This window comes from Pusillimonas sp. NJUB218 (assembly GCF_003788685.1).
Classification (GTDB): Bacteria; Pseudomonadota; Gammaproteobacteria; order Burkholderiales; family Burkholderiaceae_B; genus Neopusillimonas.
Window position 1 is genome coordinate 1 of the sequence record NZ_NQMK01000011.1, and the last position, 54,621, is coordinate 54,621.

65 protein-coding genes and 1 pseudogene (1 of these 66 only partly in view) are annotated in these 54,621 nt (G+C 56.0%); 53 read left to right on the forward strand and 13 right to left on the reverse strand.

The features are described from left to right. The 3 genes and pseudogenes from CHR62_RS13795 to CHR62_RS13805 all read left to right on the forward strand — a co-directional run. Window positions 1-144, forward strand: a pseudogene (locus CHR62_RS13795) (elongation factor Tu); the annotation flags it as partial. A 73-nt stretch (window positions 145-217) separates the two neighbouring features. Next, on the forward strand, window positions 218-529 hold the full coding sequence (gene rpsJ, locus CHR62_RS13800) for a 30S ribosomal protein S10 (protein WP_093971156.1): 312 nt from the start codon (window positions 218-220) through the stop codon (window positions 527-529). A gap of 139 nt (window positions 530-668) precedes the next feature. Then, entirely contained in the window at window positions 669-1,445 is a 777-nt protein-coding gene (locus CHR62_RS13805; protein ID WP_123661322.1) for a sulfite exporter TauE/SafE family protein, read from the forward strand. Window positions 1,446-1,490: 45 nt separating this feature from the next. On the opposite strand, the gene guaD is transcribed toward CHR62_RS13805, so the two are convergent. Beyond that, on the reverse strand, window positions 1,491-2,828 hold the full coding sequence (gene guaD, locus CHR62_RS13810; RefSeq protein WP_123661323.1) for a guanine deaminase: 1,338 nt from the start codon (window positions 2,826-2,828) through the stop codon (window positions 1,491-1,493). Window positions 2,829-3,150: 322 nt separating this feature from the next. Here guaD and rplC point away from each other — a divergent pair, with 322 nt between their 5' ends. Genes rplC through rpsQ form a run of 10 tightly spaced genes read left to right on the forward strand, consistent with a single transcriptional unit; the run spans window position 3,151 to window position 7,904 of the window. Next, on the forward strand, window positions 3,151-3,840 hold the full coding sequence (gene rplC, locus CHR62_RS13815) for a 50S ribosomal protein L3 (protein ID WP_173862541.1): 690 nt from the start codon (window positions 3,151-3,153) through the stop codon (window positions 3,838-3,840). Between the two features lie 3 nt (window positions 3,841-3,843). Beyond that, window positions 3,844-4,464, forward strand: a complete 621-nt coding sequence (rplD, locus tag CHR62_RS13820; protein WP_093971152.1) for a 50S ribosomal protein L4 — start codon at window positions 3,844-3,846, stop codon at window positions 4,462-4,464. Beyond that, window positions 4,461-4,757 (forward strand): 50S ribosomal protein L23, encoded by a 297-nt coding sequence (gene rplW, locus CHR62_RS13825; RefSeq protein ID WP_093971151.1) that lies wholly within the window; start codon window positions 4,461-4,463, stop codon window positions 4,755-4,757. Before rplD ends, rplW begins: the two co-directional genes overlap by 4 nt. After that, the gene (rplB, locus tag CHR62_RS13830) at window positions 4,758-5,585 is read left to right on the forward strand and encodes a 50S ribosomal protein L2 (RefSeq protein WP_093971150.1); all 828 of its coding nucleotides are present in this window, start codon (window positions 4,758-4,760) and stop codon (window positions 5,583-5,585) included. A 12-nt stretch (window positions 5,586-5,597) separates the two neighbouring features. Further along, complete coding sequence (gene rpsS, locus CHR62_RS13835; protein WP_093971149.1) at window positions 5,598-5,873, forward strand: 30S ribosomal protein S19; 276 nt, start codon at window positions 5,598-5,600, stop codon at window positions 5,871-5,873. Beyond that, window positions 5,874-6,206, forward strand: coding sequence for a 50S ribosomal protein L22 (gene rplV, locus CHR62_RS13840; protein ID WP_199722959.1), 333 nt, complete (start codon window positions 5,874-5,876; stop codon window positions 6,204-6,206). It abuts the gene before it with no gap. 9 nt (window positions 6,207-6,215) lie between these two features. Then, window positions 6,216-7,007, forward strand: a complete 792-nt coding sequence (gene rpsC, locus CHR62_RS13845) for a 30S ribosomal protein S3 (protein ID WP_093971147.1) — start codon at window positions 6,216-6,218, stop codon at window positions 7,005-7,007. A gap of 2 nt (window positions 7,008-7,009) precedes the next feature. Further along, window positions 7,010-7,426 carry a 50S ribosomal protein L16 gene (rplP, locus tag CHR62_RS13850; RefSeq protein ID WP_093971146.1) on the forward strand — a complete coding sequence of 139 codons (417 nt, stop codon included), beginning with the start codon at window positions 7,010-7,012 and terminating at the stop codon, window positions 7,424-7,426. A 9-nt stretch (window positions 7,427-7,435) separates the two neighbouring features. Beyond that, window positions 7,436-7,627, forward strand: a complete 192-nt coding sequence (gene rpmC / locus CHR62_RS13855; RefSeq protein WP_093971145.1) for a 50S ribosomal protein L29 — start codon at window positions 7,436-7,438, stop codon at window positions 7,625-7,627. A 1-nt stretch (window position 7,628) separates the two neighbouring features. Further along, window positions 7,629-7,904, forward strand: a complete 276-nt coding sequence (gene rpsQ, locus CHR62_RS13860) for a 30S ribosomal protein S17 (RefSeq protein WP_093971144.1) — start codon at window positions 7,629-7,631, stop codon at window positions 7,902-7,904. 164 nt (window positions 7,905-8,068) lie between these two features. Here the strand turns inward: rpsQ and CHR62_RS13865 are convergent, their stop codons facing one another. Together CHR62_RS13865 and CHR62_RS13870 are read right to left on the reverse strand one after the other, a co-directional pair. After that, on the reverse strand, window positions 8,069-9,004 hold the full coding sequence (locus CHR62_RS13865; protein ID WP_123661324.1) for an alpha/beta hydrolase: 936 nt from the start codon (window positions 9,002-9,004) through the stop codon (window positions 8,069-8,071). 59 nt (window positions 9,005-9,063) lie between these two features. After that, complete coding sequence (locus CHR62_RS13870; protein WP_233575018.1) at window positions 9,064-10,185, reverse strand: LysR substrate-binding domain-containing protein; 1,122 nt, start codon at window positions 10,183-10,185, stop codon at window positions 9,064-9,066. Between the two features lie 60 nt (window positions 10,186-10,245). Between CHR62_RS13870 and CHR62_RS13875 the strand changes: the two genes are divergently transcribed. The 11 genes from CHR62_RS13875 (at window position 10,246) to CHR62_RS13925 (ending at window position 20,992) form a co-directional block, all read left to right on the forward strand. Next, window positions 10,246-11,460, forward strand: a complete 1,215-nt coding sequence (locus tag CHR62_RS13875; RefSeq protein WP_123661325.1) for a CaiB/BaiF CoA-transferase family protein — start codon at window positions 10,246-10,248, stop codon at window positions 11,458-11,460. Between the two features lie 73 nt (window positions 11,461-11,533). Next, window positions 11,534-12,472, forward strand: coding sequence for a hydroxymethylglutaryl-CoA lyase (locus tag CHR62_RS13880; RefSeq protein ID WP_123661326.1), 939 nt, complete (start codon window positions 11,534-11,536; stop codon window positions 12,470-12,472). Between the two features lie 13 nt (window positions 12,473-12,485). Beyond that, the gene (locus CHR62_RS13885; protein ID WP_123661327.1) at window positions 12,486-13,349 is read left to right on the forward strand and encodes a fumarylacetoacetate hydrolase family protein; all 864 of its coding nucleotides are present in this window, start codon (window positions 12,486-12,488) and stop codon (window positions 13,347-13,349) included. A gap of 203 nt (window positions 13,350-13,552) precedes the next feature. Continuing rightward, window positions 13,553-14,251, forward strand: coding sequence for a fumarylacetoacetate hydrolase family protein (locus tag CHR62_RS13890; RefSeq protein ID WP_123661328.1), 699 nt, complete (start codon window positions 13,553-13,555; stop codon window positions 14,249-14,251). Window positions 14,252-14,255: 4 nt separating this feature from the next. Further along, window positions 14,256-14,894, forward strand: coding sequence for a maleylacetoacetate isomerase (maiA, locus tag CHR62_RS13895; RefSeq protein ID WP_093971138.1), 639 nt, complete (start codon window positions 14,256-14,258; stop codon window positions 14,892-14,894). A gap of 83 nt (window positions 14,895-14,977) precedes the next feature. Then, on the forward strand, window positions 14,978-16,177 hold the full coding sequence (locus CHR62_RS13900; protein ID WP_123661329.1) for a 3-hydroxybenzoate 6-monooxygenase: 1,200 nt from the start codon (window positions 14,978-14,980) through the stop codon (window positions 16,175-16,177). A 44-nt stretch (window positions 16,178-16,221) separates the two neighbouring features. After that, complete coding sequence (locus CHR62_RS13905) at window positions 16,222-17,397, forward strand: ABC transporter substrate-binding protein (protein WP_093971136.1); 1,176 nt, start codon at window positions 16,222-16,224, stop codon at window positions 17,395-17,397. A 265-nt stretch (window positions 17,398-17,662) separates the two neighbouring features. Then, window positions 17,663-18,577, forward strand: a complete 915-nt coding sequence (locus tag CHR62_RS13910) for a branched-chain amino acid ABC transporter permease (protein ID WP_093971135.1) — start codon at window positions 17,663-17,665, stop codon at window positions 18,575-18,577. Window positions 18,578-18,583: 6 nt separating this feature from the next. After that, window positions 18,584-19,552, forward strand: coding sequence for a branched-chain amino acid ABC transporter permease (locus tag CHR62_RS13915; protein WP_093971134.1), 969 nt, complete (start codon window positions 18,584-18,586; stop codon window positions 19,550-19,552). Beyond that, entirely contained in the window at window positions 19,545-20,297 is a 753-nt protein-coding gene (locus CHR62_RS13920) for an ABC transporter ATP-binding protein (RefSeq protein ID WP_123661330.1), read from the forward strand. Before CHR62_RS13915 ends, CHR62_RS13920 begins: the two co-directional genes overlap by 8 nt. Continuing rightward, window positions 20,297-20,992, forward strand: coding sequence for an ABC transporter ATP-binding protein (locus CHR62_RS13925; RefSeq protein WP_093971133.1), 696 nt, complete (start codon window positions 20,297-20,299; stop codon window positions 20,990-20,992). Before CHR62_RS13920 ends, CHR62_RS13925 begins: the two co-directional genes overlap by 1 nt. Before the next feature lie 52 nt (window positions 20,993-21,044). Here the strand turns inward: CHR62_RS13925 and CHR62_RS13930 are convergent, their stop codons facing one another. The 4 genes from CHR62_RS13930 to CHR62_RS13945 are packed head-to-tail and all read right to left on the reverse strand — an operon-like array spanning window position 21,045 to window position 24,910. Continuing rightward, window positions 21,045-21,794 carry a GntR family transcriptional regulator gene (locus CHR62_RS13930; RefSeq protein WP_123661331.1) on the reverse strand — a complete coding sequence of 250 codons (750 nt, stop codon included), beginning with the start codon at window positions 21,792-21,794 and terminating at the stop codon, window positions 21,045-21,047. An 11-nt stretch (window positions 21,795-21,805) separates the two neighbouring features. Beyond that, window positions 21,806-22,828: a carbon-nitrogen hydrolase family protein gene (locus CHR62_RS13935; protein ID WP_123661332.1), complete on the reverse strand. Its 1,023-nt coding sequence runs from the start codon at window positions 22,826-22,828 to the stop codon at window positions 21,806-21,808. Between the two features lie 5 nt (window positions 22,829-22,833). Further along, window positions 22,834-23,745 (reverse strand): fumarylacetoacetate hydrolase family protein, encoded by a 912-nt coding sequence (locus CHR62_RS13940; RefSeq protein ID WP_093971130.1) that lies wholly within the window; start codon window positions 23,743-23,745, stop codon window positions 22,834-22,836. 31 nt (window positions 23,746-23,776) lie between these two features. Continuing rightward, a complete protein-coding gene (locus tag CHR62_RS13945) occupies window positions 23,777-24,910 on the reverse strand; it encodes a cupin domain-containing protein (protein ID WP_123661333.1) in 1,134 nt (377 codons plus the stop codon). A gap of 107 nt (window positions 24,911-25,017) precedes the next feature. Here CHR62_RS13945 and CHR62_RS13950 point away from each other — a divergent pair, with 107 nt between their 5' ends. Then, on the forward strand, window positions 25,018-25,959 hold the full coding sequence (locus CHR62_RS13950) for a LysR family transcriptional regulator (RefSeq protein ID WP_123661334.1): 942 nt from the start codon (window positions 25,018-25,020) through the stop codon (window positions 25,957-25,959). Here CHR62_RS13950 and CHR62_RS13955 read toward each other — a convergent pair. Continuing rightward, window positions 25,935-26,819: a LysR substrate-binding domain-containing protein gene (locus CHR62_RS13955; RefSeq protein WP_123661335.1), complete on the reverse strand. Its 885-nt coding sequence runs from the start codon at window positions 26,817-26,819 to the stop codon at window positions 25,935-25,937. The two genes, CHR62_RS13950 and CHR62_RS13955, sit on opposite strands and share 25 nt — an antisense overlap. 138 nt (window positions 26,820-26,957) lie before the next feature. Between CHR62_RS13955 and CHR62_RS13960 the strand changes: the two genes are divergently transcribed. Continuing rightward, complete coding sequence (locus tag CHR62_RS13960) at window positions 26,958-27,713, forward strand: Asp/Glu racemase (RefSeq protein WP_093971126.1); 756 nt, start codon at window positions 26,958-26,960, stop codon at window positions 27,711-27,713. Between the two features lie 3 nt (window positions 27,714-27,716). Here the strand turns inward: CHR62_RS13960 and CHR62_RS13965 are convergent, their stop codons facing one another. Then, window positions 27,717-28,658 carry a LysR family transcriptional regulator gene (locus tag CHR62_RS13965; protein WP_123661336.1) on the reverse strand — a complete coding sequence of 314 codons (942 nt, stop codon included), beginning with the start codon at window positions 28,656-28,658 and terminating at the stop codon, window positions 27,717-27,719. A gap of 118 nt (window positions 28,659-28,776) precedes the next feature. Here CHR62_RS13965 and CHR62_RS13970 point away from each other — a divergent pair, with 118 nt between their 5' ends. The 23 genes from CHR62_RS13970 (at window position 28,777) to dsbD (ending at window position 46,163) form a co-directional block, all read left to right on the forward strand. After that, a complete protein-coding gene (locus CHR62_RS13970; protein WP_123661337.1) occupies window positions 28,777-30,870 on the forward strand; it encodes a hydantoinase/oxoprolinase family protein in 2,094 nt (697 codons plus the stop codon). Next, complete coding sequence (locus CHR62_RS13975; protein ID WP_123661338.1) at window positions 30,870-32,990, forward strand: hydantoinase B/oxoprolinase family protein; 2,121 nt, start codon at window positions 30,870-30,872, stop codon at window positions 32,988-32,990. The genes CHR62_RS13970 and CHR62_RS13975 overlap by 1 nt, the downstream gene beginning before the upstream one ends. Window positions 32,991-33,282: 292 nt before the next feature. Then, window positions 33,283-33,651 (forward strand): 50S ribosomal protein L14, encoded by a 369-nt coding sequence (rplN, locus tag CHR62_RS13980; protein WP_093971124.1) that lies wholly within the window; start codon window positions 33,283-33,285, stop codon window positions 33,649-33,651. Window positions 33,652-33,660: 9 nt separating this feature from the next. After that, a complete protein-coding gene (rplX, locus tag CHR62_RS13985; RefSeq protein WP_093971123.1) occupies window positions 33,661-33,981 on the forward strand; it encodes a 50S ribosomal protein L24 in 321 nt (106 codons plus the stop codon). Window positions 33,982-33,992: 11 nt separating this feature from the next. Next, complete coding sequence (gene rplE, locus CHR62_RS13990) at window positions 33,993-34,532, forward strand: 50S ribosomal protein L5 (RefSeq protein ID WP_093971122.1); 540 nt, start codon at window positions 33,993-33,995, stop codon at window positions 34,530-34,532. Between the two features lie 11 nt (window positions 34,533-34,543). Continuing rightward, entirely contained in the window at window positions 34,544-34,849 is a 306-nt protein-coding gene (gene rpsN / locus CHR62_RS13995) for a 30S ribosomal protein S14 (protein WP_093971121.1), read from the forward strand. Window positions 34,850-34,860: 11 nt separating this feature from the next. Next, entirely contained in the window at window positions 34,861-35,256 is a 396-nt protein-coding gene (rpsH, locus tag CHR62_RS14000; protein WP_093971120.1) for a 30S ribosomal protein S8, read from the forward strand. 10 nt (window positions 35,257-35,266) lie between these two features. Next, window positions 35,267-35,800, forward strand: coding sequence for a 50S ribosomal protein L6 (gene rplF, locus CHR62_RS14005; protein WP_123661339.1), 534 nt, complete (start codon window positions 35,267-35,269; stop codon window positions 35,798-35,800). 21 nt (window positions 35,801-35,821) lie between these two features. Continuing rightward, entirely contained in the window at window positions 35,822-36,175 is a 354-nt protein-coding gene (rplR, locus tag CHR62_RS14010) for a 50S ribosomal protein L18 (protein ID WP_093971118.1), read from the forward strand. Window positions 36,176-36,190: 15 nt separating this feature from the next. Beyond that, window positions 36,191-36,712: a 30S ribosomal protein S5 gene (rpsE, locus tag CHR62_RS14015; RefSeq protein WP_093971117.1), complete on the forward strand. Its 522-nt coding sequence runs from the start codon at window positions 36,191-36,193 to the stop codon at window positions 36,710-36,712. 3 nt (window positions 36,713-36,715) lie between these two features. After that, window positions 36,716-36,904: a 50S ribosomal protein L30 gene (gene rpmD / locus CHR62_RS14020; protein WP_093971116.1), complete on the forward strand. Its 189-nt coding sequence runs from the start codon at window positions 36,716-36,718 to the stop codon at window positions 36,902-36,904. A gap of 11 nt (window positions 36,905-36,915) precedes the next feature. Further along, window positions 36,916-37,359, forward strand: coding sequence for a 50S ribosomal protein L15 (gene rplO / locus CHR62_RS14025; protein WP_093971115.1), 444 nt, complete (start codon window positions 36,916-36,918; stop codon window positions 37,357-37,359). Window positions 37,360-37,371: 12 nt separating this feature from the next. Beyond that, entirely contained in the window at window positions 37,372-38,697 is a 1,326-nt protein-coding gene (secY, locus tag CHR62_RS14030; protein ID WP_093971114.1) for a preprotein translocase subunit SecY, read from the forward strand. Window positions 38,698-38,702: 5 nt separating this feature from the next. Then, a complete protein-coding gene (infA, locus tag CHR62_RS14035) occupies window positions 38,703-38,921 on the forward strand; it encodes a translation initiation factor IF-1 (RefSeq protein ID WP_014752489.1) in 219 nt (72 codons plus the stop codon). Between the two features lie 32 nt (window positions 38,922-38,953). After that, window positions 38,954-39,067: a 50S ribosomal protein L36 gene (gene rpmJ / locus CHR62_RS14040; RefSeq protein ID WP_003806928.1), complete on the forward strand. Its 114-nt coding sequence runs from the start codon at window positions 38,954-38,956 to the stop codon at window positions 39,065-39,067. A 34-nt stretch (window positions 39,068-39,101) separates the two neighbouring features. Continuing rightward, window positions 39,102-39,467 carry a 30S ribosomal protein S13 gene (rpsM, locus tag CHR62_RS14045; protein WP_093971113.1) on the forward strand — a complete coding sequence of 122 codons (366 nt, stop codon included), beginning with the start codon at window positions 39,102-39,104 and terminating at the stop codon, window positions 39,465-39,467. Window positions 39,468-39,481: 14 nt separating this feature from the next. Continuing rightward, window positions 39,482-39,880, forward strand: a complete 399-nt coding sequence (gene rpsK / locus CHR62_RS14050; protein WP_093971112.1) for a 30S ribosomal protein S11 — start codon at window positions 39,482-39,484, stop codon at window positions 39,878-39,880. 11 nt (window positions 39,881-39,891) lie between these two features. Continuing rightward, window positions 39,892-40,515: a 30S ribosomal protein S4 gene (gene rpsD, locus CHR62_RS14055; protein ID WP_093971111.1), complete on the forward strand. Its 624-nt coding sequence runs from the start codon at window positions 39,892-39,894 to the stop codon at window positions 40,513-40,515. Between the two features lie 165 nt (window positions 40,516-40,680). Further along, window positions 40,681-41,676 (forward strand): DNA-directed RNA polymerase subunit alpha, encoded by a 996-nt coding sequence (rpoA, locus tag CHR62_RS14060; protein ID WP_093971110.1) that lies wholly within the window; start codon window positions 40,681-40,683, stop codon window positions 41,674-41,676. Window positions 41,677-41,867: 191 nt separating this feature from the next. Continuing rightward, window positions 41,868-42,254: a 50S ribosomal protein L17 gene (rplQ, locus tag CHR62_RS14065; RefSeq protein ID WP_093971109.1), complete on the forward strand. Its 387-nt coding sequence runs from the start codon at window positions 41,868-41,870 to the stop codon at window positions 42,252-42,254. Window positions 42,255-42,518: 264 nt separating this feature from the next. Further along, complete coding sequence (locus CHR62_RS14070; RefSeq protein WP_093971108.1) at window positions 42,519-43,691, forward strand: ABC transporter substrate-binding protein; 1,173 nt, start codon at window positions 42,519-42,521, stop codon at window positions 43,689-43,691. A gap of 175 nt (window positions 43,692-43,866) precedes the next feature. Continuing rightward, window positions 43,867-44,199, forward strand: a complete 333-nt coding sequence (gene cutA / locus CHR62_RS14075) for a divalent-cation tolerance protein CutA (protein WP_093971107.1) — start codon at window positions 43,867-43,869, stop codon at window positions 44,197-44,199. A gap of 14 nt (window positions 44,200-44,213) precedes the next feature. Then, complete coding sequence (gene dsbD, locus CHR62_RS14080; RefSeq protein ID WP_123661340.1) at window positions 44,214-46,163, forward strand: protein-disulfide reductase DsbD; 1,950 nt, start codon at window positions 44,214-44,216, stop codon at window positions 46,161-46,163. A gap of 100 nt (window positions 46,164-46,263) precedes the next feature. On the opposite strand, the gene CHR62_RS14085 is transcribed toward dsbD, so the two are convergent. The 3 genes from CHR62_RS14085 to CHR62_RS14095 are packed head-to-tail and all read right to left on the reverse strand — an operon-like array spanning window position 46,264 to window position 49,073. Then, complete coding sequence (locus tag CHR62_RS14085) at window positions 46,264-47,403, reverse strand: deoxyguanosinetriphosphate triphosphohydrolase (RefSeq protein ID WP_123661341.1); 1,140 nt, start codon at window positions 47,401-47,403, stop codon at window positions 46,264-46,266. 9 nt (window positions 47,404-47,412) lie between these two features. Continuing rightward, window positions 47,413-48,501, reverse strand: coding sequence for a 3-dehydroquinate synthase (gene aroB / locus CHR62_RS14090; protein ID WP_123661342.1), 1,089 nt, complete (start codon window positions 48,499-48,501; stop codon window positions 47,413-47,415). Further along, complete coding sequence (locus CHR62_RS14095) at window positions 48,498-49,073, reverse strand: shikimate kinase (protein WP_233575019.1); 576 nt, start codon at window positions 49,071-49,073, stop codon at window positions 48,498-48,500. The genes aroB and CHR62_RS14095 overlap by 4 nt, the downstream gene beginning before the upstream one ends. A gap of 117 nt (window positions 49,074-49,190) precedes the next feature. Here CHR62_RS14095 and CHR62_RS14100 point away from each other — a divergent pair, with 117 nt between their 5' ends. After that, complete coding sequence (locus tag CHR62_RS14100) at window positions 49,191-51,677, forward strand: penicillin-binding protein 1A (protein ID WP_123661343.1); 2,487 nt, start codon at window positions 49,191-49,193, stop codon at window positions 51,675-51,677. 81 nt (window positions 51,678-51,758) lie between these two features. Here the strand turns inward: CHR62_RS14100 and cyaY are convergent, their stop codons facing one another. Further along, complete coding sequence (gene cyaY, locus CHR62_RS14105; protein WP_093971102.1) at window positions 51,759-52,091, reverse strand: iron donor protein CyaY; 333 nt, start codon at window positions 52,089-52,091, stop codon at window positions 51,759-51,761. A gap of 35 nt (window positions 52,092-52,126) precedes the next feature. Between cyaY and CHR62_RS14110 the strand changes: the two genes are divergently transcribed. From CHR62_RS14110 to CHR62_RS14120, 3 genes are all read left to right on the forward strand, one after another. Next, on the forward strand, window positions 52,127-52,324 hold the full coding sequence (locus CHR62_RS14110) for a lipoprotein (protein WP_093971101.1): 198 nt from the start codon (window positions 52,127-52,129) through the stop codon (window positions 52,322-52,324). A gap of 85 nt (window positions 52,325-52,409) precedes the next feature. Beyond that, window positions 52,410-53,675: a diaminopimelate decarboxylase gene (gene lysA, locus CHR62_RS14115; RefSeq protein ID WP_123661344.1), complete on the forward strand. Its 1,266-nt coding sequence runs from the start codon at window positions 52,410-52,412 to the stop codon at window positions 53,673-53,675. Window positions 53,676-53,717: 42 nt separating this feature from the next. After that, window positions 53,718-54,621, forward strand: the 5' end (the start) of a protein-coding gene (locus tag CHR62_RS14120; protein ID WP_123661345.1) for a bifunctional diguanylate cyclase/phosphodiesterase. Its footprint extends 1,634 nt past the window's final position; the window shows 904 of its 2,538 coding nt (coding positions 1-904); it begins with the start codon at window positions 53,718-53,720; the stop codon falls past the right edge of the window.

A 54,621-nucleotide genomic window follows, 5' to 3' on the forward strand; every position in this document is an offset into this window, starting at 1 on the left:
AAAGAAATGGTTCTGCCTGGCGATAACGTCTCGATGACTGTCAAGCTGATCGCTCCGATCGCTATGGAAGAAGGTCTGCGCTTCGCGATTCGCGAAGGTGGCCGTACCGTCGGCGCCGGTGTTGTTGCTAAAATTATTGCTTAATTTAGCGCAATAACTCTTCAAATTAAGGTAGGGGGCCTTTGCCCTTTACCTTTATCGTTCTTTAGGAATCTCCATGAAAAACCAAAAAATCCGCATCCGTTTGAAAGCCTTCGATTACAAGCTGATCGACCAGTCGGCAGCTGAAATCGTTGAAACCGCCAAGCGTACGGGTGCGGTAGTGCGTGGTCCCGTACCACTGCCTACGCGTATTCGTCGCTACGATCTGTTGAGCTCGCCTCACGTCAACAAGACCGCGCGCGACCAAATGGAAATTCGTACGCACCAGCGCCTGATGGACATTGTTGATCCTACCGACAAGACCGTCGACGCTCTGATGCGTCTCGACCTGCCTGCCGGCGTCGATGTTGAAATCGCCCTGCAGTAAGTCGTAAAAGCGGTTGCTGTGTATTCAGCGTAAACGCCATGCCTAGCATGGCGTTTTTCTTTTGCCGATCGGCAAAATGTTTTCAGCATGACCCTGGGTGCAAAAAAAGCCAGGCAAGCGTTATAGAACAGGTAATGGCATGTCGTTAATTTCCGACCCATGGTTTTATTTGGTGGCTGTGCCCGGCGTGCTTATCGTCGGCATTGGCAAAGGCGGGTTTGCCGGGGGGCTTGGCATGTTGGCGGTACCGCTGATGGCCCTGACGGTATCGCCGGTTCAGGCGGCCAGCATTATGCTGCCAATTTTATGCGTCATGGACGTTACCGGGTTAAAGGCATGGATCTCGACCTGGAATACATCATTGATGATGCGACTGATTCCAGGTGCACTGCTTGGTGTGTTAGCAGGCTACCTTGCCTTCGAATACGTTAGTGATGCTGTCCTCAAGCTTTTGCTCGGTTTGATGGCGATACTGTTCACGCTGAATCACTGGAGTAAACGTTGGCGGACCATCAAGCCCAACAAGGGCGTCAACGAAGCGGTCGATCGCATTCAGGGCGGATTCTGGGCGGGCGTGTCGGGGTTTACCAGCTTTCTGGCCCACGCCGGCGCCCCGCCCCTGATGATGTATTTGCTGCCCAAGCAGCTCGACAAGCGCTTGATGGTCGGTACAGTGACCATATTTTTTGCCATCGTTAATTATGTAAAGCTGGTGCCCTATGCCGCTTTGGGCTTGCTCGATGCCACTAATTTAGCGACGTCGCTGATATTGGCCCCTTTGGCCGTTATCGGGGTCAAGCTTGGAATTTGGTTGCATGACAAAATCAACCCCGTGGCATTCTTCAGGCTGATGTATTTCTTTCTATTTTCGACAGGTTTGAAATTGGCCTGGGATGGTGCAACGGCGTTAGGGTAAAACTGCAGCTGCGGGGCAAGGCCCCGCAGCGAAACCGGCGTCAGGTTAGTCAACGTCGGCGGGGGCCACATAGGCCAGGTCGCCCGCAATGTACACCGCCTGGGTGGCACGGTCATCGCCCAATGTCATCAGTACAAACAACACCTCTTCAATCGAATTGCAGTAACTATCGCGGAACTGCAGCAATGGCGTCGATTTACGATTAAGAACCACCAGGTCCCCATCAAATCCGGGTGCAATCGACCCGACTCGGTCCTCAAGGTAGAGCGCCCTTGCCGCTCCGCGCGTGGCCATGTAAAAGGCTTTGGCGGCAGAAACTGAATACCCGCCCAGTTGTCCCACCTTGTAGGCCTCGCCCATGCAACGCAACATCGACAACGAGGTGCCGCCGCCTACGTCGCTGGCCAGTCCCGTTCTGACGGGTTGCTGTGGGGCCTTGGGTTGAAACGCCCTTTCAAAGTCGAATAAGCCGCTGCCCAGAAATGTATTGGATGTCGGGCAATGAGAAATACTGGAGCCGCTCGAGGCCATGACATCCCATTCTGCAGGCTCAAGGTGAATGGCGTGGCCAAAGATTGCACGCGGGCCAATCAGGCCGTAATGAGCATACACATCGAGATAGTTCTGGCGGTCTGGGAACAGTGACTTTACCCAGGCGACTTCGTCGAGGCTTTCTGACACGTGAGTTTGCATATACGTGTCGGGGCGTGCTTTCCAAAGCGCGCCGGCCGCCTCAAGTTGTGCTTCGGTACTGGTCGGCGCAAAGCGGGGTGTAATGGCGTAATGCAGTCTGCCTTTGCCATGCCAGGTGTTGATAAGCGCCAATGAGTCATCGAAGCCGCTTTGTGCAGTATCGCAAAGCGCTTCAGGCGCATTGCGGTCCATCAGAACCTTGCCTGCAATCATGCGCATATTGCGCCGTTGTGCGGCTTCGAAAAAACCCGTAACTGAATTAGGGTGTGCGGTGCAATACACGGCTGCCGTCGTTGTGCCCGCGCGCGTCAACTCGTCAAGAAAAACATCCGATACTTCGCGGGCGTAGTCCAGGTTGGCATATTGTTGCTCGGCGACGAAGGTATAGGTGTTCAACCAATCGATAAGCTGCGCCCCATAGGCCCCTATGATTTGCAGTTGGGGGTAATGCACATGGGTATCGATAAACCCGGGCAAAATAACCGCATCGGTGTAGTGGGTGACCGGGTGTCCGTGAACAAGGTGTGCGCCATCGGCGTAGTTGCCCGAAAATGTAATGACCCCATCGTCGATGATAATCAGGCCGTCGGCTTCGAAATGCATGGCCGCGCTGTCGCCGGCACTGAATGGGCTGTCGGTAAATGTGACATAAGCACCACGAATTGCGGTGCGATTGGCAGAGGTCGCCATGTCTGACTCCGTGTTGTTATTGTATGAACCAGCGCAAATGCAGCGCCCGAGATTGCACTTTAGCGCATGCGCAAAAAAATGTGCGGCGCGATGCCAACGTTTCGACCTGACCGTCGCGCATAAACCATTGTGACATTTGCAAAAAATCGGGTTTTCATGTTAAATTGCAAGGCTTAACCAAAAAAGCGTCACTTGGTTTAAACAAGTATTGTGAAACTGCGTACAAGGCGCGTGCTGAATGCATTGCTTTATGTGCAAGCTTTTGTGCGGTTTTTTCACGTAATTTAGCCCCGACCAATCGTAGTCGGGAATGGAGAAAATGATGTCGAACTCGACACCTACGCCTGCCGCATACCGGCTTGGGCTGGTTGGTCGCAAAGTTGGCATGACCCGTATTTTTACCGAGGAAGGCGAGTCCATCCCGGTAACAGTACTGGACGTGTCCAACAACCGCGTCACCCAGGTCAAGTCCCCTGAAGTTGATGGCTATGCGGCCGTTCAAGTTGCATACGGTACACGCCGTGCAACTCGCGTAACTAAGCCTGTTGCAGGCCATTACGCAAAAGCCGGCGCCGAAGCCGGTAGCATCCTCAAAGAATTCCGTCTCGATCCAGCCAAGGCCGCCGAATTTACGGCAGGTGCAGTTGTGGCCGTCGAAAGCGTATTCGAAGCTGGTCAAAAAGTTGACGTCACTGGCACAACAATTGGTAAAGGCTTTGCCGGTACCATCAAGCGCCATAACTTCAGTTCGCAGCGTGCTTCTCACGGTAACTCCCGTTCGCACCGCGTTCCTGGTTCTATCGGTCAGGCACAAGATCCGGGTCGTATTTTCCCCGGTAAGAAAATGGCTGGTCACATGGGTGACGTAACCCGCACTGTTCAAAATCTTGACATCGTTCGCGTCGACGCAGAACGCGGCTTGTTGTTGGTCAAGGGCGCTGTGCCCGGCCACAAAAATGCCGACGTTATCGTTCGTCCGGCCATCAAGATGTCGGCCAAGAAAGGGGCGTAAGCAATGGAACTCAAGCTCCTGAATGATCAAGGTCAGTCGTCCGCTACTTTTGCAGCGCCCGACACCGTGTTTGGTCGCGATTTCAACGAAGCACTGGTTCACCAAATCGTCGTAGCCTTCCAGGCTAACGCACGTAGCGGCAACCGCGCTCAGAAAGACCGCGCCGAAGTCAAGCACAGCACCAAAAAACCCTGGCGCCAAAAAGGCACAGGTCGTGCCCGTGCCGGTATGACATCCTCGCCTATCTGGCGCGGAGGTGGTCGTGCATTCCCTAACTCCCCCGACGAGAACTTCTCGCAAAAGGTCAACAAGAAAATGTATCGCGCCGGTATTCGTGCGATCCTTTCGCAGTTGGCTCGCGAAGACCGCATCGCCGTTGTCGAAAGCTTCGAGCTCGAGTCTCCCAAGACCAAGCTTGCCGCCGACAAGCTCAAAAGCATGGGTCTTGAGTCGGTGCTTATCATCACCGATACACTCGACGAAAACGTTTACCTCGCAACTCGCAACCTGCCTCACGTTGCTGTTGTCGAACCGCGTTATGCCGATCCGCTCTCGCTGATCCACTACAAAAATGTGTTGATCACTAAGCCGGCTATCGCTCAACTCGAGGAGATGTTGGGATGAACGCCGAACGCTTACTGCAAGTTATCCTGGCCCCGATCGTGACCGAAAAGTCCACTTTCGTCGCCGAAAAAAATCAGCAAATCGCTTTCCGTGTGGTAGCTGACGCTACCAAGCCTGAAATCAAGGCTGCGGTCGAGCTTCTCTTCAAAGTCGAAGTCGATTCCGTTCAGGTCCTGAACCAAAAGGGCAAACAAAAACGCTTTGGTCGTTTCGTCGGTCGCCGCCGCAACGAGCGCAAAGCTTATGTTTCGCTCAAAGAAGGTCAAGAACTCGACTTTACGGAGGTGAACTAAATGGCACTCGTTAAAGTCAAGCCGACCTCGGCTGGTCGTCGTGGCATGATCAAGGTGGTTTCGCCTGATCTGCACAAAGGCGCACCATTCGCAGCTCTGCTCGAAAAGAAAAAGCGCGGCTCCGGTCGTAACAACAACGGTCACATCACGGTACGTCACCGTGGGGGTGGTCACAAGCAGCACTACCGTCTGGTCGACTTCCGTCGCAACAAAGACGGCATTCCTGCCAAAGTTGAACGTCTCGAGTACGACCCCAACCGTACCGCCCACATCGCACTGTTGTGCTATGTCGACGGCGAGCGTCGCTACATCATCGCCCCGCGCGGTCTTGAAGTCGGTGCAACACTGTTGTCGGGTAAAGAAGCTCCCATCCGTACGGGTAACACATTGCCTATCCGCAATATCCCCGTCGGTTCCACCATTCACTGCATCGAAATGTTGCCTGGCAAAGGTGCCCAGTTGGCACGTTCGGCCGGCGCGTCGGCTGTCCTGATGGCCCGCGAAGGTGTCTACGCTCAGGTGCGTCTGCGCTCCGGCGAAGTTCGCCGCGTTCACATCGATTGCCGTGCAACGATTGGTGAAGTGGGTAACGAAGAACACAGCTTGCGTCAAATCGGTAAAGCCGGTGCCATGCGCTGGCGCGGTGTACGTCCTACAGTTCGTGGTGTAGCCATGAACCCGGTCGATCACCCGCACGGTGGTGGTGAAGGACGTACTGGCGAAGGTCGTGAACCGGTCAGCCCATGGGGTACACCGGCCAAGGGCTATCGCACTCGAAGCAACAAGCGCACAGACAACATGATTGTCTCGCGTCGCAAGCGCAAGTAAGGGGCGTACATAATGGCACGTTCGATTAAAAAAGGCCCATTCGTCGACGATCACCTGATCAAAAAGGTAGATGCCGCCGTCGAAGGCAAAGACAAAAAGCCGATCAAAACCTGGTCGCGCCGTTCCACCATCCTGCCCGAGTTCATTGGGCTGACGATTGCTGTGCACAATGGCCGCCAGCACGTTCCCGTTTATATCAACGAGAACATGGTCGGTCACAAACTCGGCGAGTTCGCTCTGACCCGTACATTCAAGGGCCACGCAGCGGACAAAAAGTCCAAGAGGTAAGTGATGGAAACTACAGCAATTATCCGTGGCGTCCACATTTCAGCGCAAAAAACCCGTTTGGTAGCGGACATGATCCGTGGCAAATCGGTTTCGCAGGCGCTGAACATCCTGACGTTCACCCCCAAGAAAGCCGCGGGCATTCTCAAGAAAGCCCTTGAGTCCGCAATCGCCAACGCCGAGCACAACGACGGCGCCGACATCGACGAACTGAAAGTCACCACTATCTATGTTGACAAAGGCGAGTCCATGAAGCGTTTCTCCGCACGTGCGAAAGGCCGCGGTAACCGTATCGAGAAGCAGACTTGCCACATTGTGGTCAAAGTCGGCGCTTAAGGAGTCGCAATGGGACAAAAAGTACACCCGATTGGGTTCCGCCTCGCGGTTAATCGTAACTGGACTTCTCGCTGGTATGCAGACGACAAGGCATTCGGTGGCATGCTCGCCGACGATATCCGTGTTCGCGAATACCTCAAGAAAAAGCTGAAAAGCGCTTCGGTTGGTCGCGTCGTTATCGAGCGCCCCGCCAAGAATGCACGTATCACTGTTTACTCGGCTCGTCCGGGCGTGGTGATCGGCAAACGTGGCGAAGACATCGAAAGCTTGAAGGCCGATCTTCAGCGTTTGATGGGCGTGCCTGTGCACGTCAACATCGAAGAGATCCGCAAGCCCGAAACCGATGCTCAGCTTATTGCTGACTCGATCGCCCAACAGCTCGAAAAACGTATTCAGTTCCGCCGCGCCATGAAACGCGCTATGCAGAACGCAATGCGTCTGGGTGCCCAAGGCATCAAGATCATGAGCTCCGGTCGTTTGAACGGTATCGAAATTGCCCGTACCGAATGGTACCGCGAAGGTCGTGTGCCTCTGCACACCCTGCGCGCCAACATCGACTACGGCACTTCCGAAGCGGCAACGACTTACGGGATCATCGGTATCAAAGTATGGGTCTACAAGGGTGACATGCTGCCTAACGGCGAAATGCCCCCTGAAACCGCAGCGCCTCGCGATGAAGAGCGCCGTCCACGTCGTGCACCTCGCGGTGACCGTCCTGATGGCCGTCGTCCTGCGGGTGGCCGCGGTCGCGGACCTCGTAAGCCTGATGCTGCGGCGGCAGCACCAGCTGAAGGAGAATAAACATGTTGCAACCGTCACGCAGAAAATACCGCAAAGAGCAGAAAGGCCGTAACACTGGTCTGGCTACGCGCGGTGCGCAAGTGTCGTTCGGCGAGTTCGGTCTTAAAGCCACAGGCCGTGGCCGTCTGACCGCTCGCCAAATCGAGTCTGCTCGTCGTGCGATCAACCGTCACATCAAACGTGGTGGTCGTATCTGGATTCGCGTTTTCCCCGACAAACCAATTTCGCAGAAACCTGCTGAAGTTCGTATGGGTAACGGTAAAGGTAATCCTGAATACTGGGTCGCAGAAATTCAACCCGGCAAGGTGATCTACGAAATGGAAGGTGTCAGTGAAGAGCTGGCACGTGAAGCTTTCCGCCTGGCCGCCGCTAAGTTGCCAATTGCCACGACGTTCGTTTCTCGTCGTATCGGCGCTTAAGGAGACCTCATGAAAGCCAGCGAACTCCGTTCTAAAGATTCCAAAGAGCTCCAGACCGAGCTCGAGAGCCTGCTGAAGGCGCAATTTGGTTTGCGTATGCAACGCGCCACTCAGCAACTCTCCAACACCAGTCAGTTGGGTAAGGTACGCCGCGACATCGCTCGTGTACGCACAGTCCTGACTGAGAAGGCAGGAAAGTAAAATGAGCGAAACTCAAAACACCACCAAGCGTCAACGTACGCTGATCGGTAAAGTTGTCAGCAACAAGATGGACAAAAGCGTCGTCGTTCGCGTAGAGCGTCGCGTTAAGCATCCTGTATACGGCAAAATCGTTGTCCGCTCTGCTAAATACATGGCACACGACGAAACCAATCAGTACAACGAAGGCGACACCGTCGAGATCGCAGAAGGCCGTCCTATCAGCCGTAACAAGGCCTGGACAGTCACCCGTCTGATCGAAGCTGTACGCATCGTGTAATTTGGCTTGCAGAGCCCCGCTTTGTGCGGGTGTTCTGCGGTACCACTTACATCACAACAAAAAGCCCGGGGCTAATGCCTCCGGGCTTTTTGTTGTGTAGCGTATGTGTGCGCATAAATATCAGTAACGCCTGGGTTCGTGCCCTGGCGCGTATGGTTTGCGGCTTATTTACCTTTGATTTGCTTGATGGCGGCCGCTGATACTTGCCCGTAGGGGTTGCCGAAGTCGTCCATCATTTCGAAATGGTTGAACAAGTCGGCCTTGATCAATTCGACGGGTTTGCCTGCGGTTTGCATGGCTTTAGCGAAGTCTGCAGTCTGGCGTTTGAACTCATCAGTTTCAAGCGACCCATAGGCCAAAATTACAGGCGTGGTGATTTTGTCCAGATGGCGCTGAGTGCTCATGGCATTTTCGATGTCGTCTGTAAACGGTACATACGAAGAACGTGCCGACATACGTACGGGCTTCAGGTCGTACATACCCGAAATAAGTGTTGCCCCCTTGATGACGTTCGCCGGTACGCCCAGGGACGACCAATCGGTCGTTAGCAACACGCCGCCAAGGTGGGCGCCGGATGAGTGACCTGAAATGTAGATTTTTTCGGGGTCTATGCCTAACTTATCGGCATTCTTGTAGATCCAGGCAATGGCCTTGCGCAGTTGAGCTGTCATGCCGTCAAGCCCGATGTCTTGCACGTTGCCAAAGTCCAGAGAAGCATAGCTGATGCCGTTGTCGACAAACATTTCTGCCGGGAAGTGGTAGTTTGATGCCTTGCCAGCGCGCCACGCGCCGCCATGGATGAACACATGCAAAGGGGCGTTGTCGGCTTTGGCCCGGAATAAATCGAGCCCTTCGACTTTGTCATCTCCGTACGCGAAACGCTCAGGGGCGCCCAAGCGTTGACGTGTCACGTCGCTGCGCAGGTCGTAGCGTTGGACCAGTTGCTTGATATTGGCGGCCCAGTCTGCCTGGTTGTAGTTGCGGTCGAGTTCGGTTTGTGTGTACTCAAGGAACACTTTGGGCTCGGCGTTATTTTGGGCACTGACCGGTGCGGCCAGGAAAAGCGTCGCGCTAAGGCACGCGATGGCTAAACGTCGCATATGGGAGTCTCCATTTAAGTTTTTCTAATAAAAATAAAAATGAGCGCGCTCATTTTGTTTTATGATAACGACGTTTGTGGGTGGGTTGCCGTAACGAACTGTGTCATGTGCTGAACCAGCAGCTTGGCGCTGGGCGACAGCGTGTCGATCGAGCGAACGCAAAGATTCAACTGACGACGGGCCCAAGGTTCGTCAAGCTGAACCTGGCGAATGTTCAGTGCTTTGGCATGTGTTTGTGCGATACGCAGCGGCACAAGCCCTATTCCCAGGTCGGCTTCGACCATCAGGCATAAGGCATGGTAGCTGGCCACCTGAAAACGGCTTTGCCACGCCCGTCCCTGGGCTAACGCGGCACGGCTTAACTGAAGGTTAAGCTGGCTGCCTTGTGGCAGGCCAACGTATACATAGTCTAGCGTTTGGGCAAAGCGCACGCGGTGGGAAGAGGAGAGTGGATGATCCTGAGCGGTAATGATGACAAGGGTATCGTTGCGGTAAGGCAAGTATTCGATACCCGCTGTTTTGCCCACCATTGCGCCGGCGGGCTGCATGGTACTTTCGTCTGCAACCAGAATGCCGATGTCCGCCGCGTTGTCGGCCACCGACTGCGCAATCTCTGTGCTCAGCGCTTCGGTCAGGTCAATACGCACGTTCGGGTGGCAAGACAGAAACTGTTGCAGTTCGGTAGGCAAAAACTGGTTGGTCGCAGACATATTGGCATGGATACGGATGTACCCCTTAACGCCCGATACATACTCGTGCATCTGGAGTGCGATGCCGTCGAGCTCGTTCAGCACACGATGCGAACGGTTGATCAGTGCCTGGCCGGCCGCAGTGGGCAGCATGCCTTTGTTGCTGCGTTCGACCAGAGCGACGCCCAGAGTGGTTTCCAGGTCGGCAATGCGTCGACTGATTGCGGCAGCGGCAATGTGTTCGCGCTGAGCAACAGCAGCGATGGTGCCGGCCTGCATGACCTGCACGAACAGCTTTAAAGATTTGGGGTCGATCGTCATGAAAATAAAGTCAGGTGTTAACGGGTGCGCAATATCGAGTCCAAGCATAACGGCCAGGTTCAGCGTACCATCGTATTTTGCGATGATGCTATCGGATATGACTGCTTTACCAAGGGTAAATAACAAGGCACCATGTTGTAAAGCGATAGCTCTGGCAGCGTATGCTGGCATCGCCATTCTTTTGGTCCCGGGGCGCACAGCAGCACCCCCGGATATCTTCCCGGAGACGACATGACACAAGCAGAAGCCCAGGCCCAGCCTCTCGCCCTTAAAGGCGTTAAGGTCCTTGAGCTGGGCGCCTTGATCGCCGGCCCTTACGCCAGCACCTTACTGGCGCAGTTTGGTGCCGAGGTCATTAAAATCGAACCCCCCGGAAAGGGCGACCCGTTGCGTACTTGGCGTAAGTTACACAAGGGTACCTCGCTGTGGTGGTACACCCAAAGTCGAAACAAAAAGTCAGTGACGCTCGACCTGAAGCATCCTGAAGCCCAAGAAATCGTGCGTAAGTTGGCGGCCGAAGCCGATGTCGTGATCGAAAACTTTCGGCCCGGCACCCTTGAGAAATGGGGGCTTGGCTGGGAGACCTTACATGCGCTTAATCCTTCGCTGATCATGGTGCGCATTTCGGGCTATGGCCAAACCGGCCCGGCCAGCCAAAAGCCAGGCTTTGCAGCCATTGCTGAGTGTATGGGCGGCCTGCGCTACGTTACAGGCTACCCCGACCGCGCGCCGGTGCGCACCGGAGTCAGTCTGGGCGACACGCTGGCGTCGTTGTATGCCGTCGTGGGCGCTCTTATTGCCATGCATCACGTCAAGGTGAACCGGGGTAAAGGCCAAATGATCGACGTGGCTTTGTACGAAGCCGTGTTTGCCGTTATGGAAAGCCTGATTCCCGAGTACTCCGTTGGAGGAAATATTCGCGAGCGTACGGGCTCGGCCTTGCCGGGCATTGTGCCCTCTAATACTTACCTATGCCAAGATGGCAGTTATGTGGCCATCGCCGGAAACGGTGACGGTATCTTCAAGCGCCTGATGGCCGCCATTGGTCGCCCCGACTTAGCCGAAGACCCCGCGCTGGCGCAGAACGATGGCCGTGCCAAGCAAACAGAAATGATTGATGGTGTGATTGCCGCCTGGACGGCGCAGCATACGCTTGATCATATTCTTGAAACCTTGGATGCGGCCTCGGTGCCATGTGGTCGCATTTATACGGCAAAAGACATCTACGAAGACGCGCATTACCGTGCGCGCGACATGATCCAGTCATTCGAGCTGCCTGATGGCCAGGCCGTAGATTTGCCAGGTATTGTGCCTAAGCTTAGCGAAACACCGGGCCAGACGCGTTGGTTAGGGCCTGAGCTAGGGGCGCACACTGAAGAAGTGCTGGCGCGTATTGGCGTCACTCCGGAACAGTATGCGCAGATGCGCGAAGCGGGGCTGGCTTGATGCGCGTCCCCGGCAGGCTAGCCGGCATATCGCGCAAGTCGGCCTGTGCTGCCGCTAAACACAAAGGTTGATCATGAGCACTTCATCACGCAAAAAACTGTATATACAAGAAGTATCCGTGCGCGACGGCTTCCAGATCGAGCCTCGTTTTATACCGACAGAGCAAAAAATTGAATTGATCAATGCGCTGTCGCGCACCGGGTTGGCCAAGATTGAGGTCACATCGTTTACGTCGCCAAAGGCTATTCCGAACCTGGCGGACGCCGAAGCGGTGATGTCGCAAATTGATCGGGTCGATGGGGTGATTTACGCGGCGTTGGTACCCAATGTACGAGGTTGCGAGCGTGCGCTGGCCTGCAATGTCGACGAAATCAATCTGTTCATGTCGGCCAGCCACACGCATAACCTGGCCAACTTGCGTATGACGCAGGCACAGTCGCTTGAACAGTTCCGACAGGTCGTCGACTACATCGATGGCCGTGCCGCCATTAACGCGTCGTTATCGACGGCTTTTGGTTGCCCGTTCGATGGCGAGGTCCCTGAAGCCACGGTGCTGGATCTGGTGCAGCGCTATATCGATATGGGTATTCAAGCCGTTAGCCTGTGCGACACCACCGGTGTGGCCAATCCGGCGCAGGTTGCGCGGCTGTGCGACACGGTAAAACAGCGCTGGCCCGATCTGATCTTGACTGCGCATTTTCATGACACCCGAGCGATGGGCCTGGCCAATGTATTGGCCGCGTTGCACGCGGGTGTCGATCGTTTCGACGCTTCTCTGGGCGGACTGGGCGGTTGCCCGTTTGCGCCGGGGGCCAGTGGCAATGTGTGTACCGAAGATATGGTCCATATGCTTGATGCCATGGGCTATGACACTGGGGTCGACCTGACCCGACTTTTAGAAATTTCCCGCCTGCTGCCTGAAATTGTCGGCCACGATGTGCCCGGCCAGGTGGCCAAGGCGGGGCCTTATACGCGCCGCTACCCCGTTCCGGACGCGGTGCGCAATATTTAACCGGAGCCTCAAATTGAAAATCTGCCGTTTTAATGACAACCGACTGGGTGTGGTCCAGGGTGACCGCGTATTTGACGTGACCGCCGCGCTCGACGTCCTTCCCGAAATCCGCTACCCCGCACCCACCGTCGACTTGCTTATTGCCAATCTTGACCAGGTGCGTGCGCGCATCGATGCCCTTTTGCCTAGCGCCGAATCTCATGCGGTGAGCAGCGTCAGCTTTCTGAGCCCGGTAGCTAACCCTGGCAAAATTGTTGCTGCGCCGGTCAATTACAAGAAGCACCTCGAAGAGGCGCGTACAGACGAGCAGATTCACCACCAGAACGCCATTCTCGAGATCCAGAAAATTGGTCTGTTCCTGAAAGCGACCAGTTCTTTGGTTGGCGTCAGCGCAGGTGTTGATATCGAGCACCCCGACCGTCGTAACGACCATGAGGCCGAAGTTGTAGTGGTCATTGGCAAGGCCGGCCGCAACATCAGCCAGGCGAACGCCCTCGATCATGTGGCGGGCTATTGCATTGGCCTGGATATGACTACCCGTGGTCCCGAAGAGCGCAGTCTGCGTAAGTCGATTGACTCGTACAGCGTTGTCGGCCCCTGGATGGTGACTTCTGATGAATTGACCGACCCATCGGCGCTCGACTTTGCGCTGACCGTCAACGGCGAGCCCCGTCAGAAGGCCAATACGCGTGATCTGATCCTTAATATCCCGCAACTTATCGAATATGCATCGTCGTTCTACACCCTGCAACCCGGCGATATTCTGTTCACCGGCACGCCTGAAGGTGTCGGCCCAGTCGTGGGGGGGGACACCATTCGTGTCACGATGCAGGGCATTGGTGAAGTCGAAGTTGCCGTGCGGTCATCCAAACAGTAATCGGTAATTCAGCAGTAACGGCAGGCGTGTTGGGTCGGCATAACTTAAAGGTATTCTTTTTGGTTATGCCTGATAAAAATATTTCATCTTTTCGCGTATACCAAAATGGCCCCAAGCGCGCGTAAAAGACGTATATTTAAAAAAATCATTTAAAACATGTCTGCCGCCCGCAATGGTGTGGCACCCACATTAAAGAGACTGCCATGTCATACGTCGTAAAAGCTCCCGAAATTGTTGCCGTCCCGGTGGTCGGCTCGTCCGATACGTTCCCGGTTCGCCGTGTGTACTGTGTCGGTCGCAACTATGCCGCTCACGCCCGCGAAATGGGTTTCGATCCCGATCGCGAACCGCCCTTCTTCTTCTGCAAGCCGGCCGACTCTGTCCGTCCGGTCGCGTATGGCGACACGCTGTCCATTCCTTACCCTTCCGAAACCAGCAACTACCACTACGAAATCGAATTGGTCGCGGCTATTGGCAAGGGCGGTTCCAACATTAGCGTCGAAGACGCACTTAGCCATGTATGGGGCTACGCGGTCGGTCTGGACATGACCCGTCGTGACTTGCAAATGAAGATGCGTGAAATGGGCCGCCCCTGGGAGCTGGGCAAAGCATTCGACGATAGCGGCCCAATTGGCCCGCTGCACCCGGTAACGCAATCCGGTCATCTCGAAAAGGCTGAAATCTCCCTCGAGGTTAATGGTCAGGTCAAACAAAAAAGCAGCATCGACAAACTCATCTGGTCGGTTGCCGAAACCGTTGCCTATCTTTCCAAGTACTTCCGCCTCGAAGAGGGCGACCTCATTTACACTGGTACCCCCGAAGGCGTGGGCGCGGTCGTCAAAGGCGACCTGATGGTCGGTAAAGTCGAAGGTTTGGGGGCAATTCAGGTTAAGGTGGTGTAAGGCCATGGATCTCTACACCTTCTTCAACAGCTCCGCGTCTTATCGCGTGCGTATTATCCTGGGCCTCAAGCAGGCGCAGGTTAATCAGGTGCCCGTCAATATCCGTGTGCTAGAGCACAAAAACGACGATTACGTCCAGAAGAACCCCAGCGCCAGCGTACCCATGCTTGACGATAACGGGTTTCATCTGGGTCAGTCGCTGGCCATTGCCGACTACCTCGACGCAAAGTTCCCAGAGCCACGCTTGATCCCGGCCGACCCGGCCAAGCGTGCTCGTGTGCTTGAGCTGGCCAATCTAATTTCCTGCGATATCCATCCGCTTAATAATCTTCGTGTCCTGAAGTATCTGGTCAAAGAGCTGGGCGTGACCGAAGAGCAGAAAAACGCATGGTATGCGCACTGGATTGCCGAAGGCTTCAAATCGCTCGAGGCCCTGCTTGAGCGCGCCGGGTCGCAAAAATTCTGTTTTGACGAGCAAGTATCGCTGGCTGATTGCTGCCTGGTGCCGCAAGTGGCCAATGCGCTGCGCATGAAGTGCGACCTGACCCCTTACAAGCGGGTGATGGCCGTCTACGAGCATTGCAATACCTTACCCGCGTTTCAGCAAGCGGCGCCGGCAAAGCAACCCGATTATCAACCCTGATCTTTATTTAAAATCAGTCAGGTACGTGACGGCCCGATAACGATAGGCTGGGGTTCGTCACGTCTCTACATAAGGTGGACACCATGACAAACACTGCGAAACAGAAAGTGATTATTGTTGGGGGCGGGATCGGTGGCCTGGCCGCAGCCCTGTCGCTCTCGCGGCAAGGTCTCGAAATCCTGCTGCTCGAACAAGCCGACCAGATTGGCGAAATTGGCGCCGGTATTCAGTTGGGCCCTAACGCCTTTGCCGCGCTTGACGCCTTGGGCGTCGGTCAGGCAGCGCGCAATCGCGCCGTATTTACTGATCACACCACCATGATGGACGCTATCGACGCGACTGAAGTGGTGCGTATCGAAACCGGTGAGAAATTTCGCGAGCGCTTTGGCAACCCCTACGCCGTGATTCACCGCGCCGACATCCACCTGTCAATTCTCGAGGCGGTTCAAGACAATCCGCTCATCAAGTTCAAAACCTCCACGCACGTTGAAAACGTCAAAGTTGGCCCCAATGGCGTCGAAGTAACCGACACCAAAGGCGAGGTCTACAAGGCCGATGCGGTGGTGGGTTGCGACGGGGTGAAATCGGTCATTCGTGCGCGCACCATTGGCGCCCAGCATCGTGTGACCGGTCACGTGGTGTACCGCGCTGTGGTAGAGCGCGACAACATGCCCGAAGACCTGCGAATCAATGCACCTGTACTTTGGGCCGGTCCACGCTGTCACCTGGTGCACTACCCCTTGCGCGCCGGTAAGCAATACAACCTGGTGGTGACTTTCCATAGCCGCGACCAAGAAGAATGGGGCGTTCGCGAAGGTAGTAAAGAAGAAGTTTTGTCTTACTTCCAGGGCATTCATCCGCGCCCAGCCCAAATGCTCGACCGCCCCACTTCCTGGCGTCGTTGGGCTACGGCCGACGCCGACCCTGTCGAGGCTTGGGGCAATGGCCGCTGTACCCTGTTGGGTGATGCCGCCCACCCTATGACGCAATACATGGCACAGGGTGCGTGCATGGCTATCGAAGATGCAGTTACGCTGGGCGAAGCTTTTGCCAAAGCCGAAGGCGATCTCGATGCGGCGTTCCGCCTGTACGAGTCGGTGCGTATCCCGCGTACTGCCCGGGTCGTGTGGTCTACTCGCGAAATGGGCCGCATTTATCATGCCAAAGGCGTCGAGCGCCAAGTGCGTAATTTGCTCTGGAAAGGCAAAACACAAGAACAGTTTTACACACAGCTCGAATGGTTATATGGCTGGCGTAAAGACAATTGTCTCGAGCCGCGCTAACATCCGCATTGATTCAACACTTGCAATCTCGGGAGGAGATTTAAATGAAACTGCTGAAAAAAGTAGGTTTGGGCATGGCCCTGGGGCTGACCGCCGCTATGGCCCACGCCGCCGACAAGCCGCTCGACATCGGCTTGATTACGACCTTGTCGACACCTGCCGGTTATATCGGTGAAGATGAGCGCGACGGCTTCTTGTTGGCCGTCAAGCAAGAAGGCGGCAAGCTGGGTGGCGTGCCTGTCAATGTCATCGTCGAAGACGACGGTCTCAAACCGGGCTCGGGCAAGCAGATTGCCGAGAAAATGGTGCAAGACGGCGTTCGCCTGTTCACCGGCATTAACTTCTCGAACGTGCTGGTTGCCGTCGTGCCTACCGTCATGAAGTCGGGTGGTTTTTACGTCAGCCTGAACGCGGGTCCGTCGACATTTGCTGGTAAGGGTTGCGAGAAAAACTATTTCTCGGTGGCCTTCCAGAACGATTCGTATAGCGACAGTGCCGCCATTGCCGCTAACAACATGGGCATCAAGAAAATGGTCATCATGGCCCCCGCCTACCAGGCCGGCCGCGATGCCCTCAGTGGTTTCAAGCGTGTTTATAAAGGCGAAATCGTTGCCGAAATCTACACGAAGCTTGATCAATCCGACTTCTCGGTCGAACTGGCACGTATCCGCTCGCTCGAGCCTGAAGCCGTATTTGAGTTCTTGCCCGGTGGCGCCGGCATCAACTTTGCCAAGCAGTGGGCCAACTCTGGTCTGGGCGAGAAAGTCAAAATGGTCACGACGTTGTACTCAATGGACGACCGCATGCTCAAAGCCACTGGCGACGCCAGCAAGGGCTTTTACCTGACCACCCAATGGACAGCGAGCATGGACAACCCGGCCAGCAAGCAGTTTGTTGAAGCGTTCCAGAAAGAATATGGCCGTCGTCCTACCGTGTATGCCGCAACCTCTTACGACACGGGCCGCCTGATGGCTTCAGCCCTGAAAGCGGTAGGTGGCGATGTCACCGGCAAGGCTGACGAGTTCCGTGCTGCACTGCTTAAAGCAGACTTCGAAAGCGTGCGTGGCAACTTCAAGTTTGGCGCTAACCATCATCCGATCCAAGATTGGTTCATGGTGCGTGTCGAGCCCAACGAAAAAGGCGAGCTCGACTATAAATTTGTCGACACCATCGTCAAGGATCACACCGATCCTTACGTCGCTGAGTGCCAGATGAACTGAAAAAAAGTGTAAAAAATACGCCGGTAATCTTACAAGAAGCTTGAAGGTTAAAGTATTTGTGTTTAAAGTAGAGAAAATTTTAAGAAGTCTACTGTTAGCACAAAGACTTAAGGGTTCTTGGAGACGCCGGCGTATTTCGTTTTTCGCTACTATCTCTGTGGTCTTGCCTCTTTAAGCTCCCTGCGCTCGCAGAACCAACACAAAGACCAGCTGATTGCATTCGGGCGTTCTGCTCGCTTGTTGTCGGCGCAAACGGAAAGCTCCCATGTATATGTTCGTAGAGCAGGCCATGAATGGTCTGCAGTACAGTGCCCTGTTGTTCCTGCTATCGGCGGGCCTGACCCTGATTTTCGGCATCATGAATGTCGTGAATCTGGCGCATGGCTCGTTCTATATGGTGGGCGCATTTTGCGCGGCCTCGGCAGTCGCCATTACCGGCTCGTTTACCGTAGCCATTATTGCAGCTGTATTCAGCGCGGGGGTCTATGGCCTTATCGTTGAAAAGCTCATTATCAGCCGTTTGTATCACCGTGATCACCTCGATCAGGTGCTGGCCACGCTCGGTGTGATTTTCTTCACCAATGCGCTGGTCACCTTGGTGTTTGGCCGTAGCCCGCCATTTGTCGACATTCCGCCCCTGCTGTCAGGTTCGGTACAAATTTTGCCCGGCTTAAATTACCCGGTCATGCGTCTGGCCTTTATTGGCGCTGGCGTGCTGGTGGCGATTGGGCTCTGGTTCCTTATTTCGCGCACGCGTGTTGGTATGCTGGTGCGCGCCGGTGCCGACGATGCCGAAATCGTCGATGCCTTGGGTATTAATATCCGCCGCCTGTTCCTGCTGGTATTTGGTCTAGGTGCCTTCCTGGGTGGTTTTGCCGGCGTCATGGGCGCCCCGTTGCTGGCTATCGAAATCGGTATGGGCGAAAAAATCCTCATCACCACCCTGGTTGTTATCGTGGTCGGTGGCGTAGGTTCTGTACGTGGTGCATTGGTGGGTTCGTTGTTGGTGGGTTTGGTCGATTCGTTTGGGCGGGCTTATATCCCGATCTGGATGTCCCAGATCTTGCCGCCCGAATATAGCGATTCGGTCAGCTCCAGCCTGGTCTCGGCCAGTATTTACATTCTTATGGCAATTGTCCTGCTGGTTAAACCCCGTGGGCTGGTTCCCGCACAAAGGTAAATAATAATGACCCGTAAATACATCATTGTCGGCATAATTTTTGCCCTGCTTCTTCTGGTGCCGCCGATCGCCAACGTCAGCGACGACACCTTTCTGGTCAGCATGGTGACACGCTTTGTCATCTATGCCTTGGCCGCAGTCAGTCTCGACCTCATCCTGGGTTATGGCGCGCTGGTCAGCTTTGGCCACGCGGCGTTTTTTGGTATTGGCGGCTATGTGGTCGGCATTATCGGTTTCCATATGGACATGGGCGACACCATTTTCGGCTGGGCCGGCAGCAACTCCGCGCTCATCATCTGGCCGCTGGCCATGATCATTGCCGCGCTGGTGGGTCTGGTCATGGGGGCGTTGTCGCTGCGTACTAGCGGCATCCAGTTCATCATGATTACGCTGGCTTTTGCACAAATGCTGTACTTCGTACTCGTCGGCCTGGTTCAGTACGGTGGCGATGATGGTATGTCCATCACCAACCGTAATGTCATCCCGGGTCTCGACATCGATGACAACGTCACCTTCTATTACCTGTGCTTGGCCATGCTGATTGTCTGGGTCTGGGTGTGCCGTCGTATCGTCAACTCGCCCTTCGGTATGGTGCTGCGCGGTTTCAAGCAAAACGAACGCCGTAACATCAACTTGGGTTACGCCCCGATGCGCTACAAGCTCACGGCCTTTGTAATTTCTGCGGCGGGTACGGGCCTGGCCGGTGTGTTGTGGGCTAACTATGCCCTGTATGCCAGCCCCGATATGGCGTCTTGGCTCAAGTCAGGCGAAATCATGGCCATGATTATTCTGGGTGGTATGGGTACTATTTTTGGCCCCATTATCGGTGCGGCCGTATATCTGGGTCTCGAGCAAGTGTTGACGGCCTGGACCGAAAACTGGATGCTTTTCTTGGGCCCGGTTTTGATTTTGGTGGTTCTCTTTAGCCGCCGAGGCATCTTTGGCTGGTTGGTCGGAGGACGCAATAATGACTAATAAACAACCCAAACTCGAAATCCGCAACCTGCGCAAGTCTTTTGGCGCACTGGCGGCTACCGACGACGTTAACCTGACGGTTTACGCCGACGAAATTCATGCATTGATCGGCCCTAACGGGGCCGGTAAAACGACCCTGATTTCCCAAATCAGCGGTGAGATCATGCCCGACTCGGGTCAGATCTTGCTCGACGGCAAAGACATCACCCGCGTACCGCCTCACGAGCGTGCTGCGGTGGGCCTGGCTCGTTCGTTCCAGATCAGTCAGCTTTATCACGACTTTACTGTCGAAGATAACGTGGCCATGGCGGTGCAGGCAGGCACTAACAAGCGATTCAGCTTGTGGCGCAACGCCCGTAAAGACGAGTCCCTGCGCAAGCCCGCTCGCGAAGCCCTGGAAAAAGTGGGTTTGGCGCATCGGGCCAACGAGCTCGTGTCCTCTCTGGCTCACGGCGAAAAACGTCAACTCGAACTGGCGGTGGCGTTGTCTCTGAATGCACCCGTGCTGTTGCTCGACGAGCCCATGGCTGGCCTGGGGGCTGAAGAGTCCATGCTCATGAAAGACATCCTGCTCAGCCTTAAGGGCCAGTACGCCATGTTGCTGGTCGAACACGACATGGACATTGTGTTTGCATTGGCCGACCGCGTGACGGTATTGGTCTATGGTCATCCTATTTTCACGGGGACACCAGACGAAGTCCGCGAGCACCCCGAGGTGCGTGATGCCTACCTGGGAAATGAATAATGCTAAAAGCTGAAAAAATTGAATCCGGCTATGGTCAAAGCAAGGTCTTGTTTGGCCTGGACCTTGAAATCCCCGATAAAACCGTCGTGTCGCTGATTGGCCGTAACGGCATGGGTAAAACCACCACGGTGCGTACCATCATGGGCATGTTGCCCTTGCGGGCGGGTACGATTCGCCTGGGTGACGAAGTCATCAATGGCTATCGTCCGCACCGTATCGCTCGCCTGGGTTGCGGTCTGGTGCCCGAAGGGCGTCACGTGTTCGGCTCGTTAAGCGTCTACGAAAACCTGTACGCAACGTCGCGCAACGATACCCAGGGCCCCTGGACGCTGGAAGCAGTGTACGAATTGTTCCCGCGGTTGTTCGAGCGTCGCACTCAGTCGGCACGTACGTTGTCGGGCGGCGAGCAGCAAATGCTGGCCATTGGCCGGGCGTTGTTGACCAACCCGCGTTTGCTTATTCTTGACGAAGCGACCGAAGGCCTGGCCCCTGTCATTCGTCAAGAAATCTGGGCTTGCCTTAACCGCCTAAAGCGCGAAGGCCAAACCATTTTGTTGATCGACAAAAACCTCAAAGAGATGCACCACCTGGTCGATCGTCACCACATCATCGAAAAAGGCCGTATCGTCTGGAACGGCACTTCCGACGAGCTGATGGCGCAACCCGATCTGGTCAATCAGTATCTGGGGGTTTAAGCGTTTAAGCGCTTATACGCTGCTGTAAAAAGGGGCTGGGGCCGAAAGGCGTTCAGCCCTTTTTGTTGTTGGCCGGCGTTGGGGCGTTGCTTAGCGAAGCCTCGATGAGGTCGGCCGTTTTTTGGTAATGCTGGGTCAGCAATTGGGTAGCGGCGTGTGTGTCGCGGCTAAGTGTAGCGTCGACCAAGTCGCGGTGCTCTTTAGAGACATCGCGCGGGGCGCTGTTTTTGTACAGGTCAACCAACATGGGACGACGGTAGCGTTCGGTCTGAACGTACAGCGTCATAGAAAACTCTAGCAGCCAACGCGAATCGCACGCGCTGATCAGGGCCTGATGTAGGCCGAGGTGGCGTTGTTCGACCTGGTCGTAGTAGGTCTCGCCCAATTCGCCATTGTTATGGCGTCGGGTTACCAACGACAACGTATGCAGGCTACCTACGACATGGGTTTCCCAGTCGTCGGTGCCGCGTTCAATCGAGCGCTTCAGTGCTTCGCAATCGATCAGAATGCGCGTGTTCATCGAGTCACGCATTTCTTTGAGCGACAAGGGGGACACCCGAAAACCTTTCAGGGCAGCCGCGTCGACAAGTCGTTCGCTTTGCAGTCTGTTTAGCGCTTCGCGCAGGGGCGAAAAGCTTAGCTGGTATCGGCCTTTCAAAAACTCAAGGCGTAGTGCCGAGCCCGGGGGCAAGGCCCCCGAGACGATGTCACGTTTGATCGCCCGGTAGGCCTGCTCGGCCAGTGTCACCGATTTCTCGGTGACACTGGTATCGAGCGAAGCCAGTTCAGTCAGGACGTTCATACCGACATCAATTAACGGCTTTCGTCGGCAGCTTCATCGCTGTCGTCATCTTCGAAGTTGACAGCGCTGTCAGCATCGAAGAATTGGGCAGCTTGCTGGGGCCGGCGGTTAACACGCAGGTCGAAGACATCGAAGCGGTTGTAGTGCCCGGTGATATCGTGCATTTGGCGAGGCTGAATGCACTTTGACAGGTCGACATCAGCGTAGACGATGCCTTCTTTGTCGATCAGGGGCTGTCCGACCACGCGACCATCGGGGCCAATCACGCCCGAAAAAGCGCTGTTTTCGCGGCGAAGCAGCGTTTCGGCTTGCGGGTGGGTAGCCTTGAATGTGTCGATGATTTCTTCGGATACGGTCGAGCACGACACAATCGTATAGACCTTGCCCTCGAACGAGTGCGCCATGGCGCGAACCTTGATGGCCTCGGACATGTCGTAATCGGGCGGTGCAACCGGCAGCGAAATATAGCTGGCGATGTGCAGCATTTCGCCTTGTGCGAGCAAGCTGAAACGCGCCAGCGTGTTGGTGTTTTCGCCGCAGGCCAAGCCGCCCACTTTGCCGATGGCGGTGTCGTATACGCGGAGCGAACTGCCGTCGCCATTGGCCCAGGTCAGTTTCTCGGCCCAGGTGGGTACCAGCTTGCGATGGCGACCCAAAATTTTGCCGTCGGGGCCAATGAATACCAGCGTGTTGTACAGCGTGCTGATACCGTTCTTGTTGCGCTCGTTGCAGCCGATGACGACGTGCACGCCATTGGCTTTAGCCGCTTGAGCAACGCGACGGATTTCAGGGCCGGGCAATTCGATGGCGCTACGCACCAGCTTCTCGAACCAGGGGCTGCCCTCGACGGGCGACATGAACCAGTTCCAGTAGGGGTAACCGGCAATGAAGACCTCGGGGAACGCGACCAGCTTGGCCCCATTGTCCGCGGCTTCTTTAATCAGCTGGCAAACTTTTTCGACCGTAGCGTCGGTATCCAGGAATACCGGGGCGGCCTGAACGGCCGCTACCTTGGTTTTAGGTAAGTTCAGCATAAGGATTACACCGCAACAACAGGGTTACGCAGCGAGCCAATGCCTTCGATGTGGCATTCGACAACGTCGCCGGGCCAGAGCCATTCTTGGGGCGTGCGGCCAGCGCCAACACCTGCGGGGGTGCCTGTAGCGATGATGTCGCCGGGCTCAAGCGTAATACCCTGGCTGATGTCGGCAATCAGTTCGTCGACTTTGAACAGCATGTAAGCGGTGTTCGAGTTTTGTTTTTCGACGCCGTTGACGGTGAGCCAGAGTTTCAGGTTTTGTGGGTCGCCGATTTCGTCGGCGGTGACGATGCAAGGACCAAACGGGGCGTAGGTGTCTTGGCCTTTAGAGTAGATCCACTGACCCGAGCGGCGGTTATCGCGTGCGCTGATGTCGTTCATGATGCTGTAGCCAAAGACATACTGCAGCGCGTCTTTGCGCTCGACGCGCTTGGCGCGTGTACCAATAATGGCGGCCAGTTCGCATTCCCAGTCCATTTGCTGAGTGATTTTTGCGTTGTGCTCGATCGCGTCGCCATTACCAATGACGGTGGTGGGCGGCTTCGAGAAAATGACGGGCTGCTTGGGCAGATCGGGCGACGTGTCGAGCGATTTTGCCGACTCAGCGACGTGCTCGGTGTAGTTCAGGCCGATACCGAAGATGTTTTTACGTGGGCGGGGGATAGGTGCCAACAGCTTGACGTTTTGTACGGGGATGGCCACGCCGACGGGCCAGTCTTCGCGGTAGGTGTTCAGCAGCTCGGTGGCGCTTTTGACAGCCTGGGGGCCCAAGTCAATGAAGTCGAGCATGTCTGCGGGCAAGTCGATGCCGGCGGCATCGCCCAGCCATTGCAGGTCAATGACCAGGTTGTCGACCAGCGCGCCCAGGCGGCTTTCTTCGTTGACAGAGCGGCGATAAGTAACTAAACGCATGAGTAATCCTTGAGTGAGTCAGAGTAAGAGGTTAGTCGATGATTTTTTGGTGACCGTCGTTTTCTTTGAGCGCTTCTTCGCGGTACAGGCCCAGCGAGTTCATGACCGGCATATCGTTGAAGCAGAACAGGCAGGCGTCTTCGCTGTTGCTGGCGTTGGCATGCTCGTGCATGGCCCACGACGGCACGCAGAAAATGTCGCGTTCTTGCCAGTCGAAGCGTTTGCCGTTAATGATGGAATAGCCCTGGTCCTTCGCTACCTGATAAATGAAGCTGCCGGTGTGACGGTGTGCTTTGGTGTGCTCGCCGGGACGCAGCATTTGCATGCTGGCGCCAATGGTTTGCATGACCGGGCCGCCGGTTTTGGGGTTGACGTAATTCATCAGCACGCCGTCAAAAGGCGAGCCATCGGTGACTTTGGCGTAACGGCTTAACGATTCGTAGGTCGGCGCCCACTCGTATTTAAGCAAGGGTGAGTAGCCATGCGACCATTTGTCGTTGGCGGGCACCAGGCCGGGGTTGGCCCAAGTGGCGGTGCTGTCATCGACAGGGTAAGTGACGGCTTGTTGCAAGTCGGGGTGGACGGCGTAGAAGTTGGCTTCCAGCGCGTTCATCAGGGGGATATCGAGGCCGTCTTGCCAGATGCAGGCGGTGCCGTCTTCCGAGACGCCATGCTCGTGCCACGTGCCGTTGGGCGTCAGAACAAAGTCGTTGGCGCCGAGGGTCATTTTGTGGCCGTCAACAATAGTGAAGGCGCCCTTGCCTTCCATAATGAAGCGCAGCGCGCTGGCCGAGTGAGCGTGTGCCGAGGCCAGTTCGCCCGGGTGCATGACTTGCAGGCCCGAATACAACCAGCCTACAGCAGCTGCAACATCGCGGCGGCCCGGGTTGTCGAGATAAATTACGCGGCGGCCGGCCTTTTCGGGCGACACCAACGATACCGATTTCAGGACGTGTTCGCGCAGCTCTTTAAAGCGCCACAGCACGGGTACCGAGCTTGATTGCGGGAACCAGGGTTCGATTTTATTGGCCACCGTCCAGAGGGCGGCAGTATTCATTTTTTCGAGCTCGTCGTAGTAAGCCAGCAGTTCGGGTGTATCTTCGACGTTGGCACGACCGAGAACGTCTTCGCGGAAATTGTTGTTCTCGCGGGCTGATGATTTCATGGTGTGACCCTCAGAGGTTAGGATTTTATAAAATAACCATAATTTTCGAAGACTATATTCGTTTTGACCGGGGATGACAAGCCGGTCACGCTACTTCAGGACAAGACATGGCTACAGACTGGACCGACCGGATCCGGCTTCGCAATCTGCGCTACTTGCTCAGCCTCGAGCAAACCCGGAATCTCAGCCATTCGGCAACAATGCTGAACACCACACAGCCGGGCTTGTCCAAATGGCTCAAAGAGCTGGAAGAGGACGTGGGTCTGACACTGTTCGAGCGGCATGCCCGGGGTCTGGTGCCCACGCCGCACGGGCAGGTGATGATCGAGCACGCTCGGCGTGTGCTCTCGCAGCTGGATCGGGCCGCAGTCGACATGATGACTTTGCGTGACGGGGTGTCGGGTCGGGTGGTGATCGGGGCATCGGGGGCCGCGGCATCGGTGGCTGCGCCATTGGCCATTTTGCGCATGGGCGAGCGTATGCCTGAACTGCGCGTCGATTTGGTCGAGGGCACCATGGATCGCCTGCTTATTTTGCTGGCGCAAGGCGATCTCGATGTCTTGATCGGACGCACCAGCAAGCAGGCGCATGATCATAGTCAGATCAGCAGCGAGTTGCTGTATGTCGAGCCGGTCGATCTGGTGGCCCGGCCCGGCCACCCGTTGTTTGCCCAGAAGTCGATCGGTTGGGAAGATGTTGAGCGTTATCGCTGGATTGTTTGGCCCCGGGAGACGCCTGTACGCAACGCCCTCGAGGCTGCTCTGGCGTCGGCTGGCAGGAAGCTGCCCAGAAATTACATTGAGTCCAATTCCGTCATCGCCAACATTACCCTGCTGACCAACAGTGATGCCATTGGTACGGCGTCGCATCGGTCTACGCAAATGTTGTCGCGCTTAAACTTGATTCGTATTGTGCCGGTCGAGTTGCAGGGTTTCGGGTCGGTATCGATGTATTGGCGAAATGACGAAATTTTCCCTAATACTATCGAGCGCGCGCTGGACTGCATACGCGACGTCACCCGCTATCACGAGGCAGACGAGAACGATTGAAGCTGTTGCAAGACGGTGTCGATGGCTGATTTTCGGTGCGCTTTACGAACAACGGCATGCACCTGAGTATGGATGCCGATGTCTTCGAGTGGGCAAAAGCTTAGGGTTTGCGCCCGATAGCGCCGCGTCGAGCCGGGTACGATAGCCACCCCTAGCCCGGCGCTGACCAGGCTGAGCTGGGCGGGAACCTCGGACACGGCGTGAATGACGTTGGGGGTGAAGCCTCGCTCCAGGCAGGCGTTGTATATTTGCTGGGCAAATTTCGATGTGTCGCGGCGCAGCATGATGAACCGCTCGTCGGCCAGTTGGTCGAGCCGGAGCACTGTCTGCCCACTCAAGGCATGGCCTTGCGGTAGCGCAACCCACAACGGGTCGGGCCATAGTGGTTCGCTGCGCAGCAGGTCGTCTTCGACGTATTGCCTCGAGATGCTGATGTCGATACGCTGTTCGCGCAGGGCGTCCAGTTGGTCGTTCGGTGCCATTTCGTTCAGCACAACATCGATGTCCGGGTAGGCGTGCGCCAGTTCACCAATGCACTGGGGCAATGGCCCTAAAAAATGCGACCCTGACAAGCCGATTTCGATGCGGCCGGCCAGCCCAGAATGGATATCTTGTACGCGCTGGGTGGCTTCTTTCAGTCGTGCCTGGATAACCCGGACGTCGCGCAGAAAGGCGACGCCTGCGTCGGTGAGCGAAACTTTGCGGCTGTTGCGCTCGAACAGCTTGACGCCCAGCTCGGCCTCGAGCTGGGCAATTTGCGCGCTGAGCGGGGGCTGCGATATGTGCAGGCGTTCGGCAGCACGCGTAAAGTTAAGCTCTTCGGCCAGTGCCGTAAAGTAGCGAAGTTGTCGAAGTTCCATGCCCAGGTGCAAAGGCCTTGCGTGGGGGTCGGGGCGGGCCTATAGCCTAAACCTGACTCTCAAGACGAAATTTGTATTGGTTTTAGTCGAAGAAATCAGCGACTATCTTAGCGCTAACTCATTTAAAAGGTGTGTTTTATGTCTCGTATCTACCGTATTGGTCAAATCGTCCCCAGTTCCAACACCACCATGGAAACTGAGATCCCCCTCATGTTGCTCAGCCGCGCGGCTCAGTTCCCCGAAGAGCGTTTCACGTTCCACTCAAGCCGCATGCGCATGAAGAAAGTGACCAAAGACGAACTCGCCGCCATGGACAAAGACTCCGACCGTTGCGCGCTCGAGCTGTCGGATGCGCAGGTTGATGTGCTGGGTTATGCCTGCCTGGTCGCCATCATGAGCATGGGCAAGGGTTACCACCGCGAATCGGAAAAGCGTTTGCATCAGGTGACTGTCGATAACGGCAACCCTGCACCGGTTATTTCCAGCGCTGGCGCCTTGGTCGAAGGTTTGCACACAATGGGTGCCAAGAAGGTCTCTATTCTGACACCCTACATGAAACCCCTGACACAGCTCGTCGTTGACTACATCGAAAGCGAAGGCATCGAAGTGCTCGACGCTGTTTCGCTCGAAATCCCCGACAACCTCGAAGTTGGCCGTCAGAACCCGCTGGCTCCGGCTGAGCATATCAAGCGCGTTAACACCGCCAACGCCGATGCGGTTGTATTGTCGGCTTGCGTGCAAATGCCGTCGTTCCAGTCGGTGCAGCAAGTTGAAAACAGCCTGGGCTTGCCGGTAACCACCGCAGCCATCAGCACGGTTTATCAAATGCTCAAAGCCTTGGGCCTCGACCGTAAGGTAGAAAATGCAGGCAGCCTGTTGTCCGGCCGTTTCTAAGCTTTAAATTTCGGGCCCGCGCAGACTGAGGTCGGCGGGCTCGGCACCATACCAGCGTCCATTGCTCAAACTTTCGGCCAACGTGGTCGTGATCAGGCGACGTCCTTCACGCAGCGCCTCTGAGTGTGACCGGGTCTGGTTCTCGTAAAGTGCCCAAGTAATATAGCTGCCTTTCAGCGGCGCCCACCCCATGTCTTCGCCAATCCACTGAGGTTGTACGGCACAACCCGGCAAGACCGTCAGGCCCAATCCTTTTCGGGCAAATTCCAGACATAAATTCAGCGTATCGGTTTCGACGGCCAATCTGAACCGAAGGCCGCGGCGGGTCAGGCTGTGCTCAACATATTGCCTGAGCGGGTTGCTGCGACCCGGAATGATCAATCGATGCGCATCCAGGTCATTGAACGTCAGCGGGGTGTCAGGCGTAAGACCCTGCTCGCGTGCGCCTGTGACGATTAGCGTGTCGCGCACCAGAGCCGTTTGCTGATAGCCGCCTGTGGGTGTTGGGTCGAACGGCATGATGCAAAGGTCGAGCAAACCGGCCGACATGTAATCGCGAAGCACGTTACTGACGCCTTCAAACACTCGCAGTGAAACATGTGGGTAAAGCTGCGACAGTGCGCATACGAAGGGCGAGGTGAAAACGTGCTGCCAGGCTTGCGGGATGCCAATGGCCAAGTGCCCCGCTGCCTTTTCGCCCACCTGTTCTTTTATAAGCGAGAACTGTCGCAACAAAGGCCGGGCGCGGTCGGCCAGCACTTTGCCTGCCTCGGTCAGCACGACGCCGCCATGGGTTCGGGTGAACAGTTCGCCGCCCATTTCATGTTCAAGCGCCGCGATATGTCGCGACAAGGCGGGTTGAGAAAGACTCAGGTCGGCAGCGGCTTTGTTGATGCTGCCTAACTCGGCAACGCGCAAAAAATAGTGCAGCAAATTTGAGTCCATGATCCCGCCGTTTTGGCTATCCGAAAATTGGATAACAAATATAGCATATGAGCATTATTCCCATACCCTAGCCCTGACTACCATGAACTTCTCTCGTGCAAACTAAGGTGGAGTCATCATGGGATTTTTTGTGGGTACCGATGTTGGCGGTACGTTTACCGACATGTGGGTGGCCGAACGGGGTGGCCATGCGCACGTCGTCAAATCGCCGACAACGGCAGATGTGATGGGCGGGGTGATCAATTGCGCTCATTTGGCGGCCCAAACACTGGGCCTCAGTTTTGAGGACTTCTGCCGTCAGATCGAGCGTTTTGGTCACGGGACAACGGTGGGTTTGAATGCGCTGCTGACCGGGGCATCGGCACGTACTGCCGTCATTACAACCCAGGGTTTTGGCGATACCCTTGAAATTGGCCGTATGCGTCGTCAAACCGCGGGCCTGACCGAGCTGGAGGTGTGTGATTGGTATCTGCACAATCGCTATGCGCCTTTGGCTTCCCGCGATATGGTGATCGAGCTTGACGAGCGTATTAATGCACGTGGCGAGATTGTTAAGCCCCTGAACGATGACAAAGCGCGCGAGGCCTTGATGGCGCTGCGAGACCGGCAGGTGCAGGCCGTTGCCGTTTGTACATTGTGGTCGTGTTTGAATCCGGCGCACGAGTTGCGCATCAAGGCGCTGGTTGAGGAGATATTGCCCGGCGCATTCATTACCTTGTCTCACGAGATATCGCCGGTTGTAGGCGAATACGCCCGGATGTGTACGACCGTAGCCAATGCAGTGTTGGGCCCGATCGCCGGAAAGTACCTGAACAAACTCGAGTCGACCTTGCGAGCTGCAGGCATGCAGGTACCCATCCTTATGATGACCAGCGCCGGCGGCGTGCTGCCGACACAGGCCATTTCCGACCGGCCTGCTGTGGCTATTTTTTCGGGCCCAGCGGGTGGCGTCATGGGTTCAATGGCCACAGGCGAGCAGCGCGGCCATCGCAATATCCTTGCTGTTGACATTGGCGGCACCAGTTTCGACGTGGGTGTCATCGTCGACGGCAAGCCCATGATGCGTTCGTCGATCAGTCTGGCGGGGGCCGATGTGAGCGTGCCTTCCATTGACGTGGCGTCAATTGGCGCGGGTGGCGGGAGTATCGCGTCAGTCGCGTTTGGCGACCTGACCGTTGGCCCACGTAGCGCAGGATCTAACCCAGGTCCGGCCTGCTATGGGCGCGGCGGCGTTGAGCCCACATCCACCGATGCCGATTTGGTCCTGGGCGTGTTAGATCCGGATTACTTCATTGGTGGCCGCATGAAGCTGGATATTGCCGCAGCTCGAACGGCGATTGAGCGACACGTTGCCCAGCCCTTGGGTCTGGACGTTGTCGCAGCAGCGTGGGGCATCCGGGAAGTGCTCGACAACAAAATGGCCGATCTGCTGCGTCATGTCACGATTGAGCGTGGCCACGATCCGCGCGATTTTGTTTTGTTTGCCAACGGTGGCGCTGGCCCTTCGCATGCCTGGGTGCTGGCGCGTGAACTTGGCTTGAATGGTTTCGTTGTGCCTGCGGCGGCAACGGTTCAATCGGCCTACGGAACGGCGAACAGTAATCTGGGCGTGACGGTCAGCAAGCCGGTCTATGTACGTATTCCGGGCGGAGCCCTGCCCGATGAGGTCGCGCTGACCGAGTTGACGGACTTGGTTCAAGACGCATTGACCGAAGCCGGTGTAGCGCTAGCTTCGGCCCATGCTTCAGATATTCATTTTGAAACCAGCGTGGCTATTCGTTATCGCGGCCAGGCACACCATTTGGATATCCAGGTGCCTGTCGATCAACCAGGTCGTCCATTCGATCTGGTGGCTTATCAAACGGCGGTGACACGTTTTCAGGAAACCTATGAAACGTTGTTCGGCCAGGGGGCGGGTTCGGCTCGCGCCGGCTTCGAGCTGTTGTCTATTCGGGTGATTGGGCACGGCGACTTGCCGGTGCCCGAGTTGACTCAACGAGGGATGACGATTGAGGCCGTTGGTCGCCGTCAGGTGGTATTTGATGACCCGGCCAGCCCCGTAGAGACGACGATTTACAGAACGATGCAGCCGCCCGCAGGATATGTAATTGATGGTCCCTGCATTATTGAATACCCCGGGCAAAGTGTTGTTGTGCCGCCCGGCGCACGTGCGCAGGCCGATGCCTGCGGCAATCTGGAGGTAAGTTTCTGATGAGTGCCTTGAATCCAATCACCTACGAGGTCATTCGCAATCGGCTCATTGCCATGACCGAAGATATGCGTGTCGCGCTGCAAAGTGCATCTGGCTCGCCAACCGTCACCGAAGCCTCCGATTTTTTTACCGGAATTTATCTTCCTGACGGTTCGTTCGCTTCCATGGGGTTTCAGGTGACGTTCCAGGCACCTGTAGTGGGCTCTTTGATTCGTCATATCGAAAGCCGCCCCTATTTCAAGGTGCGCGATGGCGATATGTTTATTGGAAACGACCCTTACATTGGGGCGTTGCACCAGAACGACGTTCAGCTTACCGGCCCTATTTTTGTTGATGGCGAGCTGGTTGCCTGGGCTGGCGTTGAGGCACATGAAACCGATGTGGGGGGCATGGACTTTGCCAGTTGGTCGCCTAAAGCGCGTAGCGTGTACCAAGAGGGTATGCGCATTCCTTGCGTCAAGCTGGTGGACCAAGGAGAGGTGCGCGAAGACGTGCTGGATATGATTCTGACAGCGTCGCGCCTACCCGACCAGCTAGGCTTGGATATTCGCGCCTTTATTGCAACGGTCAATGTGGCGCGTGATCGCATGACCGCGCTGGTCAGACGTTACGGCGCCAAAACCGTGGTCGGTGTTATGGAACGCATGGTGGCCGCGTCGCAAAGCCGACTGAGTGCGCGTCTGGCAACGTTGCCAGACGGTGTGTTTCATGCCGTTGATTATCTTGAGCATGACGGCCACGATAACGTGCTGTATCAGGTCGCGCTGAAAATGACCAAGACCGGGGAAAAGCTGCATTTCGACTTCAGCCAGTCATCCGAGCAAGCGCCCGGCTTTATTAACTGCACAAGAGCCGGGCTGGTTGGGGGCGTGACCGGCGGCCTGTTTCCCATGCTGGCATACGATATCCCGTGGAATCAAGGGCTCCTCAATTGCTGCGAAATCGAAGCACCTGAAGGGTTGGTGTGTACTGCACAGTTTCCGGCACCGGTGGGTTCGGCAACGGTCGAGACCATATGGGTGGTGTCCAATGTCGTCAGTGCCGCGCTGAACAAGATGCTTGCGGCCTCAGAGGTCTATCGTTCGCGCGCCCAGTCTGGCAACGATGGGACAATGGCGACGTTTAACCTGGGCGGACGAAATCAGTTTGGCGAAGTATTCGGATTGCACCTGATGGACCCGCTTGCAGGCGGCTCGGGGGCTTACGCGACCAAAGATGGGGTTTGCGCGGGTGGACCCATCAACGCACCGATGCCGTCCATTGCCGATGTTGAACGTAATGAGCAGGTCGCACCGTTGTTTTATTTGCATCGCCGAATGGCGCAGGATACTGGCGGCGCGGGCAAGTATCGTGGGGGGCGTTCGGCCGAAGTGGCCTTGACCCTGGGCGGTATCGAGCAGGCCGATGCGTTGATCATGACGCACGGTGCCGAGGTACCTAATACGCCGGGTCTGGCAGGTGGCTGGCCGGGTGCCACCGTTGTTCAGCGGTTTGCGCAAGCGGCGGTCAGTCAAGGTGTGCTCACGGGGGCTGGTGATTTCAGCCCGCTGGGGCCGAAGCCGGGGATGCGGTCGATGACCAACAAAGACGTCTTTTCGGTCACGTGGCAAGGTGGCGGTGGCTGGGGTGACCCCCTGGACCGCGACCTCGACGCGCTACAGTCAGATATCGCGAAAGGTATTGTGTCGGTCGCGGGGGCACGAGACATGTACGGTGCCGTGATTACCGACGAAGGCCGCGTCGACATACAGGCAACGCTGCGCAACAGGACGGGGTTAAAGCAGGCACGATTGGGTAAAAACGGCCCTGCTGCCCTGGTAGCGCCCGACAGCGATGCCGTTGAGGTTGGGCGGCTCACCGATAGCCTGCGCATACTTAAAGATATACGTGGCATTCATGTCGTGTCGCCTGCCAACCACATTCTTTGCAGCGGCTCTACAGCCTGGCGATCGGGGGCGGTATCGCGCAGGCATGAAAATGCACCGGCCCAGGCGTGTATTAACTTGCACGCCGATCTGGCCATGACCGAATGGTATTGTCCGGTAAGCGGCGCGTTGCTGGCGGTCGATGTGCATCGTAAAGATACTTCCCCGCAAAATGACGTGATGTTGCAAATTTAGGCTGGAATCAATACCTTGCGTATAAAACGTCTTGCTTTAATTAGCAAGGCGCCATATACTAGAGAACTTGCTGGCTAATGGCCGGCAAACCCCCATAAAGTAGTACCAGGCTAAAGCTGCCTGCGAAATTGGGTGTTTACCTTAAACGGTAAATGGCAATAACCGGTAGCTTTGGCAATTTAGGCAGATTTCAACCCAGGGCTTGGCAACAAGCCTGACGGGACCAAAACTGGTCAGGCGGTTTACCAATGGTTGGTAAGGCAGGCTTGGCTAAGTTGGCACAGGAAAAATCATGATACAAATGCAGACCACGCTGGACGTGGCCGATAACACAGGTGCACGCTCTGTCATGTGCATTAAAGTGTTGGGCGGCTCCAAGCGCCGTTATGCCGCTATCGGCGACGTTATCAAAGTTAGCGTCAAAGAAGCCGCACCGCGCGGACGCGTCAAAAAAGGCGAAATTTACAACGCTGTGGTAGTTCGCACTGCCAAAGGCGTACGCCGTAAAGACGGCTCGTTGATCAAGTTCGGCGGTAACGCCGCAGTTTTGCTCAATGCCAAACTGGAACCCATCGGCACCCGTATCTTCGGACCTGTTACGCGCGAACTGCGTACAGAGAAGTTCATGAAGATCGTGTCCTTGGCCCCAGAAGTGCTGTAAGGAGCGACAATGGAAAAGATCCGTAAAGGCGACGAAGTCATTGTGTTGACCGGTCGCGACAAAAAGCGCCGCGGCACTGTGCTGCAGCGCGTCGATGCCGACCACGTTCTGGTCGAAGGCATCAACGTTGTTAAAAAACACGTCAAACCCAACCCTATGGCGGGTTCGCAGGGTGGCATCATCGACAAAACAATGCCCATTCATATTTCGAATGTCGCGTTGTACAACCCCGAGACCGGTAAAGCCGATCGCGTGGGTATCAAAGAAGTCGATGGCCGCAAAGTTCGTATTTTTCGTTCCAGCGGCGCTGTCGTTGGCGCTAAAGCGTAAGGGGCGACAAAATGGCTCGTTTACAAGAGTTCTACCGTAGCAAGGTCGTAGCCGACCTGCAGGCCAAATTTGGCTACAAAAGTGTCATGGAAGTGCCGCGCATCACCAAGATCACCCTGAACATGGGTGTATCCGAAGCTGTGGCCGACAAAAAGGTTATTGAAAACGCTGTTGCCGATCTCACCAAGATCGCCGGTCAAAAGCCTGTTGTCACCAAAACACGTAAGGCTATCGCGGGCTTCAAAATCCGTGAAAACTACCCCATTGGTTGCATGGTCACCCTGCGTGGTCAGCGCATGTACGAATTCCTCGATCGTCTGGTTACCGTGGCTCTGCCGCGCGTACGCGACTTCCGTGGTATTTCGGGTCGCGCCTTCGACGGCCGGGGTAACTACAACGTTGGGGTGAAAGAGCAAATCATTTTCCCCGAAATCGAATACGACAAAATCGACGCAGTTCGTGGTCTGAACATCAGCATCACTACTACTGCCCAGACTGACGACGAAGCCAAAGCGCTGCTTACAGCCTTCAGCTTCCCGTTCCGCAATTAAGGGGCGATGACGTGGCTAAACTTTCACTGATTAATCGCGACATTAAACGCGCCAAGCTGGCCGAAAAATTCGCTGCCAAGCGTGCAGCACTCAAAGCCATTATCGACGACCAGTCGAAAACTGACGAAGAGCGCTATCAGGCACGTTTGCAACTGCAAAAACTTCCTCGTAACTCGAGCCCGAGCCGTCAGCGCAACCGTTGCGTTGTTACTGGCCGTCCTCGCGGTGTTTTTGCCAAGTTCGGGCTCACCCGTCACAAGCTGCGCGAAATGGCGTTGCGTGGCGAAGTGCCTGGCATGACTAAAGCTAGCTGGTAGGAGAAAACACCATGAGCATGAGCGATCCCATCGCCGACATGTTGACCCGCGTTCGTAACGCACAAATGGTCAACAAAACGTCGGTAACCATGCCCTCCTCGAAGCTGAAGGTAGCTATTGCTGCCGTGCTGAAAGACGAAGGCTACATCGACAGTTTCCAGGTCACCGGTGAGCAGGCTAAACCTGTTCTCGAAATTGGCCTTAAATACTACGCCGGTCGCCCGGTTATCGAACGCATCGAGCGCGTATCGCGCCCCGGTCTGCGTATCTATAAAGGTCGCAGCGCAATTCCTCAGGTCATGAACGGCCTGGGTGTTGCCATCGTTTCGACCCCCCGTGGCGTCATGACCGACCGCAAAGCACGCGCTGCGGGCGTTGGCGGCGAAGTACTTTGCTACGTAGCATAAGGGGAATCATATGTCACGTATTGCAAAATATCCTGTTCAACTGCCTAAAGGCGTTGAAACAACTATCAATCCCGACCAGATCGTTGTCAAAGGTCCTCTGGGCACACTGTCCCAGACCCTGACCGGCGACGTCAAGGTCGAACTCGAAGACGGCAAACTGACGTTCGCAGTGGCCAATGACTCGCGTCATGCCAAAGCAATGTCGGGTACGGTTCGTGCCCTGGTAGCCAACATGGTTACCGGCGTGAGCAACGGCTTCGAGCGTAAACTGAACCTGGTTGGCGTGGGTTTCCGCGCTCAGGCTCAGGGTACTGCGCTCAAACTGCAACTCGGTTTCTCGCACGATATCGTTTACGAAGTACCCGAGGGCATTAAAGTCGAATGCCCGACCCCGACTGAAATCGTGGTCAAAGGTGCAAACAAACAAGTCGTTGGCCAGGTAGCTGCTGAAATCCGTGCGTATCGCGAACCCGAACCCTACAAGGGCAAAGGCGTGCGTTACTCGGATGAAACAGTCATCCTCAAAGAAGCCAAGAAGAAATAAGCGCGTAGGCAAGGAAGAATTATGGACAAAAGAATCTCCCGTTTGCGTCGTGCGGTTGCCACTCGCCGGAAAATCGCCGAGCTGCGCGTACATCGCCTGGCTGTGCACCGTTCGAACTCGCACATTTACGCCAACATTATTTCGCCGGAAGGTGACCGCGTTCTGGTCAGCGCCTCGACGCTCGAACCAGAAGTCCGCAAAGAAATGGCTAACGGCGGTAACGTCGAAGCCGCGACTTTGGTGGGCAAGCGTGTTGCCGAGAAAGCAAAAGCAGCTGGTATTGAACAAGTTGCTTTCGACCGCTCGGGCTTCCGTTATCATGGCCGCGTCAAAGCGTTGGCCGACGCCGCGCGTGAAGCCGGCCTGAAATTCTAAGCAAGGAATTGTCAAATGGCTAAAGCACAAGGCAAGAATACCGCCGACAAAGAAAATGACGACGGCTTGCGTGAAAAAATGATTGCGGTCAACCGCGTCAGCAAAGTGGTAAAGGGTGGTCGCACCATGAGCTTTGCTGCGCTGACCGTTGTTGGTGATGGCGATGGCCGCATCGGCATGGGCAAGGGCAAAGCCCGCGAAGTTCCCGTTGCCGTTCAAAAGGCTATGGAACAGGCCCGTCGTGGTCTGCACAAAGTACCGCTTAAAAACGGTACTTTGCACCACACCGTAGTAGGTAAGCACGGTGCGTCTACCGTTCTCATTTCGCCTGCGGCAGAAGGTACCGGTGTTATCGCCGGCGGCCCAATGCGCGCTATCTTCGAAGTGATGGGTGTTCGCAACGTTGTGGCCAAGAGCCTCGGTTCCAGCAATCCTTACAACTTGGTTCGCGCCACGTTGAACGGTCTGCAAGCCTGCTCGACACCTTCCGACATCGCCGCCAAGCGTGGTAAGTCGGTTGAAGAAATTCTGGGGTAAGTCATGACGACACAGAAACAAATCAAAGTAACGCTCGTGCGCTCGGTTATTGGCACCAAGCAGTCTCACCGCGAAACCGTTCGCGGCCTGGGCCTGCGTCGTGTCAACAGCAGCAGCGTGCTGGTTGACACCCCCGAGGTCCGTGGGATGATCCGCAAAGTGGATTACCTCGTGACTGTCTCGGAAGCCTGAAAGGAATCGAGATGTCAGAAACACAATTAAATACGTTGCAACCTGCTCCTGGTAGCAAGCATGCCAAGCGCCGCGTAGGCCGTGGCATTGGCTCGGGCCTGGGTAAAACAGGTGGTCGTGGTCACAAAGGTCAAAAATCGCGTTCGGGCGGCTTCCATAAAGTCGGCTTCGAAGGCGGTCAAATGCCTTTGTACCGTCGTTTGCCCAAGCGTGGCTTCACGCCACTGGGTCGCCACTTGCACGCCGAAGTCCGTTTGTCCGAGCTGCAAAATCTGCCCGTCGACGACATCGACGTCCAGGTTCTGAAGCAAGCCGGTGTGGTTGGCCAAGGCGTTCGTTACGTCAAGGTCATCAAGTCGGGTGAACTCTCCCGCAAAGTCACACTCAAGGGCGTTTCGGCTACAGCGGGTGCTCGTGCCGCTATCGAAGCGGCCGGCGGTTCGCTGGCTGAATAAAAGGGGTAACGGGTGGCTAAAGCTCAGGCACAGAGTAAAGCAGGTCCGCGCTACGGCGACTTAAAACGCCGTATCGTGTTCTTGTTGCTCGCCCTGGTGGTTTACCGGTTGGGTACGCATGTACCCGTCCCGGGCATCAACCCAGACGCATTGGCCGAAATGTTCCAGACGAACTCTGGCGGCATTTTGGGCTTGTTCAACATGTTCTCGGGTGGCGCCCTCGAACGTTTCTCGGTGCTTGCACTGGGGATCATGCCGTACATCTCTGCATCTATCATTATGCAGCTGATGTCATCGGTGGTGCCTACGCTCGAGGCCATCAAGAAAGAAGGCGAAGCAGGTCGTCGCAAGATTACCCAATACACACGCTACGGAACGGTGCTTCTGGCGCTGGTACAAGCGGTGGGTATTGCGGTTGCGCTCGAATCCCAGCCCGGTTTGGTCATCGACCCGGGTATGGTATTTCGCTTTACCGCAGTGATAACGCTAGTTACCGGCACCATGTTTGTCATGTGGCTGGGCGAGCAAATCACCGAGCGCGGTCTGGGTAACGGTATTTCCATCCTGATTTTTGCCGGTATTGTGGCGGGCTTGCCCAGCGCATTGTCGGGTCTGATGGATCTGGTACGTACCGACGCCATGTCGATTCTGTCGGCCTTGTTCATCCTGGTTCTGGCCGTTGCCGTAACTTACTTCGTTGTCTTCGTCGAACGTGGACAACGTCGTATTACGGTCAACTACGCCAAGCGTCAGGTTGGCAATAAAGTGTACGGTGGTCAAAGCTCGCATTTGCCGCTCAAGTTGAATATGGCGGGTGTTATCCCTCCCATCTTCGCTTCGTCGCTTATTTTGCTGCCCGCCACGGTAACCAGCTGGTTCTCGGCCAACCCTAGCATGAGCTGGTTGGGCGATCTGGCTGCAGCCCTGTCGCCTCAGCAGCCGCTTTACATTACCCTGTTCTCGGCTTTAATCATTTTCTTCTGCTTCTTCTACACGGCTCTGGTGTTCAACAGCCGCGAGACTGCAGACAACCTGAAAAAGAGTGGTGCCTTCATTCCAGGTATCCGTCCAGGTGATCAAACTGCGCGTTACATCGACAAGATCCTGATGCGCCTTACCCTGGTTGGTGCTATCTACATTACCCTCGTGTGCTTGTTGCCCGAGTTCATGCAGATGCGCTGGAATGTTCCGTTTTACTTCGGCGGCACTTCACTCTTGATTATTGTTGTGGTGACGATGGATTTCATGGCTCAGGTTCAGTCCTACATGATGTCCCACCAGTACGATTCGCTGCTCAAGAAGGCTAACTTCAAGGGCGCGGGTTTGCCTATGCGGTAAAAAAAATGGCAAAAGATGACGTCATTCAGATGCAGGGTGAAGTAGTCGAGAACCTGCCCAACGCAACTTTTCGTGTCAAGCTCGAAAACGGTCACGTAGTGTTAGGCCATATTTCAGGCAAGATGCGCATGCATTACATCCGGATTCTGCCGGGTGACAAGGTCACAGTGGAGCTCACGCCCTATGATCTGTCGCGTGCCAGAATTGTATTCCGCTCTAAATAAGCGGCCCGGCTTAAGGAAACTAGGAGTCAACCATGAAAGTAATGGCATCGGTAAAACGAATTTGCCGTAATTGCAAAGTTATCAAACGTCACGGCGTGGTACGTGTTATCTGCACCGATCCCCGTCACAAGCAGCGTCAAGGCTAAAGCCGAAACGTAACAGATTTAACAAGGAACAGTCATGGCCCGTATTGCTGGCATCAACATTCCGCCGCACAAACACGCCGTAATCGGTCTTACCGCAATTTTCGGTATTGGCCCGACCCGTGCCCGTCAAATTTGTGACGCGTCCGGCATCGAGCACTCGAAAAAAGTGAAAGACCTCACCGATGAAGAGCTCGAGCGCATTCGCGAACAAGTAGGCTCGTTCACGGTCGAAGGCGACCTGCGTCGTGAAGTACAACTTTCTATCAAACGTCTGATCGACCTGGGAACCTACCGTGGCCTGCGCCACAAGCGTGGTCTGCCAGTGCGTGGTCAGCGTACCCGCACCAACGCACGCACCCGTAAAGGGCCGCGTCGCGCAGCTGCTTCCCTGAAGAAATAATCGAGGACTAGAAGATGGCGAAAGCAAATAGCGGCGCTTCGCGCGTACGCAAAAAAATCAAGAAGGTCGTGTCGGACGGCATTGCGCACGTTCACGCTTCTTTCAACAACACAATCATCACGATCACCGACCGTCAAGGCAATGCCTTGTCGTGGGCGACATCGGGTGGTGCCGGCTTTAAGGGTTCGCGTAAATCGACCCCGTTTGCCGCACAGGTCGCTGCCGAATCGGCAGGCCGTACCGCGCTCGAATACGGCATCAAGAACCTTGAAGTCCGTATCAAGGGCCCAGGTCCTGGTCGTGAATCGTCGGTGCGCGCGCTGAACGCTCTGGGTATCAAGATCACCAGCATCTCCGATATCACACCCGTTCCGCACAATGGCTGCCGTCCGCCCAAGCGCCGTCGCATTTAATAGGAAGCATCATGGCACGTTACATTGGACCTAAATGCAAACTCTCGCGTCGCGAGGGTACCGACCTCTTTCTGAAAAGCGCCCGTCGCTCGCTCGATTCCAAATGCAAGATCGAATCGAAGCCTGGTCAACACGGCCGCACTTCAGGTGCCCGTACGTCTGACTACGGTCTGCAGCTGCGCGAAAAGCAAAAGCTTAAGCGTATGTACGGCGTTCTCGAGAAGCAATTCCGCAAGTATTTCGCTGAGGCTGAGCGTCGCCGTGGTAACACTGGCGAGACCCTGATTCAGTTGTTGGAATCGCGCCTCGATAACGTGGTATACCGCATGGGCTTTGGCTCGACACGCGCTGAAGCACGTCAGTTGGTTAACCACCGCGCCATCGAAGTGAACGGCCGTACAGCCGACATCGCTTCCATGATCGTGAAAGCCGGCGACGTGATCACTATTCGTGAGAAAGCCAAATCGCAAGGTCGTATTCGCGAAGCACTCGATCTGGCCGCTGGTATCGGTTTCCCCCAGTGGGTTGAAGTCGACGCCAACAAATTGACCGGTACATTCAAGCAAGCCCCTGACCGCGCTGATGTCGCTCGCGACGTTAACGAGTCAATGGTTGTTGAATTGTATTCGCGTTAATCTGCCGTCTGCAGTCTCAGACAACAGCCCACTTTTTGGTCTTTTCCGAAAAGTGGGCTTTGCAGTGTATTCCCCGCCGTGTGTCATATATTCAATGCACCCGGCGTTTCTACGTCCGTCAGCCTTATCGGTGTAACGAGCCGAGGGTATTGAAAAGGAATCTTTATGTCGTCACAAGCTTTGCTTAAACCCCGTTCTATCGAAGTCGAATCCGTTGGCAAGAACCACGCCAAAGTCATCATGGAGCCCTTCGAGCGCGGTTATGGTCACACCCTGGGTAACGCCCTTCGCCGCATTTTGCTGTCTTCCATGGTTGGCTACGCGCCTACCGAAGTACAAATTACCGGTGTCGTGCACGAATACTCCACCTTGCCCGGCGTGCGCGAAGACGTCGTCGACATTCTGCTGAACCTGAAAGGCGTGGTGTTCAAGCTGCACAACCGCGAAGAAGTCACCCTGACGCTGCGTAAGCAAGGCGCCGGTGCGGTATTGGCCAGCGACATCGAGCTGCCTCACGACGTTGAAATCATCAATCCTGACCACGTCATTGCCAACCTGACAGAAGAAGGCGTCCTCGAGATGCAGATCAAGGTTGAGCAAGGCCGCGGCTATGTGCCCGGTAACGTGCGCGCGCTGTCCGAAGACCGCCAGCACACCATTGGTCGCATCGTACTCGACGCATCGTTCAGCCCTATTCGTCGCGTCAGCTATGCCGTCGAAAGCGCCCGTGTTGAACAGCGCACCGACCTCGACAAGTTGATCCTCGACATCCAGACTAACGGCGTCATTTCTCCTGAAGAAGCCGTACGTCAGTCGGCTCGTTTGCTGATGGATCAGATCTCGGTGTTTGCCGCCCTCGAAGGCGCCGGCGAAGCCGCTACCGAGTCGACCGGTACCCGTGGTAGCAAAGAGCAGATCGACCCCGTATTGCTGCGTCCCGTCGACGATCTCGAACTTACCGTTCGTTCGGCCAACTGCCTTAAAGCTGAAAACATTTACTACATCGGTGATCTTATCCAGCGCACCGAAAACGAGCTACTTAAAACGCCTAACCTGGGTCGTAAGTCGCTTAACGAAATCAAAGAAGTATTGGCTGCACGCGGCCTGACACTGGGCATGAAGCTGGAAAGCTGGCCGCCCCTGGGTCTCGAGCGTCCTTAATACTGGCGGGTACGGCAGGCATCCGTTTTAGGTTGGCTGCTGTACCCGGCACATCGTTTTGCACGGCAGGCATTGGGCTTGCCGGGCTTTTTTACCAACAGCCCGCGGGTTAACTACCGATAGAAGAGCTGTTCAACCGTGTCATGTATCGGTAATGCCGGTGCAGGGCCACAAGATTCAAAGGAAATATCATGCGTCACCGTAGTGGATTACGTAAACTTAACCGCACCAGCAGCCACCGTTTGGCAATGTTCCGCAACATGGCCGTTTCGCTGATTACTCACGAAGCCATCAAAACCACGTTGCCCAAAGCCAAAGAATTGCGCCGCGTTATCGAACCCCTGATTACTCTGGGTAAAGAGCCCACACTGGCCAACAAGCGCCTTGCGTTTGCTCGCCTGCGTGACCGCGACGCCGTCGTCAAACTTTTCGCCGAAATCGGTCCCCGCTACAAAGAGCGCAACGGTGGTTACACCCGTGTTCTTAAAATGGGTTTCCGTCAGGGTGACAACGCCCCCATGGCTTACATGGAACTGGTCGATCGTCCTGAAGTCGAACAGGCTGAAGACGCTGAATAAGCGCTGATGCGAGTCTGGCAGGGCTTTGATTCTGCCGATTTTAAAACCCCGTTGCCGCAAGCAGCGGGGTTTTTTTATTGAAAAGTAGTTCAAGTTTCAACTTTTTTTAAAGAATCCGGGGAAAACCCTGCCCCATTCATGTTGTGGTCAGAAATAAAAACCAATAAGCTTCACAGGTGTTTCAGATTGAATGGAACGGGTGGCACATTTTCATCAATAACAATTTGCCGCCCTTCACTGAAATTAATTTCAAAGGAGTAGTACATGCTGAAAAAACTTGCATTAGGTTGTGTGGCCTCGGCCATGATGGCGCTGGGCGCGTCTGCCCAGGCACAAGAGCCCGTTCGTATTGGTTTTATCACCACACTTAGCACCCCTGCGGGCTACCTGGGTGAAGACGCTCGCGACGGCTTTAACCTTGCAGTCAAGCAAGGCGGCGGCAAGCTGGGTGGCGTAGCCGTTAATGTTATCGCTGAAGACGACGGCCTTAAACCCGCCAACGGCAAACAAATCGTCGACCGTATGGTGGCTGACGGTATTCGTCTGTTCTCAGGCCCTATTTTCTCTAATGTATCGACTGCAATCGTGCCCTCTATTACCGGGGCAGGCGGCTTCTTCGTGAGCCCCAACGCGGGCCCATCGCCTTTCGCCGGCTCGCGTTGCGATAAAAACTATTTCGTCACTTCGTTCGAAAACTCGGCGGTTCACGCTGCCGGTGGTGCTGCCGCAAACGAACTGGGCTACAAAAAAGTCGTGTTGCTTGCACCTAACTACCAAGCGGGTCGCGACGCACTCGCCGGCTTCAAGCGTTTGTACAAAGGCGAAGTTCTGGCCGAAATCTATACCAAGCTTGACCAGTCCGATTTCTCCATCGAAATGGCGCGTATCCGCGACATGAAGCCCGATGCTATTTATCAGTTCCACCCAGGTGGTCTTGGTATTAACTTCGCCAAGCAATATGCCGCTTCCGGCCTGAACAAAACCATTCCTATGGTTCTGCCTGTGTTCTCGATGGACTTGCGTATGCTTAAAGCCACTGGCGACGCAGCCGAAGGCCTGTATACCGTTGCATTGTGGGCGCCTAGCCTCGACGTTCCCGGTAATGCCGATTTCGTCAAGGCTTTCGAGGCTGAGTATGGCCGTACCCCAACCCACTACGCCGCTTTGGCCTACGATACCGCGAACTCTATTGGCGCAGGCCTGAAAGCCAACGGTGGCGATATGTCTAAAGCCGACGCCTTCCGCGATGCCATGCGCAAAGCCGAATTCCAGTCGGTTCGCGGTAACTTCGCCTACGACACCAACCACCATCCTATTCAGGACTACTACCTGATTCAGATCGTGCGTAACGACAAGGGCGAGCTGGCACCTAAAGTTGTCCGCAAAGTGCTCGAAAAGCACAACGACGTTTTTGCTCCCGAGTGCAAAATGAACTAAATAGCGGCTGATACAGCGTGGTACAGCCCGCTGCGTTCGTTGTTCGTTCAAAGCCCCGCGGCATTAGCTGCGGGGCTTTTTTGTTGGTGACTGGGCCAGCTCGGGCTGGCCTGATGGGCCTGAGTTAAACTTGACGGCGTTGCCCGTAGCCCGCGGGCTCGCGTAGCGAGCGCTCATGAGTACCGACCTGGTTGTAATGCTTACCAACGCCCCCGACACCCTGCTGGCCAAGCGCATTGCCCACTATCTGGTGGAAGACGGCTTGGCTGCCTGTGTGAACCTTGGCGCGCCGGGGTTGTCCATGTATATGTGGCAAGGGGTGCTCGAGGGCACCGAAGAGATCCCCCTCACCATAAAAACAACGCAGGCGCGTGTCCCCGACGTCATAGAAAAAATTCGTGAGCTGCACCCCTACCAGGTGCCTGAGGTGCTGGTTTTGCCCGTCATCGGCGGCCACGAAGCGTATATTGACTGGGTGCGTGCGCAAACGCGCCCAATCGACTCATAACAGCAGGACACCTCATGTTGTACAGGTTATACGCCCGGATCTTAATGCTGGTCATCGGGTTGCTGGCGGCTATCGGCCACATGGTCATGGCCCCGGCAAACGCACAAGAAGAGTTTCTTGATCCTGATGTCGCCTTCGTTATGTCGGCGGCCATGAACGGCCCGAACGAGCTGCGCATACATTACAAAATTGCGCCCGAGTACTACATGTACCGGACGCGTTTTGCGCTGGCCACTCAGCCCGATCCTGATTTGATTGGGGCTGTGGCATTCCCTCCGGGGTTGGTGAAGTTTGATGAAACTTTCGGGGAAGACCTCGAGGTCTACTACCGGCAAGTGACGCTGGCGGTGTCGCTTAAACCCGGGGCAACGGGCGCTCAAACGCTCGACATCACCAGCCAAGGGTGTGCCGACGCCGGGCTGTGCTACCCGCCTATTACCAAGTCCCTTACCCTCACGCCGGGCGAAAACGGCTATACCGTATCGGGGCCGGGCGCCACAGATGCAGTGCCCGAACCGTTGTCGACCATCGTCAATCCTGCCGACAAAACGTCGTTTACCGATGCCATCAGAGCCACTGATGTCGGCCTGGCCGGGTATCTTGCTCAGGCCGATGCCATCACGATTATTGCCCTGGCCCTGTTGCTGGGCGTGTTGCTGACCTTTACGCCTTGCGTGCTGCCCATGGTGCCTATTGTGCTGGCCGTTATTGCCGGCAGCCAGGGCGCGGGTGCTACGCCGGGGCGTTGGCGCGGCCTGTCGCTGGCGGCTGTTTATTTGCTGGGGGTGTCCCTGTTATATACCGCCATGGGCGTGGCGGCGGGCCTGGTTGGTGCGGGCCTGGCGGCCTGGCTGCAAACGCCATGGGTCTTGTCGGTGTTTGCACTCTTGCTGGCCTTGCTGGCCCTGGCCATGTTCAATGTGTATAACTTTCAGGCGCCCTCGCAATGGCAGTCGGCGCTCAGCCAGCGTCTGTCGCAGATTCCCGGTGGCCATTACGGCGGCGCGTTTGTCATGGGCTTGCTCTCGGCGCTTATTGTCGGGCCGTGCGTAGCGGCCCCGTTGGCCGGCGTATTGCTGTTTATCTCGCAAACGGGCGATTGGGTGTTGGGCGGCAGTGCTCTGTTTGCCCTGGCTTGGGGGCAAGGTCTGTTGTTGTTGGTATTGGGTGCGGGCTCCGGTGCCCTGCTACCCAAAGCCGGGCCCTGGATGGAAGGTGTGCGCCAAGCGTTTGGGGTGATGCTGCTGGCGACGGCGTGGTGGATGCTCAATCCTGTGTTGCCCGATAGTGTGATGGTTGCGGGTTGGATCATTCTGGCGATGTGGACGGCTATTATGCTGGGTATGTTCCGTCGGGTTGACGCGGGTGTCTGGGCATACTTGCGCAAGGCGTGCGGTGCCGTGCTGGCGGTTTGGGCTGTCTTGATGCTGGTGGGCGTGGCCGGCGGTACCTACAGCGTACTTCAGCCATTGTCTGGCCTTGCGGCGCTTCAGTCGTCTGGGCAGGCGACAAGCACTGGTTTGGCGGGCGGTCTGCCCGCATCCGGTAGCGGGGCGTCGAATGGCCTTGTGTCGGCAGGGCCAGCATCGGCAAATATTAAGTCGCAATTCGTCAAGGTGGCTTCGGTACAAGAGCTCGACCATTTGTTGGCCAATAGTAATCGCCCGGTGCTGCTCGATTTTTACGCTGACTGGTGCGTGTCGTGCATCGAAATGGAGCGCTTCACTTTTACCGACCCCACAGTTGCCCAATTGATGCAACAGTTTGTGCTGGTTCAGGCCGACGTCACCAAAAATACCGATGACGATCGTGCCCTGCTGCGTCGCTTCAGTTTGTTCGGGCCGCCCGGCATTATGTTTTTCAAGGCGAATGGCCAGCATTTGGCCGACGAGCGTGTGGTAGGTTTCATGAAAGCCACCGATTTTGCGGTAGTGCTGCAGCGGGCGTTAGCCGCAAATAAATAGTCTGACGTGTTTGATTAAGACCCGGGATGGGCGCTTTTGCCTGGCTGGGTGTTATTGCGTCTGTGGTTGCCGCGATAGGCGCCTGGCACCGCCTGTTGGCTTACACCTGCGCGCCGTTCATCTGGAATAGTTCGCGGTGCTCTTTTATGGCGTAGCGGTCGGTCATGCCGGCAATATAGTCGGCAATTGCGCGGGCCTGCTCGGCGTCGTTGTCGCGCCGGTACTCTTTTGACAATAACCGGGGCTCGTTCAAGTAGGCTGTGAACAGTTCGCGCACAATGCGTCGTGCCTTGGTCGTCATGCGCATCACCTGGTGGTGCCGGTACAAATTTTCAAGCAAGAAACGCTTCAGGGCGTCGGCCTGGGCCCGTACGGGCGGCGAAAATGCCGCCAGCGGCGGGCAGCGCCTGACGGCATCGGGGCTGTCGGGTTGGTGCTGTTCGATATTGGCCAGGGTGGTGTCGGTCAGGTCAATGATCAGCGTGTTGATCATGGCCCGTATCGTTTCGGCAATGACGCGTTTACGGTCGAGGTTGCGATAGCGGCGTGTGACTTGAGCATGATGCGTGGCAAAAATTTCTAGCATTTGTAGTTGCTCGATGGTAATCAAACCCGAACGCAGGCCATCGTCGATGTCGTGGTTGTTGTAGGCGATTTCGTCGGCCAAGTTGGCAATTTGCGCTTCTAACGAAGGCTGCTGCCGCAGCATGAATCGTTCACCAATGACGCCGAGTTGCCGGGCATGCTTTAACGAGCAATGTTTAAGGATGCCTTCACGCGTTTCGAAGCACAGATTCAGGCCATTAAACGCGGCATAGCGCTCTTCGAGGGTGTCGACCACGCGCAGGCTTTGCAGGTTATGTTCGAAGCCGCCAGCGCTGGGCGCCAGTTCGCGCATGCACGCGTTAAGCTCGTCTTGACCGGCGTGCCCAAACGGCGTGTGGCCCAGGTCGTGAGCCAACGAAATGGCCTCGGTCAGGTCTTCGTGCAGGCCCAGGTTACGCGCCAGGCTGCGGGCAATTTGCGCGACTTCGATACTGTGCGTCAAGCGCGTACGAAACAGGTCGCCTTCGTGGTTGATGAAGACCTGGGTTTTGTATTCGAGCAGCCTGAAGGCATTGCAATGAATGATGCGGTCGCGGTCGCGTTGGAACTCGGTGCGGCCGGCAGGTGGTGCTTCGGGATGGACCCGGCCTCGGGACTGTTCTGGACGACATGCGTACGGGGCCAACACCGCCATTCAAGCTCCTTATAAAACCGGGACCGCCGTTTTATGCAAGACGTCGCGCACCACATTCAGGGGCGCGCCTTGCACAACGGCCTGGCCTATTTTAGGCAGAAGCACGAAGCGCAGGTGGCCGCCCTCGGTTTTTTTGTCTACCTGCATCAGTTCGACCCAGCGCTCGGTACCCAGGTTGGGCGGTACGACCGGGCAGCCAATGGCATGGACCAGGTCGTGAACACGCTGGACACTAGCGGCATCGAGCCCGGTGGTGACCGCAGACAGTGCGGCTGCCTGCACCATGCCGCAGCCCACGGCTTCACCGTGCAACCATTCGCCATAGCCCATGCCGGCTTCAATCGCGTGCCCGAAGGTGTGACCGAAGTTAAGTATGGCGCGCAGGCCCGATTCGCGTTCATCTTGGCCAACGACATAAGCTTTAAGTTCGCATGACCGTTGGATGGCATAGCGAATTGCATCGGCGTCCAGTGCGCGAAGTGCATCGACATGGGCTTCACACCAGTCGAAGAATTCGGCATCGATAATTAAACCGTATTTGATGACCTCGGCCAGGCCTGCGGAAATTTCGCGTTCGGGCAGCGTGTGCAGCACATCGATGTCGATTTCGACCGCGATGGGCTGGTAAAACGCACCGATCATGTTTTTGCCCAGGGGGTGGTTGATGGCGGTTTTGCCACCGACTGACGAGTCGACTTGCGACAGCACCGTAGTGGGTACCTGTAAAAAGCGTACGCCGCGCATGTAGCTTGACGCGGCAAAGCCGACCATGTCGCCGATAACGCCGCCGCCCAGTGCGACCAGCAGGCATTTGCGGTCGAGGCGGTTTTGTAACAAGCCATCAAAAATGAGATTAAGTGTTTGCCAGTCTTTGTAGGTTTCGCCGTCGGGAAGCGTAATGGTAATGACTGTTTTGCCCGACTTTTGCAGGGCTGCTATTGCCCTTTTGGCATACAGGTCGCCTACTGTGGGGTTGGTGACGAGTGCGATGGCAGTGGCATCGGCGGGCACGCTTTCGTGAAGGTGGTCGAGGCGACCCGTGCCGATGTGAATGGGGTAATGCCCACCGGGGGTGGCAACGTTGACAGTTGTAGTCATGATGGAACAGGAGTTGATTTAAGCAGTTGAACCAGGGCGTCGGCGGCTTGGGCAATGGGCATGCTGCCCGTGTCGAAAGCGACGTGGGCGACTTCTTCGTAAAGCGGGGCGCGTTGGGTAAGTAATTCGGTTACGCGGGCGCGCGGGTTGGCGGTTTGCAACAGTGGGCGGTTGCGGTCTTTGGCGACACGACGGTAGAGTTCTTCGTCAGAGGCGCGTAGATAAACAACCACGCCACGTTCGGCCAGGAGGCGCCGATTTTGCGCCGCAAGTACCGCACCGCCGCCTGTCGCCAGTACAATACCCGGTTGCTGAGAGTATTCGTCGAGTAAAAGGGTTTCGCGTTTACGGAACCCTTCTTCGCCTTCGACCTCAAAGATATGTGAAACCGGCACGCCGCAGCGCGCTTCAATGGCTTGATCAAGGTCAACGAATTCGCGGCCCAGTATTTTGGCCAGGCTGCGCCCAATGGTTGTTTTACCGGCGCCCATCATGCCCACCAAAAAAATCGGGCGGTTGTGCGGCAAAGCCACCACGCAGGGTTCGGCAAGGTTGCGTGTCGTGTCGTTCATTTGTGTATTATCCCACTAGCCAACGGGCCAGTGGTCGCGGATGCTGCATTAAACTGTTACATAAACCTGAAGCATCCATCATAGTCTGATTCATCCCCGACTTAAAATCGCCCTTAAATGAGTTCATCTGCAAAATCTTCCAAAAACGCGGCCCCCGAATCAAGTCATTGGGTCCGGCGTTTTCTGATCAAAACAGCCGTGTTTTTTGCCGGCCTGGGCTTGTGTGGCGCATTGTTGGGGACGCTGGCACTGGCGTTGGCCTGGCCTAACCTGCCCGACTTGTCCGCCATGATCGATTACCGGCCGCGGGTGCCGCTGCGTATTTACACGGCCGACAAGGTCCTGATTGGCGAATTCGGCGAAGAGCGGCGCAATGTGCTGCGGTTCAACGAGATCCCCGACGTCATGAAGTCGGCGATTTTGGCGGCTGAAGACGACCGTTTTTACCAGCATAGTGGTATCGACTGGATGGGTGTGGGGCGTGCGGCGTTGGCGAATATGGTTAGCATGGCCAAAACGCAAGGCGCCAGCACCATAACCATGCAGGTGGCCCGTAATTTCTATTTGTCTTCCGAAAAAACCTACACCCGCAAGTTCTACGAACTGCTGCTGACGTTCAAAATCGAAGCCACCCTGTCGAAGAACGAAATTCTCGATCTGTACATGAACCAGATTTACCTGGGGCATCGTTCGTATGGGTTTGCGGCGGCGTCGCGCACATATTTTGGCAAACCGTTGCCCGACATCACACTTGCCGAAGCCGCCATGCTGGCGGGCATTCCGAAGGCACCGTCGCGGTTTAACCCTATTGCCAATTTGTCGCGTGCAAAATCACGCCAAATGTATGTGTTGGGCCGCATGCGCGACCTGGGCTATATCACCCCCGAAGAGTATCAGCAGGCGGCTGCTCAGCCCATTGTGCTGAAGTCGGCCCCTGGCACGCCTGCGGGCGGCTATGCCATTCATGCCGAATACGCGGCAGAGCTGGCGCGTCAGTTGTTGTTTACGGTTTACCAAGACAACATCTATTCGCGTGGGTTCAATATCTACACCACCATCGACTCAAAAGAGCAGCAGCAGGCCTACGAGGCCGTGCGCAACGGCATTCTTGACTACACCCGTCGTGCGCCTTACCCCGGTCCTGAAGAAACTATCGACTTGCCCGATGGTATAGAGAACAACGCCGAGCAGTTCGATGCCGTTCTTGAGAAAATCCAGGACAAGTACCGCGATAGCGACGACTTGCTGGTTGGCCTGGTGTTGTCTGCCGCGCCAGACAAGATCGTCGTAGCGCGTAGCCCGGAGCAAATTGTCGAGATCACCGACAAATCGGCCCTTAAGGTCGTGGCTCGGGGCTTGGCTAAAAACGCCAAGGCCGACGTCCGCATTTCGCGTGGTTCGGTGGTGTATGTTCGTAAAAATGGCGACGCCTGGGAGCTCTTAAATCGCCCTTCGGTGCAGGCAGCTTTTGTGGCGTTGCGCCCGCAAGACGGCGCTATCAGGGCCATGGTGGGTGGCTTTGACTTTGAAGAGCAATTTAATCGGGTGACGCAGGCGTGGCGTCAGCCCGGCTCGGCTTTCAAGCCCTTTATTTACGCCAGTGCTCTCGAGCGCGGCATGACACCTGCGACGCAGGTGTCAGACGAGCCCTTCCGTTTGACGGCCGAACAAACCGGCTCGAAGGCGTGGGAGCCCAAAAACTACGGCAATACCTACGAGCCCATGCTGACCCTGCGCGAGGGTTTGTATAAGTCCAAAAACATGGTGTCTATACGTATCATGCAAGCGGTTGGCCCGCAGTACGTGCAAGACTACATCACCCGTTTTGGTTTCGAACGTGCGCGTAACCCCGCAGTGCTGCCCTTGGCCCTGGGGGCAGGCGGCGTGACGCCGCTGCAACTGGCCGGTGGGTATTCGGTGTTTGCCAACGGGGGTTACCGGGTGCCGCCCTACCTTATCGACCGCGTGACCGATGCCGATGGCAAGGTCATTATGCAGGCCAAGCCTGTAGTGGCCGGGGACGCGGCTGCACGTGTCATTGACCCGCGTACGGCCTATGTCATGAATGACATCATGCGCGGTATTGCGCGCCAAGGTACGGCAGCGCGTTTGGCACGCGACCTGAAACGCCCGGATGTCGGCGGTAAAACCGGCACTACCAACGATTCTCACGATGCCTGGTTTGCTGGCTTCACCCCAAATATTGTGGGCGTGGCCTGGATGGGCTTTGATCAGCCGCGGTCGTTGGGCTCTCGCGAAACTGGGGGTGGCGCTTCGCTGCCGATCTGGCTTGATTACATGCGCGTAGCGCTTAAAGACCAGCCTATTGCTGAGCCCGGTCCGTTGCCCGAAGGTTTGACGCGCGAAGGCGGCGACTTTTACTTTGCCGAGTTCCCGCCAGGCAAGGCCGTGGCCCGGGTCGGTTTGCCGTCGCCTGAAGAGCTCATGCTGAATGGCCAGATTCCCCAAGGGGCTACACCGAGTGGTGCGGCGCCGGCTGGGGGGTCTGATGGCATTGGGGCGCTGTTAGATCAGTTGGGTGGTGGCGGTCCGTCGTATGGCCCTGCCCCCGAAGCGGCACAACCCCAACGTGTGCAGTTCTAGCCAATCTTTCGGGCGGTACCGCCCTGAAGGCTGGTGAGCTACCGGCGCAGCAAGCGCCGGTAGCCTAGCGCTCTTGGCGGGCTACACCACGACTTTAATAGGTTGCCCGCCGCAGGCTTCGGTGCAAATCTGTGAAAGTGCGTCTGCCATGTTTGGGCCGCCACGGGTATCGACCCAATGCGTGCCGTCGAAGCGGTAATGAAAGCCCCCGCTGCGCGCGGCCACCCACATTTCTTGCATGGGCGCCTGGCTGTTGATGACGACATGAATGCTGTTGTCGAAAATCAGCGTTAATACGTTGCCGCTACGATTGGCTTCGACGTCGATGTCATAAAGCGACATCCAGTCGTCAGACTGGCTTTCGATGTGGTCCAGGATGGCTTCACTGCGTGCAAGAAATTCTGTTTCGTTCATAATGGCTACCTGCAAAGCTTTTGGAGTATGAATTTATGCGCGCGACTTGTACATCGACAACCGCGGCATCGGTTACCCGCATTGTAGCCAGCATGGCCATGTTTTTGACGTTGGCTGCCTGCGGCTACAAAGGGGCGCTTTATATGCCGCCCCCCGAAGCCCCCGACCCAGCGCTGACGCAACCGCCACCAGCCCCACAAAACATGTCTGAAGGGCCTGCAACATCGCGTTAACCCTCGTATGTTAAAACTCCTACCGGCGTCTGATCATTGATATGATTAGACGCTGTTTTTTGTTAATTGTAATAAAAGCTTCACAATGACCGTCTCCCCCCATTTTGCGTTTCATCAGGGTGTGCTTCACGCCGAAAACGTTCCCCTGACCCTACTGGCAGAGCGCTTCGGCACCCCGCTATACGTCTATTCAAAGCAGGCGCTGCACGATGCCTGGGGGGCATATCAGCAAGCGGCTACCGGCCGTAATGTGTTGGTGTGTTATGGCATGAAAGCCAACTCCAACCTGGCGGTCTTAAACGAGTTTCGCAAGCTCGGGTCCGGCTTTGATATCGTGTCGGGCGGCGAGCTGGCACGCGTGCTGGCCGTTGGCGGCGATGCCGGTAAAGTGGTGTTTTCGGGTGTTGGCAAACAAGAGTGGGAAATGCGCGCCGCGCTCAAGGCCGGTGTAAAGTGTTTCAACGTTGAGTCCGAACCCGAACTTCAGCGCCTGGCCCAGGTGGCTCACGACATGGGTAAGGTGGCGCCTGTATCGCTGCGTGTCAACCCCGATGTCGATGCCCAGACGCACCCTTATATTTCTACCGGCCTGAAAGAGAACAAGTTCGGTATTGCCATCGAAGACGCGCCTGGCGTGTATCAGCGCGCATTGCAGCACGGCAGCCTCGACATTGTCGGGGTCGATTGTCATATTGGCTCGCAAATCACCGAGGTCAGCCCTTATCTCGATGCGCTGGACAAATTGTTGGTGCTTATTAAGCACTTGGCAGGCCTGGGTGTGAATATCCGGCACCTCGACCTGGGCGGCGGCATCGGGATTCGTTACACCGACGAGACCCCTTTGACGCCCAAAATGCTCCTCGACAAGGTGTTCGAAAAGCTCGATGCGCAAGGTTTTGGGCATTTGCAAATAGTGCTCGAGCCTGGGCGCTCGTTGGTGGGTAATGCGGGTGTGTTACTCACACGCATCGAATATTTGAAACATACCGATGCTAAAAACTTCGCTATTGTCGATGCGGCTATGAACGATCTGATCCGCCCCACGCTTTACGATGCATGGCATAGCGTTGAACAGGTTGTGACGCCGGTTGGCGGGCAAGTGCAAACCTACGATATTGTTGGCCCCATCTGCGAAAGCGGTGACTGGCTGGCCCGTAATCGTAGCCTGGCATTGGCGCAGGGCGATTTATTGGCGATTATGTCTGCGGGGGCCTATGCCTTCACCATGGCCAGTCAATACAATACGCGTCCGCGTGCCGCCGAGGTCATGGTCGATAACGACACCTTTACCGTGGTGCGCCCTCGTGAGAAGCTGGAAAGCCTTTTTGAACATGAAGTCGTACTTGATTAACGCAGCAAGCTCGGGGAGCAGGATGGTTGTATTTTGAGCGGCATGAAACCAGCACAAGACCAAACGCAGGCTAAGCCCGGCGAGACCGGCCTTGATCGTGTGGTCAGTGCATTTGCCGCATATACCGTCCCGTTCGTCGTCGTGCTTTTTGCGCTGGGTACGCTCATCTATTGGGGGCGAGTCAGTTATTTCGCCTCGGGTGCTTTTCAGGCCATTCCCATGCTCGAAGGCGTGGTGCTGGCGCTGTCTTTGGCCTTGTTGCTCGTCGCTGCCGCCAGTCGTAAATGGCTGTATGTGCTGTTCGCGGGTTGGCTTGTTGGTAATTTGCGGCTGACAGCCTTGTCCATGGGCTGGGATACGCTCTGGCTAGGTCAGGCTGTACCTCTCACCCTGGTGCCGCTAATGCGTGCGGTCACCATCGCGCTGTATTACATCCTGACTTACGCCCTGTTCACACAACTGTTCCGTAGCGAGCTAGCCCAAATTGGCCATGCGCGGTTGCAGGCGCTGGGCCGTTTCTCGGGCGTATTGTTGCTGGTGGCCGCATTGGCGTTGCCTTACGACCAGTTTCTGCCCGTCATGTGGGGCGTTGTGGGCGTTGCTATCGCCCTGGTTGCGTTTTTGCTGGTACGCGCCATTCGTTTAACCCGCTCTGTCGAGGCCGTTTGGTATAGCGTAACCCTTGCTGTTGTTATCGGCATTGGTTCGGGTGCCATGGGCCTGTTTGCGTCGGCGCTGCATGTCGATCTGTTTGACGACACCATCATGCATATTGCGGCCGCGTTTGTGTCCAGTCTGCTGATTGCGTTGGTTATTGCCAATAGCGAACGTAAAGAGCGTCATCATCGCATTAAGGCGCAAGCCGAACTGAGCCGGGTGTATAACGTCGCCCCGGTGGGTTTGTTTACCCTTTCCATGAGCGGTGCCCTGACCCGGGCGAATCCCG

Coding starts and splice junctions, on each gene's coding strand:
- rpsJ (WP_093971156.1), top strand. CDS start 218: ATGAAAAACCAAAAAATCCGCATCCGTTTGAAAGCCTTCGATTACAAG.
- CHR62_RS13805 (WP_123661322.1), top strand. CDS start 669: ATGTCGTTAATTTCCGACCCATGGTTTTATTTGGTGGCTGTGCCCGGC.
- guaD (WP_123661323.1), bottom strand. CDS start 2,828: ATGGCGACCTCTGCCAATCGCACCGCAATTCGTGGTGCTTATGTCACA.
- rplC (WP_173862541.1), top strand. CDS start 3,151: ATGTCGAACTCGACACCTACGCCTGCCGCATACCGGCTTGGGCTGGTT.
- rplD (WP_093971152.1), top strand. CDS start 3,844: ATGGAACTCAAGCTCCTGAATGATCAAGGTCAGTCGTCCGCTACTTTT.
- rplW (WP_093971151.1), top strand. CDS start 4,461: ATGAACGCCGAACGCTTACTGCAAGTTATCCTGGCCCCGATCGTGACC.
- rplB (WP_093971150.1), top strand. CDS start 4,758: ATGGCACTCGTTAAAGTCAAGCCGACCTCGGCTGGTCGTCGTGGCATG.
- rpsS (WP_093971149.1), top strand. CDS start 5,598: ATGGCACGTTCGATTAAAAAAGGCCCATTCGTCGACGATCACCTGATC.
- rpsC (WP_093971147.1), top strand. CDS start 6,216: ATGGGACAAAAAGTACACCCGATTGGGTTCCGCCTCGCGGTTAATCGT.
- rplP (WP_093971146.1), top strand. CDS start 7,010: ATGTTGCAACCGTCACGCAGAAAATACCGCAAAGAGCAGAAAGGCCGT.
- rpmC (WP_093971145.1), top strand. CDS start 7,436: ATGAAAGCCAGCGAACTCCGTTCTAAAGATTCCAAAGAGCTCCAGACC.
- rpsQ (WP_093971144.1), top strand. CDS start 7,629: ATGAGCGAAACTCAAAACACCACCAAGCGTCAACGTACGCTGATCGGT.
- CHR62_RS13865 (WP_123661324.1), bottom strand. CDS start 9,004: ATGCGACGTTTAGCCATCGCGTGCCTTAGCGCGACGCTTTTCCTGGCC.
- CHR62_RS13870 (WP_233575018.1), bottom strand. CDS start 10,185: ATGCCAGCATACGCTGCCAGAGCTATCGCTTTACAACATGGTGCCTTG.
- CHR62_RS13875 (WP_123661325.1), top strand. CDS start 10,246: ATGACACAAGCAGAAGCCCAGGCCCAGCCTCTCGCCCTTAAAGGCGTT.
- CHR62_RS13880 (WP_123661326.1), top strand. CDS start 11,534: ATGAGCACTTCATCACGCAAAAAACTGTATATACAAGAAGTATCCGTG.
- CHR62_RS13890 (WP_123661328.1), top strand. CDS start 13,553: ATGTCATACGTCGTAAAAGCTCCCGAAATTGTTGCCGTCCCGGTGGTC.
- maiA (WP_093971138.1), top strand. CDS start 14,256: ATGGATCTCTACACCTTCTTCAACAGCTCCGCGTCTTATCGCGTGCGT.
- CHR62_RS13900 (WP_123661329.1), top strand. CDS start 14,978: ATGACAAACACTGCGAAACAGAAAGTGATTATTGTTGGGGGCGGGATC.
- CHR62_RS13905 (WP_093971136.1), top strand. CDS start 16,222: ATGAAACTGCTGAAAAAAGTAGGTTTGGGCATGGCCCTGGGGCTGACC.
- CHR62_RS13910 (WP_093971135.1), top strand. CDS start 17,663: ATGTATATGTTCGTAGAGCAGGCCATGAATGGTCTGCAGTACAGTGCC.
- CHR62_RS13915 (WP_093971134.1), top strand. CDS start 18,584: ATGACCCGTAAATACATCATTGTCGGCATAATTTTTGCCCTGCTTCTT.
- CHR62_RS13920 (WP_123661330.1), top strand. CDS start 19,545: ATGACTAATAAACAACCCAAACTCGAAATCCGCAACCTGCGCAAGTCT.
- CHR62_RS13925 (WP_093971133.1), top strand. CDS start 20,297: ATGCTAAAAGCTGAAAAAATTGAATCCGGCTATGGTCAAAGCAAGGTC.
- CHR62_RS13930 (WP_123661331.1), bottom strand. CDS start 21,794: ATGAACGTCCTGACTGAACTGGCTTCGCTCGATACCAGTGTCACCGAG.
- CHR62_RS13935 (WP_123661332.1), bottom strand. CDS start 22,828: ATGCTGAACTTACCTAAAACCAAGGTAGCGGCCGTTCAGGCCGCCCCG.
- CHR62_RS13940 (WP_093971130.1), bottom strand. CDS start 23,745: ATGCGTTTAGTTACTTATCGCCGCTCTGTCAACGAAGAAAGCCGCCTG.
- CHR62_RS13945 (WP_123661333.1), bottom strand. CDS start 24,910: ATGAAATCATCAGCCCGCGAGAACAACAATTTCCGCGAAGACGTTCTC.
- CHR62_RS13950 (WP_123661334.1), top strand. CDS start 25,018: ATGGCTACAGACTGGACCGACCGGATCCGGCTTCGCAATCTGCGCTAC.
- CHR62_RS13955 (WP_123661335.1), bottom strand. CDS start 26,819: ATGGAACTTCGACAACTTCGCTACTTTACGGCACTGGCCGAAGAGCTT.
- CHR62_RS13960 (WP_093971126.1), top strand. CDS start 26,958: ATGTCTCGTATCTACCGTATTGGTCAAATCGTCCCCAGTTCCAACACC.
- CHR62_RS13965 (WP_123661336.1), bottom strand. CDS start 28,658: ATGGACTCAAATTTGCTGCACTATTTTTTGCGCGTTGCCGAGTTAGGC.
- CHR62_RS13970 (WP_123661337.1), top strand. CDS start 28,777: ATGGGATTTTTTGTGGGTACCGATGTTGGCGGTACGTTTACCGACATG.
- CHR62_RS13975 (WP_123661338.1), top strand. CDS start 30,870: ATGAGTGCCTTGAATCCAATCACCTACGAGGTCATTCGCAATCGGCTC.
- rplN (WP_093971124.1), top strand. CDS start 33,283: ATGATACAAATGCAGACCACGCTGGACGTGGCCGATAACACAGGTGCA.
- rplX (WP_093971123.1), top strand. CDS start 33,661: ATGGAAAAGATCCGTAAAGGCGACGAAGTCATTGTGTTGACCGGTCGC.
- rplE (WP_093971122.1), top strand. CDS start 33,993: ATGGCTCGTTTACAAGAGTTCTACCGTAGCAAGGTCGTAGCCGACCTG.
- rpsH (WP_093971120.1), top strand. CDS start 34,861: ATGAGCATGAGCGATCCCATCGCCGACATGTTGACCCGCGTTCGTAAC.
- rplF (WP_123661339.1), top strand. CDS start 35,267: ATGTCACGTATTGCAAAATATCCTGTTCAACTGCCTAAAGGCGTTGAA.
- rplR (WP_093971118.1), top strand. CDS start 35,822: ATGGACAAAAGAATCTCCCGTTTGCGTCGTGCGGTTGCCACTCGCCGG.
- rpsE (WP_093971117.1), top strand. CDS start 36,191: ATGGCTAAAGCACAAGGCAAGAATACCGCCGACAAAGAAAATGACGAC.
- rpmD (WP_093971116.1), top strand. CDS start 36,716: ATGACGACACAGAAACAAATCAAAGTAACGCTCGTGCGCTCGGTTATT.
- rplO (WP_093971115.1), top strand. CDS start 36,916: ATGTCAGAAACACAATTAAATACGTTGCAACCTGCTCCTGGTAGCAAG.
- infA (WP_014752489.1), top strand. CDS start 38,703: ATGGCAAAAGATGACGTCATTCAGATGCAGGGTGAAGTAGTCGAGAAC.
- rpmJ (WP_003806928.1), top strand. CDS start 38,954: ATGAAAGTAATGGCATCGGTAAAACGAATTTGCCGTAATTGCAAAGTT.
- rpsM (WP_093971113.1), top strand. CDS start 39,102: ATGGCCCGTATTGCTGGCATCAACATTCCGCCGCACAAACACGCCGTA.
- rpsK (WP_093971112.1), top strand. CDS start 39,482: ATGGCGAAAGCAAATAGCGGCGCTTCGCGCGTACGCAAAAAAATCAAG.
- rpsD (WP_093971111.1), top strand. CDS start 39,892: ATGGCACGTTACATTGGACCTAAATGCAAACTCTCGCGTCGCGAGGGT.
- rpoA (WP_093971110.1), top strand. CDS start 40,681: ATGTCGTCACAAGCTTTGCTTAAACCCCGTTCTATCGAAGTCGAATCC.
- rplQ (WP_093971109.1), top strand. CDS start 41,868: ATGCGTCACCGTAGTGGATTACGTAAACTTAACCGCACCAGCAGCCAC.
- CHR62_RS14070 (WP_093971108.1), top strand. CDS start 42,519: ATGCTGAAAAAACTTGCATTAGGTTGTGTGGCCTCGGCCATGATGGCG.
- cutA (WP_093971107.1), top strand. CDS start 43,867: ATGAGTACCGACCTGGTTGTAATGCTTACCAACGCCCCCGACACCCTG.
- dsbD (WP_123661340.1), top strand. CDS start 44,214: ATGTTGTACAGGTTATACGCCCGGATCTTAATGCTGGTCATCGGGTTG.
- CHR62_RS14085 (WP_123661341.1), bottom strand. CDS start 47,403: ATGGCGGTGTTGGCCCCGTACGCATGTCGTCCAGAACAGTCCCGAGGC.
- aroB (WP_123661342.1), bottom strand. CDS start 48,501: ATGACTACAACTGTCAACGTTGCCACCCCCGGTGGGCATTACCCCATT.
- CHR62_RS14095 (WP_233575019.1), bottom strand. CDS start 49,073: ATGAACGACACGACACGCAACCTTGCCGAACCCTGCGTGGTGGCTTTG.
- CHR62_RS14100 (WP_123661343.1), top strand. CDS start 49,191: ATGAGTTCATCTGCAAAATCTTCCAAAAACGCGGCCCCCGAATCAAGT.
- cyaY (WP_093971102.1), bottom strand. CDS start 52,091: ATGAACGAAACAGAATTTCTTGCACGCAGTGAAGCCATCCTGGACCAC.
- CHR62_RS14110 (WP_093971101.1), top strand. CDS start 52,127: ATGCGCGCGACTTGTACATCGACAACCGCGGCATCGGTTACCCGCATT.
- lysA (WP_123661344.1), top strand. CDS start 52,410: ATGACCGTCTCCCCCCATTTTGCGTTTCATCAGGGTGTGCTTCACGCC.